Consider the following 57,671-nt stretch of genomic DNA (forward strand, 5'->3'; position numbering starts at 1 on the left):
TGGCCGCTTCCAATAAACTCTCATGCGTTCCTGTATCTAGCCATGCAAACCCACGACCAAGTAATTCGACACTAAGGTCACCTTGCTCTAAATACGCTTGGTTTATCGACGTTATTTCTAATTCACCACGCTCTGATGGTGTGACCATTTTTGCAATATTAATGACGCTATTATCATAAAAATACAAACCAGTAACTGCAAAATTTGATTTTGGCTTTACTGGTTTTTCTTCAATAGAAATTGCTTTATGGTTTTCATCAAATGCAACTACACCAAAGCGCTCAGGATCTTGAACTTCATAGCCAAAAACCGTTGCTCCTGACTTTTGTTTCGCTGCTGCTAATAATTTAGGAGTGAAACCTTGTCCCCAAAAAATATTATCCCCAAGAACCAAACAAACACTGTCATCACCAATAAAATCTTCACCAATAATAAACGCTTGAGCTAACCCTTCAGGTTTAGGCTGCGCTGCATACTCTAATGAAATACCAAATTGGCTGCCATCGCCTAATAAACGCTGGAAACTGGCTTGATCTTCGGGCGTTGTAATAATCAAAACTTCATTAATTCCCGCCAACATCAATACTGATAACGGGTAATAAATCATTGGCTTGTCATACACTGGTAGTAGTTGTTTCGAAACCCCCATTGTAATGGGATAAAGACGAGTTCCTGAACCACCCGCTAAAATAATACCTTTCATTATCTACATTCCTCAGAAGACACACCTAAACGCTCACCCGCATAAGAGCCGTCCAATACGCGTGACCACCATTGTTTATTATCTAAATACCATTCAACCGTCTTACGAATACCAGATTCAAACGTTTCTTCTGGTTTCCAACCTAACTCACGCTCAATCTTTGAGGCATCAATAGCATAGCGGACATCATGCCCTGGGCGGTCTGTAACATAGGTAATTAAATCAAGATATTGATTCACACCTTCAGGCTTATTTGGCACTAATTCTTCAAGTAATGAACAAATGGTTTTTACCACATCAATATTGGCTTTTTCATTATGACCGCCAATATTATAGGTTTCACCTACCTCTCCTTCCGTCACCACTTTATATAAAGCGCGTGCATGGTCTTCTACAAATAACCAATCACGAATTTGCATACCATTACCATAAACAGGTAACGGCTTGCCCTCTAAGGCATTTAAAATCATTAATGGAATAAGTTTTTCAGGAAAATGGTAAGGACCATAATTGTTTGAGCAGTTAGTGACAACGGCAGGCAAACCATAAGTACGCAACCAAGCGCGAACTAAATGATCAGAAGAGGCTTTAGATGCAGAATATGGGCTTGATGGCTCGTATGATGTTGTCTCTGTAAACAAATCATCCGTTCCTTCTAAATCGCCATACACTTCATCTGTTGAGATGTGGTGAAAACGGAATGCGTGTTTTTTATTATCAGATAATGCATTCCAATAAGAGCGAGTCGCCTCAAGTAAGGTATAAGTACCCACAATATTGGTTTCAATAAACGCAGCTGGCCCGTCAATAGAACGATCAACATGAGATTCTGCAGCTAAATGCATGACGGCATCTGGTTTATGCTCTGAAAATACTCGATCTAGCTCTGCTCTGTCACAAATATCGACTCGTTCAAATACATAACGTTCATAAGAATCAACCTCTAATAACGACTCTAAATTGCCAGCGTAAGTTAGTTTATCTAAATTAATGACGCTATCTTGTGTGTTACTGATAATGTGACGAACAACAGCAGAGCCAATAAACCCTGCTCCACCTGTGACGAGAATTTTCATTAATTACTATCCCAATAACGTATTTCAATCATGCATCAGACACGCTACCGCCCATAGGTTATAACGCATACCCAAGGCGTTTAGTGATTTGATTTTTTATATATTATTTTATTTTATCATAATCACTTTAAATTCGCATCCTGCGACACTTTAGCGTAAGAGCCAATCAATGACATTGATCATAACCTCATGTATCGGCAAGCACACTAAAGACTGAAATTTATAATTAGAATATGAGAGGTTGAAGTGAGGGTGAGAGGTAAAGGATAAGAAAGGGTAAAACATAAAGAGACAGAAACAAAAAAGCGGAGATAACCTAGCCAGTTATCTCCGCTTTTATATATTCACATTGTAATGACACTTAACGAGAGTTACTTACCGACTTCAGCTTGCAGTCGTACCGACATTCGCTTACCAAACAGTTTATGTACCCATGTAGTAATGCGCCAAATGTATGAGATGGTCATGAAGTAGATAGCAAATAATGCTAAGAAACTAAAGAACATCGTCGATTCACTTACACCGTTTAAATCAGCCCAAATACCAAAAGAAGCACAAAGCAAAGCAACCGTGCAAATAAGGAATAACGTCATGAATGAAGATAACCCTAAACGCTGGCAAATATGATGTAAATGCTCACGGTCTGGTTTGAATGGAGATTGGCCTTTACGTACACGGCGGATCATGATCGTTGCCATGTCCATAAGAGGAACCGCAATTAGCCATAATGCAGTCACGGGTTTAAACGCAATAATCGAAGGCTCTTGTGAACCGCGGATTAGCATCCATACCACCGTAAAACCAATAAACATGCTGCCTGCATCACCCATGAACACTTTAAAACGACGTCCTAACGGGAAGCCAAGATTAAGCATGATATACGGCACGATGGCGACAACAATTAAAGTACATACATGAGCTAAATACTCATTACCACTATAATGGAATACCGTAGCCAACGCAGCAAACGTTACTGATGCTAAACCACCAAGTAAACCATCAATGCCATCAACCATGTTAAATGCATTAATCGCGCCTATCACGCCTAAAATCGTGATGGCCCCACTTGCTGCCGACGATAACATAATGGTTTCACTGCCCATTAAGTAACCTAAGTTATGTAAACTGTGGTTACCACCAAAAATAATAATCAGTGAAATAATAACTTGAACAATTAAACGGATCTTAAAACTGATATCGTAAAAATCATCAAATGCACCTAATACGACAAGCACCGCGGCACAACTTAAGTACATTATCAAATTGTCATCTACTGGAAAGAACAGCAGAAGACCAATACATAACGTAGTAAAAATAGAGATACCGCCAATTAATGGGATAACTCCTTTATGGTGCTTACGTTCATTGGGTTTATCAACCAATCCTACGCGCTTAGCCACTTTGCGCATGATAAATAAACTGACGAATGAAACGAGAAACACAAATAAATATGCGTTAATCATAGATAGCTTCCTATTGGAATGTAATTATTTTAAAAGTATATATAAATGGATGTTGCGTGATACTACATAATTTCTAAGCAGTATATTTAGTCGCACTTTTTCTGTTTGCCCATGTAAGCATACAAATAAAATACGAGTAGAATGAGGTTAAAATTAACGGTATGGAATATATCTATATGACAAAACCCTAATGCCAATAATATTTAGACATTAGGGTTTCTAAGTTGGTTGGTTGGTTGGTTTATTTCTTCAATATCCCTACAATATCATTATTTTCAACAACAATTAATGACGTGATCCCTTTAGTCTCCATCATTTCGTACGCTGTTTGTATATTTGAATCAGAAGAAATAGATGCGGGATTAATTGATGCTATATCTTTTGCCTTTAAATCAAAGACATCCTTACCTTTTAATTCCATCGCACGACGTAAATCACCATCCGTAATTATTGCAAGTTCAGAGCTATCTAAATTGACTAATGTAAGCCCTAAATGACTAGATGAAATTTTATGAATAATCGACGTAAAATCTGCATCTGACTCAGCGATTGGCAAATTATCAGAAAACATCTCATCACGAACTTTAGATAGTAAGCGACGTCCTAAGCTTCCCCCAGGGTGAAAGCGAGCAAAATTTTCAGGTTTAAAATTACGCTCTTCCATTAAAGCAACAGTTAAGGCATCGCCCATTACGAGAGTAGCCGTTGTTGATGACGTTGGTGCTAATTGTAAAGGGCACGCTTCTTTTGGTACTGCAATATCAAGATGACAATGAGAATTAACCGCCAATGTTGATTTTTCTTTTCCTGTGATACCTATAATAAAGTTGCCATTGTCACGTAAAAAAGGCAATAATTTTAATACTTCATCAGTTTCACCTGAATTTGAAATAGCAATAAATACATCTTCTGGCTTAACCATGCCAAGATCACCATGAAAGGCCTCTCCTGGGTGCATGAAGAAACTTGGAGTACCTGTACTAGCAAAAGATGCTGCTATTTTTTTACCGATAATACCTGATTTCCCCATACCACAAATAATAGTACGCCCTTTGGTATTAATTATGGCGTTAATCGCCATTTCAAATTCAGAACCTAATCTTTTTGCCATATAATCCAAACCATCAATTTCAGTTTGAATTACCTCTTTTGCAATATCAATTGAACTAGCCATTTTAATTATTATTCTCTTTCATTATTTTTTTTATATTATTAAAGTCATCAATAGTATCTATTCCATGAGGAACAATACCGTTAAATACTGTAGCTCCAATAGTCATGCCGTGACTTAAAGCTCGCAACTGCTCTAACTTTTCATAATGCTCTAACTCATCTTCAGAATAAGAACAAAATTGTTTTAATGCCGATACACGGTAAGCATAAATACCGATATGCCTTTTTGCTAAAGATAAATCATTAGGGTTATCTCTATTCATAGGAGCGGGAGACCGAGTAAAATAAATTGCTCGACCATGGTTTCCTAGAATTGCTTTGACAACATTTGAATTTGTAAAATCATCTTGATTTGTTAAAGGCACAACAGCTGTCGTGATTTGATAATGAGGATTAGCTAAAGTAAAAGCTGTTATATTTTGAATTAATGAAAAAGGGATCATTGGCTCATCTCCTTGAACATTCAAAACAACCACCTCATCAGACCAAGATTCAATAGCAGCAACTTCATTAATACGATCAGTGCCTGACTGATGTGATAATGACGTTAATACAACGTTGATATCGTAATCTTTTAACGCCTCAATTATCCTTTGATCATCTGTAGCAACAAAAATATTGTCTCTATCAATTCCCGCTTCTTTACAACGCTCTACTACATGCCAAATAACAGGCTTGCCTAACAACATCAAAAGCGGTTTACCTGGTAATCTTGATGACCCATACCTCGCAGGTATAACAACCTTAACATCCATATTTATTGCTCCATGGTAGCGACATCATCACATCGAATTTTATCAAGTAGTGGTTTATAAATATCTCTCAATGGTAAATCTAATTTATTGATTAGTAATAAATCCACAAACTCTCTTACCATTCCCTCTCCACCTTTCAATGTCGAGACCCAATCTGAATCTTCAATAGCTAGGCTGTGTGCATCCACAGGAGCGATTGCAAGGCCTACTTTTTCAAAAATAGGGATATCTAAAACATCATCACCCAAAAACGCAATTTGACTCGGTAAGATATTATATTTCGAACAGATATCGACTAAGGCTGGTAATTTATTCTTACAGCCAGTAATAATTTCATCAAAACCAAGCTGTTTGCATCGAGTATCAAGCGCCGCGCTTGCTTTGCCTGAGATAACACCAACTAAAATATTATGACTACGCAATAACTCTATGGCTAAACCGTCTTTAACATTAAAGGATTTGAAAAATTCGCCATCTTGATTAATAAAAATAGAGCCATCAGTCATCACTCCATCGACATCTAGCAATACCATTTTTATATTTTTACAGACCAGCTTATCTAACATACTTAACTCAATTTTGATTCAATAAAGGCTCTACGATGCACAACCTCATCAATTTCAAGCAAGGTCTCTAACAACTCTTCCATATGCTTTAATGGAAGCATATTTGGTCCATCACATAACGCTTTATCAGGGTTTGGATGTGTCTCCATAAATAAGCCATCAATACCCACAGCAACCGCTGCACGAGCAATAGCAGGAACATGTAAACGGTTACCACCAGTAGACCCATTTAACATACCCGGCATTTGAACACTGTGCGTTGCATCCATAACCACTTTACAACCCGTTTCCTTCATTATGGTTAAACCAGGCATGTAGTTAACTAGTGCCCCAAAACCAAAACTTGTGCCACGGTCACATAACCAAATATCGTCATTACCAACTGCTCTACATTTCTCAACAACAGGAGCCATGTCTGCAGGGTGCATCCATTGACCTTTCTTGATATTTACAGGTAACCCCATAGAAGCAACACGTTGAATAAAGCCAGTTTGACGCACAAGGAACGCCGGTGTTTGTAACACATCAACCACTGATGCTACTTCGTCTAAAGGAGTATCATCATGTACATCTGTAATGATACGAACACCTAATTGATCTTTGGCTTTTTGAAGAATCTTTAATCCTTCTTCAAGACCGGGGCCAGTAAAAGCAGACGCTGATGAGCGATTTGCTTTGGTAAAAGACGACTTAGCAATATATTCAATGCCAAGTTTATTTGTTATTTCTTGTAATTGTGCAAAAGTATCTAAAACTAAACCTTCAGATTCGATAACACATGGACCTGCAATTAAAAACATAAATAAATACCTACTTATCTAATACTTTCTTATAAAACATTTCATATTTAGATTGAATATCATGTAACACTACCTTAATATTATTAATTTCCTCTTTGGAATATGGAAGATATTTGATGTTATTTAAACTTTCTACATTACTAACAATTCTTTCTTTCGATAAACCAAAGTCTTCAATTAATGCCTCTAACTTATGACTATTAGATGTTAATGCTATAAATGGAACCCCACAATTTATAGCAAAGCAAACAGAATGAAACCTACCACTTATAATAAAGTCAACATTGTTAATGGCATTATAATATTTATTATGAAGTGTTATATCCGAATATTGTCTAAAACCTTTAGACCTAAGTTTAGATTTAATTCTGTTATAAGATTTAAGTATAAATTCACTAAAACCAAATCTAGAGAACTTTTCTAATATACTTGAACTACCAGTATTTTCTTCCCAATTACCTTTTCCATAAACTACTGGTGTGAATATTGAGTGCATAGGGCCTTTTTTTGAAAGACGAAATAACTCAATCGATTTTTCAATATTAACACTGCATGTAAACATCCATCTGTTATGAATAATATCTTTACGATGAGCATAATCACCGATAGAATAAAAAGTAAGATCTGGTAATAACTCTACTTCAAGTCCATATGATTCAATTTGTTTTTTACTAAAAGAGTCTCGTACAGATATATGATCAAATGCCTTTAATTGTTCCTTTGTAGCTATAGTCATATCTTGAAACAAAGCATTAACCAATGCTGTTTTTACACCATAAGGTTTACAGAATAATCCAACATCCAACAGGTGTTCGCCTGAATCATGATGAATAGTGCCTTCGCCATTTACTATCACTAGATCTGCTTCTAACATCTTTGCTTTTGTCGCTTCACTTTTTCTCCAATCTAATCCTACGGGAGAAGAAGCTATCACCTGACCTTTATTCGTTTTGATCAATTTACAAAGGTTATTCATGACTCGTGAGCAGCCGTGATGTAATTCGCCACTCGTATCATTAATAATAAAAACTTTCATAAATTCTAACTCTCAGCATTTGCATTTATTAACTTAGTAATTACTTGACTCTTATTAAGATATGAGTCAACCGATGAATCATGATGTATTATCGTTAACATTTCACATTTAATATCTTCAATAATTAACTCCACAGGCATTAAGTTATCAAGGTAAAAAAATTCAACACCTGAATAAATATATGCCACACTTTCTTTACAATAATTAGAACCTGGGTGAGGTTTAAATATTATCACATCATATTCATCAACTTTATTTTTTAAAGATTCGATGCTTAACAATTCATCAAAGAATTTGCTACCAACATAAAGTAATACATTTTTATTTAGATCAATTTGTTCACTACCAAATATACTTCTATATATTTTTAAGCTATCTTGATTGGGACTAAAACCTAATGATATTAACTTTCCTTTATCCGATATGCTTTCCCTTGTTCTTAAGAACCTATCTAAATCATAAACAAAATAATTACGGATAGATTTAGTACTACCTAAGTTGGGTTTAAAAAACAAAAATCTATATAAAAGAACCTTTAGTGGCGTTCTATTTTTATAGTAATCAAATAATGACTCCTCATAAGAAAACTGTCCTTCTTCATATAAAGATATAATATTATTCTTTATATTCATTAAGAAAACAAAAATTGCATCCTTACCATAATCACTATCAAGAAATATATTTGCATTATTAACATTCAAAACTAAATGTAAGTAAGCTTTAATTCTAGAATGATAATAAATCACGTCATCCCAAACAGGATCAAATTCAGACAATCTGTTAAAGAATATATCCGAATTATAAAAATTACCTAAGACTATTAATTTACAATTTTTTAATTTATTAGAAAGAACCAACTGCCTAGCCGTATGATATTGAATAGGCTTACTCACAAAAAACATATTCACTATGATTACTTTAACTCCATAATTTTAATTAAAGACAAACATGCCGTATTCCATGAATAATTATCTATAAGATAAGACCTGCTCTGAGAAAATTTATCTTTTTTAAAACATTCGGAGCTTCTTATATATTTATTAATGTCATCACATGATTGTTTCAATTTATATGGATTGTACCTGATAGCTAATCCAGCATCCTCCAATTCATTTAATAAATTAGTTTCTTCTGAAAGAAAACATTGTTTTCCGTAAGATAAAGCTTCTAACACTGCAATAGGCATACCTTCATATCTTGAAGTTAAAACAAATATATCACATTGCTCTAATACCTGATTTTTATCTATACCAAATACAGGACCATGAAAATTAACCTTGTCAGAAATTGAGGTTTTAAAAATACGCTCTTCTATTAATTTCCGCTCATTCTTCACATCAGACCCGTAGAAATTAAGTGACCAAGAATCATTTGAATTTAAGTTATAAAATTCAAAAAAATCTATAAGCCTATCAATTCCTTTATGCTCTATATCATATCGACCTAAATAACAAAAATTAGTATGGGATGAATTGTCTTTTTTATATTCAAATTTAACATCAGGCACATCGATGCCATTATGAACAATACTAAAATTATCACCTTTATAAATACTAGAATTTCTTTCCATTTCATTTAAAAAAACAATACTTTTTGAAAATCTAAGTAAGTAATTTATTAACCCATAATAAACTATATTTTTTTTGTTAAATCGGCCCTTAAATGCAACTTTATTTAAAGAAGAATGAGGTATCACAAGATAGTTATATCTAAATATAGTAAAAAAAATTAGACACAATATTATCTTTGGTTGAAAAATTCCATGAACAACAAAAAAGCTATCATGATTATTTTTTAAAAAAAACATCATAGATAAAATGCTTTTGGGCTTAACGACTCCTATTTGAGCTTTTTTAAAAAGTTCTTCATTTAACACTTTTTTTTGGGACGATTCATTATGATTAACTTGAAGAATACTACTAAAGCAACCTATTTCTAAGTATTTGCAATGATGATTAACCACAACATCAGTAATTCCATCCCCTTTATGAAACCAAAGGGGTGATATATTTACTATTTTCATTCTTAATTCCTAAAATTCTTATATGCTATTTTTAACAACTTAGGAGGTAAAGAATGAAACACTAATCTTGATATAATTAGGATTAAATTTTTCACACTAAACTGATTTAATTTTAGCATATATTTACTTCTTAGCTTAATCTCACTAATAGCTTTATTTATTCCTTTACGCCTAGATACCGTTTCATCTGACATTCTATATTTAAGGAGTACCTCTGGGAGGTTTCCACAGATCAATTTATGATCTAAAATTTTAAACCAAAGCCCCATATCTTCTGTGAAAGTAGTATTTTCTGGATATCTAATATTACTACTTTCAAAAATACTTTTCCGAAACATAACAGTTGGATGAATAAACGGACATCGAGTAATAGAGTATTTTAAGATATCAGAATGTGTTAAAGGTACTTTTTTAACAGCCAAGGAACTTTCAGAACCAAATTCTGTACAATAAGTACCTACAAGATCAAAATCATTTTCTTTAATATATTTAACCTGTTTTTCAATACGAGTATCGATTGAAATATCATCACTATCCATCCGAGCAATAAACTCTACATCTTTATTTTTTACTACTACTTCAATTAATTGATTAAGAGCAAAAGCTAAACCATTATTCTGATGATTAGATATTATTTTTATATTTTTATTTTCTAATGATAGTTGATATAGATAATTCTCTACGTCACTAGAAACAACACCATCCAAATATATATAAAATATAATATTACTATATGTTTGAATAATAATACTTTCTACAGCACATTTAAGATTCGTCAAATCATCTGAATAATAAACACTCATGATAACAGCTACTTTACTTTTTGACACTTATGCTTCCTTATAAAATAGAACATCAAATTATGTGTAATTTCTCTAGTACTATTAGACAACAAATAATATAAGATATTTATAAAAAATAGAGTTATTAACGTAGCTATTGCAGCTCCCTCTGCCCCATAAGTAGGTATTAATAAAAAGTTTAAAACAACATTCATAACTACACCGATAACGGAACGTTTTAAAATAAGTTTTTGAAGATTATAAACAACTAAATTATTGCTCATATATATTCCAACAAACATTATCGGAATAGTTAATGATAATATATTAAACACAGGAATTGAATCTTTAAACTTATCGTCAAATAAAATAAAAATATAGTCACTTAAAGAATATAAAACTATTGAAATAAACAACCCAAACAAAAGAACAAAATAAAACCACTTTGAAGAATAATATAAAAAGAGTTTTTCATTATTATTTTTCATCTTAATTAACTTAGGATATATATAAGAGACGACTCCCATAGCAAAGATATTAAATGGTTCAGTAAACTTCACACTCAAACCATAAATAGCCAATTCCTTATTATCAATCAAATTTGCCAACATAAATTGATCTATACGATTATAAATACTTGCAATAATTAATGCTATAAATATAGGCCATGATTGTCTCAATGTTTCTTTGGATCTCTTTAACACTTCATCTTTATCACTGGATAATATATTACCCCTCCTTTCATCAGAGCTAATATACTGTATTAGATAACAACATGGTAACTCTAAGGAATAGAATAAAAGAAATATAAACAAATCCGAATAATAAAAAACAAACAACACTCTTAAAAATAAGAAAAATATAAAAACAGAAAGTTTAATATAAAATATTTTTTTAAAATCACCAGATATCTCATTACACCATTCATATTGGTCTAAAGAATAAAAGAAACAAGGTATAATAAGAATAATAATATATAATGAAGTTACATTTCGATCAATGATATAAAATAAAAAACTAATTAAAAGAAAAAAAGAGAACGCACACAGCTTTAACATTAAAGTCGATATTCTAATTAAATCTCTTCGATCATTATTGATATAATCTTTAATATATATATTTTTTATTCCCAACCCAGAACATTGAACAATCATATATAATATTGTCTGTATGTATATAAACAAACCATACTCATTTATAGAAAGAGATTTTGCAATCATTATATTAGATACAAAAGCAAATATTGCAAATGTAAGTTTATCTAAAATAGAATAGATCATATCAAATAAAGAACCAGTTTAGAGATTGATAGGATTAGCAAGAGAAAACCAATAATTCGAGTTTTTTTGACATTCAAAAAATGATTAATCAAAATAGGTTCAAGAAGTAAAAAGAATTGAAACGTTCGTCCAGATAAAACTGCCACACCAGAAGTAACTAAACAAAATGAAATTGTACATAATGATAACAATACAATTGAATCATCAAATAAACTATTTTTAATTTTCCCACCTAAAATTATTAAGTAGAATACCAGTATAATATATATTAAAGATGAAATAGACTTTGATTCTAAATAAAAACTTGAAGCATAATACGAAAATCTAGTATACGGAATTAAAATATTAACAATTAAACCTGAAAAAACCCCACAAAATATCATAGCTAAAAAAAACAACATTTGTTTCATCAAATTATTATTTATAATTAGCTTTGATATTCTTGACTTTACCAAGTCTAAAAAAAGAATTATAAACAACCCGTAATGAAGTAATGGTGAAGGATATTTTAGTAAACGAAGTTTATTTTCTCGAACCGCTAATAATAATATCAAGCACCCTAAAGAGTATCTAACTGTTGTTCCATAAAAATATTCACTCATCAAGAATAAATTAGGCAAACAAAATATAGCCTCTAACCCCCTCCTATATATAATTGATAGTAATATTAATTGAAATATTATCAACACACTCCAAAAATCAACAAAACTAAAATTTAGATAATCTCTAAATATATGGCTAATATATTCATATCCAATTTCATAACTCCAATTTGCATTACGATAATCACTTTGATAATTATCATAATCCGGATTTATCACGCTATCGTAATTTATCCTTGAATAAAAACAAAGAAACAAAATCAATATCGCGGGATATTTTAAAATTCTTACTATAAAGCTTTTGGTTTTTACGTTCATATTTAGTATGTTATTTTCTCAAACAACTGACGATGAATACTATAATCAGGTTGTTTTATTTATCAAATAAAATATACATCATCAAGTTAAAACCATTTTTATTATTGGTATATAAATCATCACCAAAGAAAATAAATGTTAATTTAAAATGATGTAAAGAATAACAGGCATAGGTATAAATATCATAAAAATAATTTTAAATATAGAGAAGCATATGATGATTAAATATAATTATAATAATTCAAATTATTATATAATCATTTTTTATCGCTCTCATAGCTATAGTTATAATAGCCATAGCCATACGTGTTACTTGCTTTCTTCTCTACCGCATTCAAGATAAAACCTTTCACTTCTATCCCTGCTTGCTCGAATCTGTGTCTTGCTACATCAATCTCTTTGATTGAGGTTTGGTCAAAACGCCCCACCATTAATGTCGTACCCGTTAATGCACCAACAATGCTTGGGTCGGTTACTGCGAGAACTGGCGGGGTATCAATAAGAACTAAATCATAGTTGTTTGATGCCCAATCAATAAAATCACTAAAGCGTTTTGTCATTAATAATTCAGATGGGTTTGGTGGGATCTGTCCACGCGTCATTACATCAAGATTTGGTACTTCTGATTTTTGGATTGATTGCTCTAGTGGCAGTTTGCCTGATAGGTAATCCGATAAGCCGTTATCCCACTTCATACCAAAATAGCGTTGCATATAGCCTTTACGCATGTCGGCATCAACCACTAACACTTTCTGGCCTGTTTTTGCAATAACGGCAGCAAAGTTTACTGCCACAAAGGATTTACCAATGTTTGGCGCAGGGCCCGTTATCATCACGACGTTGTTTTTCGCTTCCATCATGGCAAAGTGCATACTGGTGCGTAAGCCACGTAATGCCTCTATAGACAAATCAGCAGGGTTAGATTCGGCTAATAAGGTTTCTAAATGCCTTACTTTCTTTTTGCTATAACGGATATCAAGCTTTTCTTGCCATTTTGATTTAGGAATACTGGCATAAACCGGAATGCCTAATGCTTCAATCTCATCCGGGTTTTCAACCCCGCGATGGAAGGCCGCTTTCAGCAATACAATAGCGACACTCAGCATGCCACCTAATAACGTCGCTAATACCACAATCAGCGGTTTCTTCGGTTTTACTGCTCGCGAATAGGCTTGTGCGGTATCTAAAATACGGACGTTACCAACGGTACCCGCCTTAATGATGCTGAGTTCTTGGCTTTTATTTAACAGTTGAATGTATATCTGTTGGTTTAACTCTACATCACGCTGCATACGTAACACTTCGCGCTGGGTCTTTGGTAATTTTTGCACCTGTAAGTTTAAACGGTCTTTCTCACCTAATAATACTTGGCGCTTATCCAGTAACGATTTGTACGCAGGGTGGTCTTTAGTAAAGCGTTGGCTAATTTCACTTTCTTTAAAGGTCAATTCATTTAATTGGGTTTCTAATTTAACCAATACATCTAATGCCGAGCGCGCTTCTAAGCTTAAATCAACCGATTTACGTTCTAATCGAAAGTCATTTAACACGTTTTCAGAAAGGGTTAATTTGTCTTTTATTGCGGGGATTTGCGTATTCAAAAACGCTAAGCTGTTCTCTGCTTCTGCGCTGTCTCGTGCGATATTTTGTAAGAAATAGTTTTGGCTTACATCATTAATGATGGCTTCAATCTTTGCTTTATTTTCACCTTCAAGAGAAAACTGTAACACGCCCGATTGCTTGCCTTTTTCACTGATAGATAAAGTTTGTTGCAATGTTAGAATGGCATCAAAACGAGACACTTTAGACACACTAAATAGATCACCCGTTTCACCCGTTAGCTGCATCACAAATAAGTGGTAATCGTTATTATCCGCTAACTCTCCCACTTTACCTGTTAATACTTTGCGTTCTTCGGCATCAAATAGGGTGTAGGTTCCTTTTTCTGCATCATCTAACACCAAGGTAAAATTTGGTTCATCTATATATTTTGGAATATCAAAGCGGCTTACGTTAATTGCTTTTCCTTCTCCCATTAAACGAGATAACCCTTTACCAATGATTGGCATGTATTGAGGTGCTGTAATTGTGGTTAAGTTCAGCTTATCAACCGTGTCACCCAAGATCATACGAGACTTTATGATCTCGATCTCTGTGGTTGATGATGATTCAGAAGCGAACATATCGCCCATATCACCAACAAGCGCTGACATGCCTCCGCCAGTTTTTTGTTCTACTTGAACAAGGGCATCGGCTTTATAAATTGGGGTAGATAAAAGAGCAAACGCAATACCTGCAATAGCGAACACAGTAGTAATAGAGATAATTAACCAACGACCATCAATAAGTTGACCGAACAACTTAGCTAAATCGATTTCGTCGGAAGAGGAGGATGACTCTCGGTTGGCGTTGGTAGCTTGTGACATGAACATTCCAATAGTTGTAACTTTAATTAGAGACTAGTTTTTAGGGACTAGGGGCTAGTAAAAGATTAATAAGAGTAAGGGGCTAGTTTTTAGGGACTAGTAAGAACTCGAAGATAAAAGAGTAAAAATAATCGTTTTTTACTCTTCCCTAAATTCTCGTCCTAGCACCTAGAAACTTAATCTATAACTTCTTTGCCCACTCTTGGGCTGCTTTTTCTATTAGTGCATAAGCGTGATCAAACGCTTCACGGCTTTGGCGGTATGGATCGGGAATGTCTTGTTGCCCTATCCACTGTCCAAACAGCATGGTTTTGCTTCTGGCTTCTGGGGCTAAACTGGTTACCGCTTCTTTATGTCCTGCTTCCATTACAAGAATTAAATCGTAATCTCGGCAAACATCACTGGTTAATTGACGCGCTTGGTGTGAATCAATAATCACGCCATGCTCTGCCGCCACCTCTGTTGCCATGGCATCGGCAGGCTTACCGGTTAATCGACTTTTTTCAACCGCGACACCGGCTGAATCAACGGTTTTGTTTGGAAGTAACTGTTTTAATATGTGTTCGCCAGTAGGAGAGCGGCAGATGTTGCCAACGCAGACGACTAAGATTTTATTGAACATGGGTTTTAGATTCGAGGGACTAGGTTTTAGGGACCAGTAAGAGCTTAAAGCAACTTACACAATTTCCGACCTATCCGTCTTTGTTTGAGATTTTAATGAGTTTCGAGGGTTTAGGGACCAGTAAGAGCTAAATTGCTTTTACTCGTCCCTAGTCCCTGATCTTTCTAGCGCCTGCTATTAAAAACTTCGTTTTTATGGCCAATTCTTAACTCGTAATGCGCCTTCTGTTAGCTCATTAAAGCCTGAGATGGTTGGCATTAATTGCATGATTAGACGGTTCCAACGGGTGATTGGTGCTGCGGTAACATAAACGATATCGTAAGGTTTTAAATCAAACTCAGTACCGATGATAAGTGCAGATGCATCTTTAATATTTAATTGATAAATATCAGCCATGCTGGTTGCTTTATCTTCAGGGCTTGATGAACGAATAACAAACACGCCGGTTGCATCGGCTGATAATTCATTAATACCACCAACACTGCTTAGTGCTTCGGTTAGGCTCATGCCTGAACGATCAATTTTAAGTAATTTTGGATCTTTCACTTCACCCATTACAAACACTTTTTGAGTGTCATTACGAGGAACGTGAATAATATCGCCAGATTCTAATAATCGGTTTTGCTTTAAATCACCACGTTGCATTAGCGCATATAAAGACAAGGTCTCTTCTTTGCCATTACGCGTCAACGTGACATTACGCCAATCTGCATCTTCTGCTAACCCACCCGCGCGGTTAATCGCATCGAGTAACGTTAATGGGATATTAGTAATCGCTTGTTGCCCTGGCTTATCAACTTCACCCGTTACATAGGCTTTTTGAGCACGAAATGCTGCAACGTTGACATCTACTTGCGGGCTTTCAATAAACTTGCTCAGTTTCTTTGCAAGAATAGTTCTGATTTCTCTTACGGTTTTCCCTGCAACTTGCACGGTACCAATGTAAGGGTAAAAAATAGTACCGTCAGCATGAACCCAGTTACCCGATTCACTTGAGCTACGGTATGAACCCGCAGGGATGGTTAATTCAGGGTGGTCCCAAATAGTCACATTTAAAATATCACCAGGGCCTACACGGTATTCGTAACTTGCCACTTTCTTTTCAAGTTCAATGTTTGCTTGTGCTGATGCTTGTGTCGTTTGGTATTGCGCCACTTTTTGAGGCGTTAACTCGTAGATATTAACATCGGTAGAATAGTTTTCTTTCGCGTCTTCGCTTTGCTCTTCTTCTACTTTATTTTTATCGGATGTCGACATGTGTGAGCCGGGAAATACAGTACAGCCACTTAACAGCAACAGGAATACGCCAGCGGTTAACGATTGATGTGTTTTACTAATGGGCATGATTTCAACTTAAAGGTAACAAAATTTAAAGACGCTACCGCCCAGAGGTAGTTAGGCACATTCCCTCTCAGCGCGATGATATGTTTTAATAAAAAAGCTATTAAATCTATTTATGTATTTAAATATTTATAAATAAGAATATATTCAACCCACCGATTTAATGATAAAAAAGTCATTAAATCTTAATTTTACAACGCACTTATTAATACGTTAATGCTTAATCTATACTTAAATAAATATTCAATTTATAAGCGCGGCATTATACATAGCAGCCCCTCCCTTTGCGAACATAAATTTCACCAAAATACAATATACAAAACTATCAATAACGAGACTTTGCGCCTCATTTTTGAGATTAAATGGCAGTAATTTTGTTTTATTTTTATAATCGATGTGATTTTTATATTTACCATATAGAACTTGATATGGTACTTTGCTCGAAGTTTGCTCATAAACTGAGTAAATATTCATCACCTAATATAAAATAGATAAGGTTATTCTTATGAAAAAGACTGCTATCGCTCTTATGCTAGCTATGACTGCTGGTTCTGCATTTGCAGCCGCTGAAGCAACAACAACTGCTGCTGCTACTTCAACTTCAGGTACTGCTGCTGGTACTGCTGGCGCTGCAGGTGCTGCTGCTGGTACTGCTACTGTTACTGCTGTCGCTGTCGGTGTTGCTGCAGTAGTTGCTGTTGTTGCTGTTGCTGATTCAGGTTCTGACTCAACGACTACATCTGTAACAACAAACTAATCCACAGATTCTGTTGTGAATATATTAAAACCATCAACTCCGGTTGATGGTTTTTGTGTATTTATAACTTGCGGATCTACGGTTTTTTATCCTAGGTTTGACGTCAACTAACCTTTTAATTTATTTATTTTTACAACACATACGGCAGGGCCTCAGGATCATGTTTTCCTCGATAAATCCTCTACTTATATTTAAAACAATCTCTATCTTACTTATTACAGCGGTACTCTCTGCTTGTACCCAAAAATTCAATGATGTTAATGCTACCCTTGATGAAGCCATTTTTGGTGCGGACGATGTCGCGCTATCTCAGCAAGAAATCACGGAATTACCTTATGCAAGCAGCTTTGTGCGCATTAATGATGGCGCAACACTCTTTATGGTATTGGCGTTTGCAGAGCCAAACCCTAAGACTGGGGTGATGCAGTTAAAGTGGCTTTCTGCAGATAAAGCCATGGTTATTACTGAAAATGGTCGCATAGTAAAAACCCTTGGTTTAGCACAAAAAAACCTTGTTGCTATCACTCCTATCAACCTTCCATCGTTACCTTCATTTGCTTCGATAAACAAAAAACAAACGATTTGGTCTGCTCATTATGATTGGAGGACGGATAACCGTTATTTATTCAATTACCAAGCAACGATTACTCCAATACTAAGAAATAAATCACAATTAAAAACGACGGTGTGGGAGAAAGAAGTCACAGAGATTATAGAGGTGGTCTCTATCCCTTCTTTGGAAGCTTCATTTACCAATCAATATTGGATTGACAGTAAAGACAACGTGGTTAAATCTCATCAATATCTAGGCCCTAATATGGGCAATATTGAAATGACAATCCTAAAACCTTTCTCTTTATAAATTACATTCAATCAATATGTTAGATAAACATGGAGTGATTATGCGTTTCCTTTCTTCTTTATTTATTATTCTTGCACTGTCGGTTTCGGCCTACGGTGTTGCCGCTACTTATGACCCCACATCTGAAGTTAAAAATACGCTAACCGTAACCTTACCTAAACAAGATTTAGAGCTTAATTACAGCCAGCCAATTCGGTTGTCTCAAGTGGCTGTTGATGCAAATACTCATGCTGATTTTTATAATTTAGGCGTGGTATTAGGCGATAAAAACAAACAGAAAAACAGTGAAGATCGTCGAAATGAAGTGATTAACTCGCTATCTTCACTTTCTCGAGAGACATCACTCTTTTCGTCTAAAAATAAATATGCAAAATCTGCGACGCAACTCTCTTTACAATTAGAGAAAACGTCGTTTGTAACTCGTGTTTTTGCGCCATTTGATGCTGATTTACTGCGAATTAATGATAAAGCAAACCCTCTTTTATCTGGTAACTACCAATTATTTTTAGGGGCTCGCCCTATTGGCGTTTCTTTTTTTGGGGCCATTAATTCTGAAAAAAGTCTTGAATTGCCATTAATTGAACACGCTATTATTGATGACTATCTTGAAAATCTGCCCCTTTCTTCTGTTGCAGATACTTCTATTATTTATGTCATTCAACCTAATGGTGAGGTTCAACACACTGAATTTTCAGTATGGCAAAACAAACCGGTGTATTTAGCGCCCGGGGCAATTGTGTTTGTCCCTTTTGCGGATCTCCCTGCTGATTATTCCTCTTTAAATGATTCTATTGTTCAACTGCTTCGTAATAAGGCATTTTAATTATGATGGCTCCTACGTTTTCTCTCTCCCTTATTGCGGGAGTTATTGCCTCTTCTCTTCCTTATTCTGTTTTTGCTAATGAATTTGAACCCGTTACATTATCTACTTCGCAAACGGATTTTGGTGGCGTGGGCTTAATCCAAATGCCTTCTGGTCGTATGGCTCCTGAAGGTGAGTTCAATATTGGCGCAACACTTAATAACGAATACCACCACTACAATGTGTCTTTACAGGTCATGCCATGGTTAGAAACCACCATTCGTTACACCTTGGTGCAAGATTTACTGTATAGCGGTGATGAAAGCTTTAGTGGCAGCACTAAATACACCGATAAAGGCATTGATTTTAAAATCCGCTTACTAGAAGAAAGCCAATGGCTGCCTGAAACATCAATCGGCGTTCGTGATTTTGGTGGCACAGGGTTATTTGATGGTGAGTTTGTTGCCGCAACCAAACGATTCGGCAATCTTGATGTGACGGTGGGTATGGGCTGGGGCTACTTAGGCCAAAGTGGTAATATCACCAATCCTTTCTGTAAAGCCTCGGATAAATTTTGTTCTCGCCAAAGTGATTACAAAGGCAAAGGCGGAAGCGTAGATTTTGAACGTTGGTTTAAAGGCCCGGCGGCTATTTATGGTGGTTTAGAATATCAAACGCCTTATCAGCCACTGCGTTTAAAAGTGGAATATGACAGTAATGACTACAGTCAAGATTTCCCTGTCACTCGCGGTAATATAGACATGACTCAACACACCCCGTGGAACTTTGGGGTTTTGTATGGGTTAGGTGATTGGGGGGATATTAAGGTGAGTTACGAGCGTGGAGATACGCTTACGCTTGGGGTTAATTTAAGTACTAACTTTAATAGCATGAAGGCGATTTGGCGTGATGAGCCTATCGCATCTTATAGTGAATCAACTCATGATTCGATTGATGAGGTTGATTGGAAGCGTGTTAATCAACAGTTGAATGGCAACGCCGGCTATAAAGAAAGTAAAATTTACGCTAACGATGATTCTGTAACGATTATTGCAGAGCAAAATAAATACCGCGATAGCGATGAAGCCCATAATCGTGCTTCTCGTATTTTGGCGAATAACGTTCCTGCAACCATTTCAACTTATCGTATTGTTGAAACTAATCAATCGATGCCGGTTTCTGAAACCCTGATAGATGCGAAGCAGTATAAGAAAGTGGCAAACAATGAATACTTCGATGCGGATATTGCCGATGCAAGTCAAACCGATGAAGTCACTTATTCACCCGTAGACAATGAACTTAAAAGCAATACTCTTGAACGTTGGGATTACTCAATTTCACCAACCTTATCGCAATCTATTGGCAGTGCTGAAAACTTTTATCTTTATGCTATCGGGATTAATACCGCAGGTTCGGTGTGGTTGACGGATAAAGTGCAAGCTTCTGGCAGTGTGTATTTTAATTTGGTTGATAACTACGATAAATTTAATTACATCACACCGCCCGATGGGACTTCTGTTCCTCGTGTTCGTACTATGTTCCGTGCTTATGTCCATGAAAATCCAGTGCGCATGAACAGTCTTCAATTAACTTGGTTTGAAGAATACGGTTCTGGCTTTTACAGCCAAGTGTATGCGGGTTATTTAGAAAGTATGTTTGGTGGTATTGGCTCTGAAGTGATGTACCGTCCACTGAATTCAAATTGGGCATTCGGCGTTGATGCAACTTATATTAAACAACGTACACCGGGTGATTGGTTTGGTTTTTACGAACAAGACCAGCAAGACGGTGGAGAATATGGTCGAGATTATACGGTTGTTTCAAGTGGTATGACGGGGTTTGCCACCGCTTACTATGCCCCACAATGGACTTTCTTAAAGAATACATTACTTAAAGTGGGCGTTGGTCAATTCTTGGCTGGCGATAAAGGAACTCGTGTCGATTTCTCTAAACAGTTTGATTCTGGCGTGATCGCCGGTGCGTATGCAAGCTTTACGGATTTATCAGCTGAGGAGTTTGGTGAAGGCAGTTACACCAAAGGATTCTATATTTCGATCCCGTTCGACATCATGACGGTGAAACCAAGTAAGAACCGTGCGAACTTTAACTGGCAACCTCTGACTCGCGATGGCGGACAGATGCTAAATAAAGAGCATGAGTTGTATGATCTGACAGATGAGAGATCGCCGTGGTTTACGAGAGAATCAAAAGTTAGATAAGAACTAGAAACTATACGCTTCCCAACCTCCCCTTATATCAATAAAGGGGAGGAGCCCAGAGCATCACCTCTGAACTCTGCAAGGGAGCTTGCGACCGAACTGAACTCTATAACCTGCCCTTATAATGCGCTTCTAATTCTAATATCTGCACTCTACCCTGCGCTGTGGCCATTGGTCTCACGACATTTAGCATTTGTAACATGCCTTGATAAACCACCGCTTCTGTTATTTCTTTATCTGACAATTGTGCGGTTTGGTAACTTATCCAGCATGACGATACTAAGTGTAATGTCTTAGTTAGTGCGAGTAATTCATCATCTTCAAGCGCAATAAGGCCGGACGTTCTAAATCCGTTCATGATACTAATAAGGTTATCGTTTAGAGATTCTTGTGCTTTGGTGTATTTTTCTTTTAATCCCGTATCTCTGCTTAAAATATCGGGTAAATTGGCGTAAAAGAAACGGTAGTTCCACATCAAGACAAAAATAGAATCAAGGTAACTAAGCATGATCTGCGCGCTTGGCATGACTGATGGTTCGTTTTCTGCCATTGGTTGAAATCGTGTTTTTAGTTCTTGTGCGTAATTATCAAAGATGCCATTGATGATCTCTTCTTTATTACGGAAATGGTAATACAGATTACCAGGGCTTATTTCAAGATGCGCGGCGATATGGTTGGTGGTGATGTTACGTTCACCATTTTTATTGAAGAGTTCTAAGGCACCGTGAATGATCCTGTCTTTTGTTTTCATGGAAGCGTGCGCCTTATGTTAATGGTTTGACTTAAGAAATGTCGATACTGAAGTATAGCGGAAATGTTAATTAGGATGAAGAGTTCAGATCGCTGCGCTTGCAGAATTCAGAGGTATTCGCTTTAATTCTTCAGCACTGCTTTCTTATTTTTAGACAACTGAGAGATAATAGCTAAAATCTCTTTAGTTTCATTTATCAATTCTAAGCCTTTCTGTTTTTCTATGTATCCTATTTCTATCCCTATAAATAACTGTGTTATTAATTCAGCGGCAGAACCTTGAGAATAATTCAAAAATCGTATTTGCTCTTTTACACCGCTTCTTTCTTCTCCCTCAGCAATATTCGATGGTACAGATAACCCTGAACGTGTTATTTGATCTCTAAACCCATAATCTTTAATACTTGAAGTGGCCTTGTAAATTTCACAAGATAAACGACAAGCCCTTTTCCAAACTTTCAACTTCTCACAACGCATATATATCCTTACTATTATTGAACAATCTAATAACTACCCCCTCTGAATTCTGCAAGCGCAGCGATCTGAACTCTTATTTCCCTAACTAGCGCAGCGTATAGTTTCTAGTCTCCAGCACCCTCTCAAACTCCTCGCGCACGTTATCTTCACCATGTACAACAACCACTTCTTTTCTTCCCTCCTCAATCCCATCAACAAACTTAATCAAATCTGCCTGATCGGCATGAGCTGAATAGCCTGACATAGTATGGATTTGTGCATTTACTTCGACGGGTTGATTATCTATCCAGACGGTTGATTTTTGATTTTGGAGATCTCGGCCTAAAGTACCGTGGGCTTGGTAACCTGCGAGGATAATGTCGGTGCGTTTATCTGGTAATAAGGCTTCTAAGTAATTCATTACTCGGCCTCCGGCGCACATGCCGCTGGCGGCGACAATGATGCAAGGCTCTGCGGTACTTTTTAGGCGATTAACGACTTGAATATGTTCTTTATGGCTTTCTATGGTGATGCATTGTTCAAAGTTTAGTGGGTGACGTTGATTGTTTAGCTTGGTCTTGGCTTCTTTACTCCACAATTTTTTAAAGCGGCGGTATTGCTTGGTGACTCTGTTAGCGAGTGGAGAATCTAAGATAATGGGGATGTTTGAGTCAATTTTGTGGTGATGGATTAAGTGCTCGATATCAAACAACAGCTCTTGAGTTCGACCTACTGAGAATGCGGGAATGATGATTGCACCGCCATCGTCTAAGGAACGTTCTATGATCTGTTGCAAGCGCTTAGCTCTGGTTTCTACGCTGTCGTGAAGTTTATTGCCGTAAGTGCTTTCTATTACTAGTAAGTCGGCACGTTTAGGTGAAATTGGATCAGGTAATAATGGGGTATTGGATGGACCAAGATCGCCAGAGAATACAACGATTTCATTATTGGGGAGTTTGATTTCGACGTAAGCGGAGCCGAGGATATGGCCAGCGGGTTGGAATCTTAAGAGCAGGTATGAGGGGCTAGTTTTTAGGGACGAGGAAGAGCGTAAAGAGCGAGATTTAGAAGAAAGAGGGATTCGGTGCCATTGGTTGTATGGGATGGGTTTTATTTGTTTTCTTATTAATTCTAATACTCTTGCTCTTTGGCCTTTGTTTAATCCTAGTTGCAGCTTTAATCCATCATCTAACATTAGCGGGACAAGCTCGGCCGTTGCTGGAGTACAGTAAATGGGTTGCTTGAACCCTTTTGCTAATAACCAAGGTAAGCGCCCAATATGGTCGATGTGAGTATGAGTAAGAATTAGCGCTTTTAGGTGTGAAATAGGAAATTCAATATCGAGTTTTTTGTCGTTGCCGTTCTTATCTTTCGCATCTCTTCCTTGAAATAGACCACAATCAATCAGTATGCTTTGGTTGTTGCCGTTGTTATTAATGCAAAGCTCGTGGCAAGAGCCGGTAACGCCAAGTTTTCCACCGTGATGTTTTAGGTTTATTTCAAAATTTGTGGTTTGGGTTGAGTGTTTTTGGGGTGTTGGCATGGGTGATCCTTTTTTGGTTTTAGATCTTAGGGTTCAGATCGGTCGCAGGCTCCCTTGCAGGATTCAGAGGTGATCGTTGTTATTACAGCGTCAAAGACTGTTCTCCCCCTTTACCGCTGTATGTATGAAAGTAATAAAGTCAATACAAGGGGGAGTTAGAGGGGGTTGTATTCCATCTACAATAGAAGAAAAAGAAAACAATCAACTAAAGATCTGAAGAAATTGCGAGCATATTCAAAATTATTTATTAACAACCCCTCCTAACCTCCCCTTATGTCAACATCATCAATTTCAATAACTTATCAATCAAGGGGAGGAACGGTATTGCGATCGTTGAAACTACAACGATCACCTCTGAATCCTGCAAGCGAAGCGTCCTGAAACCTGCTCTACCGCCGTAGCGCCTGCACTTCTTCTCTGCTACAATTCAAGCAATTATCTTAATAAATCGTGGTATCAAAATGATCATTGTAACTGGCGGCGCTGGCATGATTGGCAGCAACATTGTTAAATCTTTAAATGACAAAGGCTTCAACGATATTTTAGTGGTTGATAACCTTAAAGACGGTAAAAAATTCAAGAACCTAGTTGATCTTGATATCACTGATTACATGGATAAAGAAGACTTCATTACGCAAATTATGGCGGGTGATGATTTTGGTTCTATTGACGCTATTTTCCATGAAGGCGCTTGCTCTGCAACGACAGAATGGGACGGAAAATACATGATGATGAACAACTATGAATACTCTAAAGAAGTACTTCATTTTTGTATCGAACGTGAAATTCCATTCTTATACGCATCATCTGCGGCAACGTATGGCGAGACAGATACATTCATAGAAGAGCGTGAGTACGAAGGCGCATTAAACGTTTATGGGTATTCTAAACAGCAGTTTGATAACTATGTTCGTCGTCTATGGGCGGATGCTGAAGCACACGGTGAAACCGTATCTCAAATTACCGGTTTCCGTTACTTCAATGTATATGGTCCTCGTGAACAGCATAAAGGCTCAATGGCTTCTGTTGCTTTTCATTTAAATAACCAAATGAACGCTGGCGATAATCCGAAATTGTTTGAAGGCAGTGACGAATTTAAACGTGATTTCGTTTACGTAGGCGATGTGGCTGCGGTTAATCTTTGGTTCTTAGAAAATGGCGTATCAGGTATTTATAACTGTGGTACTGGCCGTGCTGAACCATTCCGCGCAGTTGCTGATGCCGTAATTAAGCACCATGGTAAAGGGGAAATGGAAACTATCCCGTTCCCTGACCATCTAAAAGGGGCTTACCAAGAGTTTACTCAAGCCGATTTAACTAAGTTACGCGCTGCAGGTTGTGATGTTGAGTTTAAGTCAGTAGCCGATGGTATTGCTGAGTATATGACGATTGTGAATAAGTAGAAACTATACGCTTCGCTAACTAGAGACTAGACCGCTTCGCTCCTATAAGAGCGAAGTACTGATGCTGATAGATTTTGTTATCAATCAGTAATGCACGCTCTTCTAGTTTCTAGTTTCTAGTTTCCAAAATTGTTCTGGTAGATAAATTATATGAAAGTATTTGTTGTCAGTTTAAAACGTTCAGTTGATCGTCGAGAGCGTATTCAAACACATTTAGATGCTCTTGATATCTCTTTTGAATTTTTTGATGCGATTGATGGCTCAGTTGAAGACTTTCAATATTCTGATCATGCTCGACCTCTTACGACAAAAAAACACAAAGGTTACACATTAAAAGCTAATGAAGTCGCTTGTTTTGCCAGTCATTATGGTTTGTGGAAAAAAAGTATTGAATTAAACGAGTCTATTGTGATCATCGAAGATAATGTCGATCCAATATCCAAAGCAAAAGAACTGATTGAGTTAAGCTTTCAATACATAAATAAATACGGTTATATTAAATTATCAGCAACACAGAAGTCTCAATTCACAAATATTGTAAATCTAACACCTGAATTTCAACTTGGTGGTTATGAGAGAAAAACCTGTGGCACAACAGCGTATATTGTTAGCCCTAAAGTCGCTCAACGCTTTGTAGATAATGCTCACGAATTTTTAGAACCTGTTGATGATTATATGGAAAAACCTTGGCGACATCAGGTACAAACCTATAGTGTCTCACCAGATCTATTTACTCGTGCTGATATATCATCCACCATTGGCTCCACACGTAAAAATAAAAATGGTATTTCTCTATTCAATAAAGCTTACATTGAATTATTTCGTACCTATGAATCACTAATGAAAAGTTTGCATTGGAAAAATAAAGAATGAAAATCCTAATTATTGGTCCATCATGGGTAGGTGACATGGTGATGTCTCAATCACTGTATATCACATTAAAACAACTGTACCCCGAGGCAACTATCGATGTTATGGCCCCTGCTTGGTGTAAACCTATTCTAGAGAGAATGCCTGAGGTTAACCAAGCAATAGAAATGCCTCTTGGTCACGGTGATTTTAATCTTCTAGGCCGAAGGGCTCTTGGTAAAGAATTAAAAAATGATAATTACACGCACGCTTATATTTGCCCCAACTCTGCCAAATCAGCATTAATTCCGTGGTTTGCAGGTATCCCAGTTCGAACTGGTTGGAAAGGCGAAATGCGTTATGGTTTATTAAACGATTTGCGTCCAAATAAAAAATCATTTCAATACATGGTTGAACGCTACGTTGCGTTAGCCCATCCTAAATCAAAAATGATTGATTCAAGCTCGTTAGGTGGATTAGATAATCTACCACGCCCTAAGCTTGCGATTGATACTGAGGTCCAGCAAGCCACGTTAACTAAGTTCTCTCTATCGACGGAAAAGCCTGTCCTTGGTTTATGTCCTGGTGCGGAATTTGGCCCGGCAAAACAGTGGCCTGTTGAGCACTATGCAGCTGTAGCGAATGAGATGATTAATCGTGGCCATCAAGTATGGCTATTTGGATCTGCTAAAGATAAAGAAACAACTGAGACAATTAAGTCTTTAGTCGGTTCTGACAATCAAAAATCAGTATTTAACCTAGCTGGAGATACAAGCTTAATTGAAGCGGTTGATTTACTTGCCGCTTGCAAAACCGTTGTTAGTAATGATTCAGGTTTAATGCATGTTGCCGCTGCTGTAGGTTGTCACGTAGTTGGTGTTTACGGCTCTACTTCACCAAAGTACACCCCGCCATTAGCAGAAAAAGTTGATATCGTTGGAACTGATATTGAGTGTCGACCTTGCTTTAAACGAGAATGTCCTCTTGGTCATTTGAAGTGCTTGAAAGAGTTAGACCCTAAATTAGTTTTGACTAAATTAAACTGAATTGAAGAATAATTATATGAATGCATTAGAAACTCTTTTTCAAAGCTCAAAATATCGTTATTTTGTTTTGACATCTATTTATTTATTTTCCTTAACATCAATCCCATTTGATAATGTTAGCAATCTATTCAGATCAATCTTTATTCTTTGCTCACTACCAATACTTATAATCGAAAGAAAAAAAATATTCAAAGACCCAATGTTAAAGCTATTAGGTCTCGCTTTGCTCATTCAAGTTGCTAGTTGGTTAAACTCCCTTGTTTATTTACCGGATATCGCAAATAGTGGACCTAAAATAGATCGCCTTGCCAAATTATTCAGTTTTGTATTTATTGCTTATTGGTTAAAAGGCAGTCTTCGCAATGTTTATCTATTATGGGGGACCTTAGCGGCTGGCTTTATCCTTGGTTGCTTTGTTCATGTTGATTTCTTTACTGAAGTCGCTCGCGCTATGAGTGGAGAACGTGTTGATTTTGCAATTAAAAATGCTCAATTCACTTCAATGTTTTCAGGTATTTCACTGTTAATTAGTGTTTTCATTTTGTCGCAATTACTATTGAAGAAAAAACCATTTGAAGGGACCTCAACTCAAATAAGAATATTGATGTCTGCTACTCTTATTTTGGCCCTTATCTTCTTTGCATTTATTACCATTGTTACTCAGTCACGACAAGTCTGGCTTGCTCTTGCTTTTACTATTTCAATTACACCTATTTTTTACACTTTAATATTTCCAAACTCCAGCCGTAAACGTATAGCAATGAGCTACCTACTTCTTACTATTACTTTTATTGCCCTTAGTCAGTCTGAAAGACTACAACAACGTGTATTAGTTGAAACGAGTACATTACAACACATTGCTTCTGGTAACTTAGATAATATTCCAATGACCAGTATTGGCATTCGAGTAAATTCTTGGATTGCGGCAACTGACTGGATAAAACGTCACCCTTTAATTGGCAGTGATTCTGAAGCCATCGCTCAAGTTATTCAACAATCTGATAAATTCACTGGTGATCTAAAAGATTATGGACATTTACATAACTATCATATTGAAACTCTCGTCGCTTATGGCCTCCTAGGGCTTCTTCTTATTTATACTTTATATTATTGGTTAGTTCGCTCTTTATTTATCACAAAAAAACAGCAACCAGAATTAAATAACATCACTTTATTTTCACTGATGTTTGTTACTTTTTGGGCTTGTATCAATTTCTTCGAGACGTTTAATGGTCGAAGTTTTGGTGTCTATACCCACAATATTATGTTCGCTGGGTTTTATACTTTTTACTTAACCTCATCATTAAAAAAACCTATAAAAAAAGAGGATAATTAACATGAAGATTGCTGTTGTTGTTAACTGCTTAAAAATTGGTGGTATGGAACGTGTTGCTGTCAATTTAGCAGATTCTTTTTATAATGACGGCCATTCTACTGATTTAATTTATTTGAAAAACCGAAAAAAAGAAGTTAATCCAAGAAATAAAGAACTACCCGTCCATCTGTTTAATTTAAAAAAAGCTGTGTTATCGACGGGAATTGGGGTTCTATGGTTCTTTATTTGCAAAATTTTAAATATAGTTTTTAAAAAAACATTCCCTCTTTGGTTTTCCTTTGCTGAGTCTTATTTTTTTAAAAAGAAACTTAATCAGTTAGAGAAAAAAAATGGTCACCCATTTGATTTAATTATCTTTAGGGGGCAAGGTACGTTCGAGCATTTATGGAACTTGCATGACCCTCGGTATGTTTATGTTTGTGAAAGTGTACAAACCAAGTATAAATATGGAAAGTTCTCTAAATATATTTTTTCCAAGTTATTTGATAATAGAAAAGTAGTTTGCGTTTCTGATGGCGCCTACGATAGCTTCTCTGATTTGATCAAAACGTATTCAATCACACCTGAAAAGCACCTAATTATCTCAAATCCTAATGATTTTCAGCAAATTGAGCTAGAGTCGCATACCGATAAGCAACTCCACCATAACTCATACATTTTAGGTTTAGGTCGATTAGTTCCGAATAAAAACTTTTCATTGCTTATTGATGCCTATAACCATGCGATTAAAAATCATGATATTAAACAAGATCTCTTAATCGTAGGGGCAGGCAAAGATTTACATACGATAAAGAAAAAAATCATAGCTCTTAACCTTACTGAACGCATTTATTTAAAGGGACAACAATCCAATCCTTTCCCTTGGTATAAACAGGCAGATCTATTTATTCTAAGCTCAAAATCGGAAGGGTTAGGAATGGTATTAATTGAAGCGTTGGCTTGTCAAACAAAAGTCGTCTCTACAGATTGTAAGGGAGGAGTTAGACAAATTATGAATGGTGATTTAGCGCTTTTTTTAGCACAAGAAACCCCTACATCTCTTAGCGAAAAAATACACTTGGCTTTAAATACTGAGTGGGATGAATCATTTGATATTTCTGTCCAAAAAACACTGCATAATTTTGATGCTAAAACGATTATTAATAAGTATATAAACGAGTTTACGGGATGATACTTCGCTATTGCTATACCATTTTGCTTTTTTTATTGTCTCCTTTTTTACTCTATTCTCTGTATAAACAGAAAGATGGAAAACCTTCGTTTGGCCTGCGTTGGAAAGAACATTTTGGTTTTACCCTTGCCTTAAAATCCAATATTAATCCTATTTGGATTCATGCTGTTTCTGTTGGTGAAGCTATTGCCGCTATACCAATAATTAACGCCTTAAAGAAACAAAACCCCGAACAGCCAATTCTTGTTACAACAACAACCAGCACAGGTGCAGAACAAATAGAAAAGCTAGGTGATTTGGTTGAACACAGATATATGCCGATTGACTTTTGCTTTGCGGTTCGTGGTTTTTTAAAAGCAACAAAGCCTGAAAAAATGCTGATCATGGAAACGGAGTTATGGCCAAATACTCTCTATACAGTGTCAAAATTTGGTATTCCTATTTCAGTATTAAATGCGCGTCTCTCTGAAAAATCGTTTTTAGGCTATAAAAAAATACAACCGATATTTAATCTACTTGGTAAACACTTAACTCATGTTTGTTGCCAATATCAAGATGATGCAGATCGATTCGTTGCACTTGGTATCAACCGTGAAAAAGTACATGTTACTGGATCTGTAAAATTTGATATCTTGATTACCCAGCAAATACAAAAATTGGGAGTAGAACTGCGCAAGAAACTTGGAGCCTCTCGTCCCACTTGGATTGCAGCGAGTACACATAAAGGAGAAGATGAACAAATATTAGCTGCTCATAAATCCTTGCTATCAACAATTCCCAATGCGCTGTTAATTTTAGTTCCTCGTCACCCAGAGCGATTTAATTCCGTATTTGAACTTTGCCTTCAATCCAATGTTAACTGTATCAAACGTACCTTAAATCAAACGATAACAGCAGATACTCAAGTGTATCTAGCGGATACGATGGGAGAAATGTTGACACTCATTGGTGCCTCTGACATCTGTTTTATGGGAGGAAGCTTACTTGGTGATAAGGTCGGTGGGCACAATATATTAGAACCTGCTGCATTAGGTAAACCGTCTTTAATTGGTCCAAGTTATTTTAATTTTCAAGAAATAACACAACAACTTATAAACAATAACGCGGCTATAGTTGCTCATAATACAACGGAACTAACAGATAATCTTATTGTGATTTTTAGAGATGAGCAATACAGAGAACAACTACAAAAAAATACTTTACGTTTTATGGAAAAAAATAAAGGAGCTGTAGAAAAAACACTGCAGCAGATAAATAAAATATAGGCCACGGTATGAAAAAAGTTGATTACAAATATCCATTAAAAGCAACTTGGGAATGTATTGCTAACATTTCAGAGAACGGTTTTTTAACGTGTGATGATCAACACTCACTTATAACCGAAAATCACTCTATTTTACTACGTTGCAACTACACATCTTTAAGTAAAAAGAAACCAGGGATCATATCCGTAAATGGTTGTGAAATATCTAATAAACAATATTTTGAAGCTAATCAGAAAGGCATTAGATATTTAAATATTACTGGGATTAAAAATGTAAACGATATCTCAATTACATGTGAGAACTGTAAAATATCTTCTAACAATCAATTATTTGGTTTCAAAAAACCTGATTTAGCGTCAGGACCAATATTAATTATTGCTCCTCATGCCGATGATGCTGAACTTTCAGCATATGGTTTATATAGTGACTATGCACCTAATACTTGGATCGCGACAGTTAATATTGGCTCGAACTTACAAGGTTTAGAACGCCAATATGTCCAAAATTTAGATACTGAAATTTCAAGAGCAGAAAAGCGAAAGGGTTATATTCGTAGTTGGAATAGTATGACTACTCCTTTACTAGCTAAAGTACCTATGCAGCAATTGTTGTCTTTAGGTTACTTTAATATTTCAAGTTCATCTGTATTGAATACTCCAAAAGACATTGTCTCACATCCTTCTATTTCTGATATATCTCCAAATAATTTTCGTCAATGGAACCATGTTAAACTATCTAATGATACTAATAATATAAATAGTGGTGCCGCTTTAATTCAAGATTTCATTGAATTAATTGAACATATTAAACCAACAACAATTTTAGTCACACACCCAGAAATTGACCCACATGATGAACATATTGCCTCAGCTATTGCATTACATTTAGCTCTACAAAAAAGTACGTTTATCCCTGAGAATATTCTATTTTATGTTAATCATTTGCGAGGAATTAAACTATTCCCTTATGGTCCAGAGCATTCTAGAACAGCACTCCCACCCTGGTTTAAAAACAGCTCATTGTTAGAGAACAGCTCTTGTTATAGCCATTCATTATCTTACGCCAAACAACAAGAAAAAGTCCTCGCTTTTGATACGATGCATGATTTACGAGCTAAAGATAGGCTTGAGAAAAAACTTAAACGTTGGATTAATCAAAAAATTAAAAAAAATGGCTACCAATATTATGGTAACCATAGTTATTTTCAAACACACATCAAAGCTGATGAGGTTTTTTTATCATTAAATGGAGATGCGTTTAAAAATAGTAAGTTTTATTAAGCCTAATCCTTATAAACAACAAAGCTTTCTATTTATTAAATCGACTAATCTGCTCTAACGCTTCTTGAAGATGCTGATAATTCAATTCAGCATCTTTAATTGGTCGATTCATCTTATTTAATAATTGGTATTGTCCCGTTGACCCCACTTCTAAAATGGACTCTTTTTCTATAATTGCATAGCCACTGTAGTTAGACGACATGATCCAATTTCGGTCTACATGCTTACCTAGTAGATCCTCGCCAACAGAATAATCTTTAATATCATTGGTTACGCCTAAGTAGTTTTTCATCAAGGTTGGAACGACATCTTGATGGCTGGTTAGCTCATCAGATTTCCAATCTATTGTTTTATTGTTTACTTTAGGAGCAATAATAATGAAAGGCACATTCACTTGAGCGTCGGTAAAGTTACTATTATGCCCCCAAAAGTTCATGCGATTATCATTCATTTCTTGCCCGTGATCCCCTGTAATAATCACAACTGTATTATCTAAATCACCCGTTTCTTTTAATTTATCAAGAACTTGTTTTGCTACGCTATCAACAAAATGAACACTGGTTTTATAGCGATTAAAGAATAACGTTGGGTCACTATCATTGTTCAATTCTAAATAGTTAATATTATCTAGCATTGGTTCATAACGGTGTGGGTAGTCTTTCGGAAAATCATAACCATGTGGTGCGTCATAAAATAAGAATGAAAACGCAGGTTTTGAGGTATCACGTTTGCTATACCACGCTAACCAATCTTTAGTTAAGTCTTTATCTAATTCCGATGGTGAATTACCTTCAGATTTAATACGTAAATTTGGGATATTTTTAAATACGGTTTGATTAAATTCAGGTTTTTCTAATTGAGCGGCAGTAAATATCCCCATTTCATAATTAAGTTCTTGTAGACGATCAATCAGTACTGGTGATTTTTGATTCGCTAGAAATCCATGCCAATACGTACCTGGAATGCCATAAAACAAGCCAAAAATACCTGTCCGTGTCGCGTTACCCGTGGCTATGTGATTATTAAAAACCATTCCATCTTGTGCGTATTCCCACATATTTGGCGTATTTTCAGCATTAAAGGTATCTGCTCGCCATGAGTCAATTGCCAAGATCATAATATTAAGTGGCTTCTCAACCACTTCTTTTTGTAATGGGGCTAGTGGGTAATTTAAATCACTCTTACGGTTCATTTTCATCGCATCTTGACGAGCAATCGCCTCTTCATCTACCCAACCGTATTTCTTCATCATACTTGTTGATGTTGCTGGATAAAATACCGGCAAGTAGCGCTTTACGGTTGTCACAGGTTGGTAGGCATTCGCCGCTGCCCAAATATGAATACCATGGGTTGCTAATAACGCAAAAAAGGTAATGATGGCAAATTTACGACCCAATTTATGTTGTGTTACTGCTGCTGGTTTTTCTAACCATGAGATCAATAGGTATTGACCAACAATCAATGCAATAACACCACCAATAACCGTTATCCAAGTGATTAATGGGAAACTGACGACTTGTCCAGATAGAACTAACTCAAGCACAACCGCATTAATGTGGAATCGATATTGAGCAAACACTAATGTATCAATAAACAGTACTGCAATACCTAACGACGCTACAAACGCTTGAGTGCCATTACGTACTTTTGCATTCTTAATAAAAATAGCTGGTAATGTTACCAAACCAATAATACTAGCGAGTAAAACCATCTGACTAAATGTGCCAGACAGAAGAAAACTCAATCCTAAAATATCGGTTGGGATTTCTGGCAAGAAAGCAAAATAACGAGTGGCAATAGCCATAGCAATAAGGCTATTAATTAAAATAAACCAACCATGGCTATGAATTTTTTGTTTGAAATTAGAAGTGTTCAGCATAATTAACCAGTATAACCCTAGTGCCTGTACTGTAAATATTGGAAACGTTATATAATATCGAGTTGATTTATATGTGTAAATAAAAGGAAAAGCATAATGAAAATAGCGGTCTTTGTTCCAAGTAGACCACACTTTGGTAACATTCTAACTCAATTACCTTTTTTCTGCGCATTAAAAGCTGAATACCCTGAAGCAAACATTGAAGTATGGTCAAAGTTCGAACAAAGCAAAGTGTTACATGCTGTTGATGCTGTTTCTTCAATTATAAACTATAAAAAATTCAGTTTTTTTCGTTTAGTTAATGAACTTAAAGCCCATAAATATGATGCTGTATATAATTTATATTCAGGCTCAGATAAAGTACATGCAGCTATAAAGTTAAGTAATATTAAGCAATCATTTGGTCATAGTAGTAACAAGTTACATAAGTACTGCTACCTACACTATCTTCATATAAACAAAGGTTTTCAATATATAGCAAATAGTCACCTAACTTTACTGAATACCGTTAGAGGTCAGAATTACGCACCTAACATTATTAAGTCTTTAGTTGATGCTAACACTCGAAAAGAAGGCGAGGGATTAACCTTGCTTCCTGGTGGTGGGGCTGGTGACTATAAACGATGGGATCTAACTCATTATCTGGCTACTGCTGAACAAATTGCTACGCACTATCCTAAACTATCCGTAATAAATTGGGTTCTTGGGCCTGATGAGAAACATTATGAAGAAAGTATTCCAAGTAAAATTGCGAATGTTCCAACAAAAATTCATCATTGCCCTACGGTATCAGAATTGATTGAACTGGCTCTATCCTCAAAATTATCTATCGCGAATGATTGTGGTCCTACCCATATTTTCCAGATGCTAACCGTTCCATTAATTACATTATGGGGATGGAAAAACAAAGAGGCATCACCATACAATACAATGAGTGAATGGTTTTATTCACATGAAAATTCTTGGGCTGTTGCACCAAATGAAGAAGATAAATGTATTAATTCGATCACTGTCGATAAGGTTAGCGCATTAGCTTTAGCTCAATTGAAACGATAGCCATACGATAATGGGCCTATTTAATTTAAATAGTCCCATTCATCTCCGCTCCAATGAATATTTCTTTTATTCACTTCTTTTAAAAATGAACGTTTCAACCTATCCCAGTTGCCTTGCTTCCAATCATCGCCTTTTTGCTGATGACATTTATCAAAATCAATAATCCAGACATTCTCTTTATCATCAATCAAAATATTATGGATATTTAAATCGGTATGATTTACTTGAGCTGCATGCATTTTTCTAATCTCACGACCGATCTTTTGATACATATCTTGTGATAATGGTCTTTCTTGCAAAATAGCAACAAGATCACGCGCATTAGGTATTTTTTCGCTTAATAAATCAGCTTGATAGCAAAACGTTCGCTTTACTGCTTTCGCTGCAATTGGCTTTGGTACATTAACGCCAGCCTCAATTAATGTATTCAATAATTGAAACTCTTGATAACTGCGTGTTTTTTCCCAGCCTGTGAATATGTAATGATCTTCTACTAGTTTCCCAAATAAACCCCCACGGCGATAATGACGCAATGCCGCTTCTATTTTATCAAGAGCAACAAACCATGTAGTGCCTCGCCCTTGTGCTGAACCTATGATTTTATTTTGTTGTTGCCAATATTCAGGATCACAACATTGTTCTGGTGAGTCGCTTAGGATTGAGTCGTCATACCAAATGGTTTGTTTTTTTGTTTGGATTTTTTTCACACAAAGACTCCAATATCAAATAATTAGAGATTATACGCTGCACTAACTAGACCGCTTCGCTTCTAGAAACTATAAGAGCTAAAAGCAAGCTCCTCTGAACTCGGCAAGCGCAGCGATCTGAATCCTGCTCTTATAGTCTCTAGTTAGTACCGCGTATAGTTTCTAGTCTCTTTCTCACTCAGTCATTTTACATTTATGACTGTTAATAGCATAATTCTAACTCATTCTTCTTGGGTTAACATCTCTATGCCTTTATTCACTTCTGCCCCTAATTCTCTGTGTATTCTGCGTTTATCTGCAATTGGTGATGTTTGCCATGCGATAGCCGCCGTTCAGGCAATTCAAAAAGAGTGGCCAAGTACCAAAATCACTTGGATTGTCGGAAAAGTGGAAGCGCAGTTAATCCATGATTTACCCAATATTACAGTCATCCCTTTTGATAAAAAATTGGGATTTAAAGGAATGAAAGCGATTTGGACTCAATTAAAGGATCAACATTTTGATGCTTTAGTCCATATGCAATTAGCGCTACGAGCGAGCGTATTAACCGCTGGAATTAAAGCTAAATACAAAGTGGGATTTAATCGTAAGCGTGCTAAAGAAGGCCAATGGCTTTTCACTAATCGAAAAATTGAAGATACCGCTTCAGCACATGTGTTAGATAGTTTCTATTCTTTTGTTGAGTATCTGGGTGTACCTAAAAGCAAACCAATATGGAACATTCCCTTATCGGATGATGATTTTTCGTTTGTGATCTCAAATATTCCTACAGAAAAGCCGTATGTAGTGATTTCTCCTGCCGCAAGTAAAGATGAGCGTAATTGGATAACCGAGCGCTATGCTCAGCTGGCAGATTGGTTAACTGAACATGGCTACCAAGTGGTATTATGTGGGTCACCAAGTGAGCGTGAAAAACAACTTGGTAAAAATATTGAATCTTTAACACTGCTACCTATTATTAATTTAATCGGTAAAACCTCGTTAAAAAAATTAACTGCGGTATTAAATAAAGCACAGGTTGTAATTGCTCCTGATTCAGGACCCGCTCATATTGCTACCACACAAGGCACTCCTGTTGTTGGACTGTATGGGCACAGCAATCCCAAACGAACAGGTCCTTATAACAGCTTACCTTATGTCGTTAGTGTGTATGAACAACACGTAACGACACAACACAGTAAATCGATTGATGAGTTAAAATGGAGTACTCGCGTTAAAGGCGACCATATCATGCAAGATATTAATCTCGATATGGTAAAAACTCCCTTAAAAACCTTACTTAACTTATCATAATTACATCACATTAAAATAAACAAGGCGCACTTATGATCACCGGCATTGTTATTACTCTAAACGAATCAAAAAATATTGTTGAATGCATTAAATCGCTACAGAAAGTGTGTTCTGAAGTGATTATTGTGGATTCCAACAGCACGGATAATACCGTTCAACTTGCAGAGCAACTTGGTGCGAAAGTAGTCACTCAGAGTTATCTTGGTGATGGTATTCAAAAAAATGTCGGACTCGATTACGCCACTAATAACTGGGTGTTAAGCCTAGATGCTGATGAGCGCTTAACCGACGAAATGGTGAAGGAAATTAAAGCGTTAGATTTAACGTCTACCCCTCATGATGCATTCGCTTTCCGTCGTCGTAATTACATTGGTAGCCGATGGATTAAACAATGTGGTTGGTATCCTGATTTCTGTATTCGCCTTTATGATCGAACTAAAACACGTTTTGCTGATGTGAAACAACACGCGTCAGTGCAAGCTAAAAATCCAGACCGTATAAATGCTGATATTATTCATTATTCTTTTGAGAACTTAGGTCAACTATTTGCAAAACCAGGTCGTAACTTCAGTGGTAGAGCAGCTAAGATCATGTATAAGAAAGGTAAACGCGCAAATAGCTTTTCTCCTTTCACTCATGGCTTAAATGCATTTATTCGTAAGTACATTTTTCAACGGGGGTTTTTAGGTGGTGTTGATGGCATGACGGTAGCATTAAGTTCTGCAATTAATAGCTACTTAAAATATGCTAAATTACTTGAATATCAACGCGATCCTAAAGTTCTTGAAAACGAAGACTTTAATAAGGTTTGGTAAATACTATGCATATTTGTCATGTGAATTTAGCTTCTGGTTTCAGTGGCGGTGAACGCCAAACCTTACAATTAATCACTCGTCAATTAAAAGAAGGTTATCAGCTAACCGTCGTAGCTAATCCTAAAAGTCCTTTTGTTGACGAAATCAAAAAGCTTAACTGTAAGTTAATACTTGCTAGCCACTTTTCAAAACAACATAAGAAATCGGTTACTGCAGATTGTGATGTTATTCATGTACATGAAGGCCGTGCGATTTACTGGGCTCTCATTCAGTCTAAGCGCTTTGGTGTGCCTTACATTGTGACTCGCCGAATTGATAACCCATTAAAAAATAAATGGCTTTCAAACCTTGCTTACTCAAACGCAACAGCTTTAATTGGTTTAAGTAACGAAATCGTTGATAAAATTAAAGAGCGTCATCCAAATCAAGTTACTTACAAAATCCCAAGTTCTCCAGTCAGTTATTCTGTTGAACAAGATAATGTAGATACAATTTGGCGACGTTTTACTAATCAATTTTTAGTTATTCAAGCGGCTAATTTACTGCATCATAAAGGGCATGAAACGACGGTTGAAGCCGCTAAATTACTCCAAGAAATGGATTCTAATATTCATATCGCTCTACTTGGTGATGGTGCTGAACGTGAGAAACTAGAAAGCTTAGTAAAAGAATACGATTTACATAATGTAAGCTTTTTAGGTAAGCAAAATCGTATGGGAGATTGGTTTGCAGCTGCGGATCTATTAATCCACCCTTCTTATAGCGAGGGCTTAGGTTCTGTTATTTTAGAGGCTATGGGGGCAAAACTTCCTGTAATAGGCAGTAATGCTGGAGGGATTCCAGATATCATTGATGATCAAGAATCAGGCCTATTAGTTGAAGCAAAAAATCCACAAGCACTTGCTAACGCTATCTATGAAGTCGCGACTGACAAACCGTTACGTAATAAATTGATTAACGGTGGCCAAGAGAAATTAGCGTTATTTGATATCAAATACACAACGTCGCTTTATCGTGATGTTTATCAAACGATTATTGACGCAAGGAAAGCTTCATGACAACACGAGTAATCTATCCTGGTACTTTTGATCCCATAACTAATGGTCACCTAGACATCATTAAACGTTCAGCGATGATGTTTGATGAAATAATAGTTGCAGTAGCGGCTAGCCCAAGTAAAAAAACCTTATTTACTCTTGAAGAACGAGTGGAGTTAGTTCGCGATTCTATTCAATCTCTATCTAACGTTTCTGTTGAAGGGTTTTCTGGGTTAATGGTCGATTTCGCAAAAGCAAAACAGGCTAATTTATTAGTTCGTGGATTACGAACAACAATGGATTTTGAATATGAGTTCGGTTTAACTAATATGTACCGAAAACTCATGCCTGAATTAGAAAGTGTATTTTTAACGCCTTCTGAAGAGTATGCATTCTTATCATCGACGATAGTGAGAGAAGTGGCTCTACATGGAGGAAGTGTGGAAAGTTTTGTTCCAAAAACTGTCCATAATGCATTACAGAGTAAGATACTCCTTAAATAATATACTCTATCAAAAATCTATTTAAATATATTAAGACCACCTCTTTTTAACTGTATCAAAGAGTGTGGTCTTATTTTTATTGTTTTACTTTGTGCCTTTTACCTGCCCATTAATATACAACGTCTGTAATTGATGGTATTCAGGTCCAATATGTATTTTTTCATTCGATGTAAAAGCCTTATCCACTCCAAGGTCAGATACCCAAGAGTATAATTTTTCAGGGTATGCATTTAAATAAACACCTTTATCTGTATATGTCATTTCTGAGTGATAACCAAATCGTGGTGTTGAATCCATACCTAGTAAATTAGCACCGCCTAAACTGTAATAATTAGCATTAGATAAACTAAAAGCATATAACGTAGGAAAAATATCTTTATGAGAGCCAACACGGTCTTTATTGTATTGGTACCCTACTTTATCTTTAATTTTTTCAGGTATATAAAGATAGAACGGCACTGAATTAGTAACAGCAAGGTCCTCAGGATATTTCATCGTAAATCCTCGCAACTTATGATCCCCAGTAGCTGCTATCAATGTTGAGTTGCTTAATGGAGATGCTTTTATATCTGCCACAAACTGACCTAATGCATTATTTGCATATTGATAAGTTTCATACATTCTAGTGGCCTCTTTCTCGCCCTTTTTCATTCGATTAAGTAACTGACCGCTGACTTTTAAGGGCTTCACATCATAATTAGCCGGTACTTGATAAGGGGTATGATTCGTAATTGTGAGGATATAAATCATCAATGGTTGTTTTGCTTCTTTTAATACTTTCTCAGCTAACTTAAACGTATATTCATCAGATAATCCCCACTCTCCACGAAACTCTTCTGCTTCTGGATATGCTTTTAATATCGCATTTTCATCAAGAATTTCATCAAACCCTTGAGATGGTAAATAATTCGCCACATTCCGCCACATTCCATTAGTTGCCGTAATAAAAATGGTTTTATAACCCGCCTCTTTATAAGGTCGAGCTGCTGCTGCTGCAACTTGTACTTTTTGTGCAGAAGAGTGACTGATAGTCGGGACGTTACTTTGACCTAGCATATTGACTAACGAGTTAATGGTTGCGGTTGTTTCTGCTAAAAATCGAGTAAACACAAAATCAGATTCAAAAGCAGGTCGTAATGCACCTAAAAGATCATTTTCTGGATAATTATCTTCAACCAATACATTCATTCCCATGCCTTCCATTAGAACCATGACTACATGAGGTTTATTCTCTGTTAAATAGGCATTATAGGGTGTTCTAAATTGACCTGTAGTATTGCCTACAACTTTCTTGAATTGCTCTTCAAGCTGGGCTTTACTAACCGAATGAAATTTATTTTGCTTTTTATAATCACTTTTCGCCCATTCAAGTGCAACGAGTCCATTAGGAGTCATGCTATTTAGAACATTATAATCAGATACTTGAGCATGATAACGTTTTAATGGATGAGAGCCTAATGTGCCTCTAGCAAAAAAGAATACGGTTAAAATCATCGCAATTACAGATAAAGTCGTAAGCCCTTTGTGTTGTGGTTTCCATTCCCATTGCTGCATTTTATTTACTGCAATACGGACAATAATGGCAAAGAATAAAGCGACTATCACACTGCTAATAAACGACAAGAAAATAGGATAATCAGCCCATGCATTCGCTAATACCGCTTTGGTGTCATCATCAGCTAAACCAAAGATAAAGACATCAATATGATTACCATAAGTAAGATAATAGTAATAATTACCAATTGAAAAACCTGTGACTAAAAAGAAAATAAGCCCTGCATACCAATGGAAAAATTTTTCCAATACTCGATAGCATTTTGGAAAAGCGGCAAAAATTAAACCAATAAGTAATAACGGTGCAAAACCGATAACCACGACTTTCAAATCAAAACGAAAGCCTATAAACAAAGCACGCCAAAGATCTGTGCTTCGTTGAGCAAGTTGCACACTATCCGCAATATTAAATAAGAAGATCAACCGCCCAACAAAAAGTACAGTAACTGCGATAAAAACAGATAACCAAATAACTCTACTCAGTTGCTTATAATTTTCTTGAAAATTCATTTAACTCTCTATGTATTTTGTATTTTGTATTTTGTATTTTGATAATAATTTACAGGTCAAACGGTTGGCAGTTTTCACACCAAAATGTATTTCTCTGTCCTATTTTTTCTTCTTGAATGAGTGACTGACAAATTAAGCACTCTTTCCCAGCACGTCCGTATACATGCAATTCTTGTGCAAAATATCCTGGTTTCCCATCAACTTGATTAAAATCTTTTAGTGTTGTTCCACCTTTTTTGATCGCGGTTTCTAAAACCGTTTTAATTTCTATCACTAAACGAGTTATTTGTGATGAATCAAGTGCACCAACAGGTGTTTTAGGGTTTATACACGCCATAAATAAGGATTCACTAGCGTAAATATTCCCAACCCCAACAACAATCGCGTTATTCATAATAAATTGTTTTACAACGACTTTTTTGTTTTTTGCTTTTTCTTCTAGATATTCAGCATTAAATACATCAGTAAGTGGCTCGGGACCAAGCTTAGTTAAAACTGCATGTTGAAGTCCAACTTCCGAATACAACCAAGCACCAAATTTACGAGGATCGTTATAGCGAAGTAATTTTCCGTTGTCTAAAACAAGGTCGACATGATCGTGTTTGACTGGCGGGATCGTTTCATCAAGTATCCGTAAGCTACCCGACATGCCAAGATGTATGATCGCGGTACCATTTGGTGTATCAATAAGCAGGTACTTAGCACGACGGCGAATGGATTGAATTCGTTGCCCTACGAGTCGTTGCAATTCTTGAGGTATTGGCCAACGCAGTTTATCTGTTCTCACAGTAATCGCGTTGATGGTTTGCCCTTGAAGGTGTGGTGTTATCCCTAAGCGGCTGGTTTCTACTTCTGGTAGTTCTGGCATTTTTGATCCTTTGATAAATAAGTTCTAGAAACTATACGTTGCACTAACTAGACCGCTTCGCTCCTATAAAAGAAAAAAGTGAACACAACTGAAACCTAAAACATTGCCACGCCACTCACTCCTGCTCTTATCGTTTCTAGTTAGCGAAGCGTATAGTCTTTAGTTTCTAAACAGATACCCTTCTTCCGCGCTCACCGCTATCCATTCACCTTGCCAATTCTGCATCATCCAGAAATTCGGAGCTTGGTAAATCGTCACTCGCTGCGGCTCTTCTTGATTATCTAACCACACCTCTACCGTGCTTGGGGCTGGTAATTTGGTTTTCAATACTTTTACTGACTCTTCATTCAGTACTGTGCCCTCGAGAGTAAACCAACGTTCAATCAATTGGCTATCTACCTCTGACGTATCGGAAGTAAGATCATAATCTGAAAAATGCATTTTCTGAATGGTATTAATACCTTCAAATAACGGCTGTACGCCTGTTACTGTTTCTATTTGTCGTTCTGGTTCGAGTAGGTAGGTTTTAATTAGCTGTGGGGCTTGTAGGACGCCAATGAAGAGTAATACAAAGATGATCAGCATGTTGTTGTATTTGCGGCGTGATGATTTTTTCATTTGAAATCCTTTTTTAAAAGCAGAGTTCAGATCGGTCGCAAGCTCCCTTGCAGAGTTCAGAGGTGAACATTGTGATTTCAGCGTATAATATTTGAAACTAGAGACTATACGCTTCGCTAACTAGAAACTATAAAAGAAAAAGCAAGTGTCTCTGAATTCTGCAAGCGTAGCGATCTGAACTCTAGCTCTACCGCTTTTGATCTTATAGGAGCGAAGCGGTCTAGTCAGCGCAGCGTCCTGAATCCTGTTCTTTCGCGCAAAAAAAAACCCAGCAACAAGGCTGGGTTTTCAATATATCAAAGTTGCAATCAGTAATGGAATTACTTGATTTTAGCTTCTTTGTAAAGAACGTGCTGACGTACAACAGGATCAAATTTTTTGATCTCCATTTTGCCAGGCATGTTACGTTTGTTCTTATCAGTTGTGTAGAAGTGACCAGTGTTAGCAGTTGATACTAACTTGATTTTCTCACGTGCGCCTTTAGCCATTTTCTAGATCCTTTTAAACGTTCTCGCCACGAGCACGCATTTCAGAAAGAACGACATCGATGCCTTTCTTATCAATGATACGCATACCTTTAGCGGTAAGACGAAGTTTAACGAAGCGTTTTTCGCTTTCTACCCAGAAACGATGAGTTTGTAGGTTCGGCAGAAAACGACGCTTGGTGGCATTTTTTGCGTGTGAGCGGTTGTTACCAACTGCAGGACGCTTACCAGTTACTTGGCATACTCGGGACATTGCTGTCTTCTCCAAATCGTTTCAGCTCGATATCACCTTGGTGGCAAAAAACCACTAAAAATTTCAAATGAAATTAATAATTCAAGGCTATCAAAGGTCGCGCATTATACTAACTGAATGCGCATTGCTCAAGACCCAAAGGGGTCATTTTTACTGTTTTTTGTGTTTTTTTTACTCAATCGCTTAAAAAAACACTCAAATCCATCCTCTTTCGGCAAAAGAGACAATTTCTCCATCACCAATCACAAAATGATCGAGGACTCGGATATCCACCAATTCAACTGCATCTGAGATACGTTTTGTTATCCTTCTGTCAGCTTGACTTGGCTCTGCGACACCAGATGGGTGATTATGCGCTAAAATGATGGCGGCTGCATTATAATCTATCGATCTTTTTACAACTTCTCGCGGATAAACGGCTGCTGAGTCGATTGTCCCTTCAAATAAGACCTCACCTTTAAGCACTCGATGTTGATTATCAAGAAAAAGAACATAAAACGCTTCTCTGTGCCGATCTCTTAATATTCGTGTTAAATAACGCTTGGTATGCTCTGGACTCGTTAATGCATCTTCTTTTTCAATTTTTTCAAACAAATAGCGTTCCGTCATTTCGACTACCGCTTGTAACTGTGCAAATTTCGCTGTACCTAATCCTTTATGGCTGCAAAATTCATTTTCATTCGCTCCCAAGAGTTTTCTTAAAGAACCAAACTCTTTTAACAGTTTATCTGCGAGTTCAATGGCATTCATTCCTTTAATGCCTGTTCTAAGAAAGATAGCTAACAACTCTGCATCCGTTAATGATTTTGGTCCTAATGCGAGTAATTTTTCTCTAGGGCGAGATTCTTCTGGTAAATTCATTAAAGACATAATGACTCATATTGTGATTAATATTTATACAGACTATGATCAATAAAAAATACTCGCCCTCTTCTTTCATTTCTCTTCGGCTTAGTTCAAACCTTGATTGCAATTATGTTTTCCGTCATTTACTTACCTTGTCATGCGAATTCCCGATTGAAGTTCATCCCTAAAAAAAAGATTTATGATATGGTTAGCGCATTACGGTGAATCACTTATAAGGTTATTAGTGTCATGGCATCTCTCTCAGGAAAACGAATTCTTCTTGGTATTAGTGGTGGCATTGCAGCATATAAATGCGCAGAGCTTACTCGTCGACTTATTGAACGCGGAGCGGAAGTTCGAGTTGTAATGACAACTGCCGCAAAAGAGTTTATTACCCCGTTAACGATGCAAGCTGTTTCTGGTCACCCTGTTGCTTATAGTCTATTAGATCCGGCAGCAGAAGCCTCAATGGGTCACATTGAATTAGCTAAATGGGCTGATATTGTACTAATAGCGCCTGCTACTGCCGATTTAATTGCTCGTATGGCTGCGGGAATGGGAAACGATTTATTATCGACATTAGTGCTGGCAACTGATTCTCCCATTGCGGTTTCTCCTGCAATGAATCAACAAATGTATTCGAACATCGCCACGCAAGAGAACATTGCGACTCTTTCTCGTCGCGGTATGCATATTTGGGGTCCCGCGGCTGGCCAACAAGCATGTGGTGATGTTGGTATGGGTAGAATGCTTGAACCAATGGACTTAGTGCATTTGTGTGAAGACTTTTTTCAAACAAATGATGAGAAACCACTTCAAGGTCATTCTTTACTCATTACTGCTGGACCAACCCGAGAAGCCCTTGATCCCGTTCGTTATATCTCAAATCATAGTTCAGGAAAGATGGGCTTTGCGATTGCCGACGCCGCTGCAAAACTGGGCGCAAAGGTCACTCTAGTTAGTGGCCCGGTGAATTTAATTACTCCTGACAATGTCGAACGAATTGACATTGAAAGCGCTGAACAAATGCACAGTGCAGTGATGAATAATTCAGCTTCACATTCTATTTTTATTGCGTGTGCGGCCGTAGCTGATTTCAGACCAAGTTTAGTTTCAGAACAAAAACTAAAGAAAACGTCGAATGAAGACGGCATGACGATTCACATGGTTAAGAACCCAGATATTGTCGCTTCTGTTGCCTCAATGACAGAGCATCGTCCATTCACTGTCGGTTTTGCTGCTGAAACTCAAGAGGTTGAAAAGTATTCACGCGCTAAATTAGAGCGAAAAAATCTAGATATGATCTGTGCTAATGATGTCTCAATTAAGGGACAAGGTTTTAATAGCGACAATAATGCGCTTCACCTATATTGGAAAAGTGGAGATAAAGCATTACCGTTAACGGCAAAATCAGAATTAGGCAAAGCAATTATGTTAGAAATAGTTGAGAGACTAGTAAGAGCGTGAATGACTGATATAGTGAATTATTAGGTTTCAGGAAAAGAACTAGAGACTATACGCTGCGCTAACTAGAAACTATAGAAGCAAGAGCAAGTCCCCTGAATCCTGAAAACGGAAACCTGCTTTGCTCTTTAATAGGAGCAAAGCGGTCTAGTTTCTAGTTTCAGAACCATTAAAATAAAAAAGACAAAGGAACAACAATGACGACAACAAAAAAAACAAATCGTCGTGATGAAATATTACAAGCTTTAGCTGAAATGCTAGAGTCAAATGAAGGTGCTTCTCGAATTACCACTGCCAAATTAGCAAAACAAGTCGGTGTATCAGAAGCTGCTCTATATCGTCATTTCCCAAGTAAAGCGAAAATGTTTGAGGGTTTAATCGAATTTATTGAAGAATCTCTATTCTCTCGTATCAATCGAATTATCGAAGAAGAAAAAGATACCTTAAAGCGCATTGAGCTATTATTAAAACTGCTTCTGGCTTTTGCTGAACGAAACCCAGGGTTAACTCGCATTATGACGGGCCATGCGCTGATGTTTGAAAACGAACGCTTACGTAACCGTGTTAATCAGATATTTGAACGTATTGAACTTCAGTTTAAACAAATTCTACGTGAACGCATGCTTCGTGAAGGTAAAGCTTTTCCCGTTGATGAAGCCATTTTATCTGCACAGCTAATTAGTCAAGTAGAAGGCAGTTTCTGTCGTTTTGTTCGATCAGATTTTAAATATCAGCCAACAGCAAATTTCAATGAACATTGGGCGCTACTTAGTGCTCAGATCCAATAAATCCATTTAATTAAATAGGTTTACGATGTCAAAATACCAAGCTCCTCAATTCTCCACCGCACTTCTACATCCTAAATATTGGGGGGTGTGGTTGGGCTTTGGTCTTTTGTTTACAATCGTGACGTTACTGCCTTATAAAGCAACCTATAGATTAGGAAGAGCGCTTGGTTTACTCGGCTTAAAAGTGGGAAAATCACGCGCTCATATTGCTCGTCGTAATTTAGAATTGGCTTTTCCTGATATGTCGTCTTCTGAGCGTGAAGCCATCATTGTTGAAAATTTCAAAAACTCAGGCTTAGCCATTTTTGAAACTGCAATGGCATGGGTATGGCCAAATTGGCGAGTTGAAAAACATTTTAGTTTTGAAAACAAACAACACATGCTTGATCTTGAAAAAGAAGGTCGTGGTGTTCTTGTTATTTGTGTACACGCTCTTAATCTTGAATTAACAGCTCGTGCATTTACCTTTTTCTCTCCTGGTTATGGTGTTTATCGACCACATAACAACCCTGCTTATGATTTTATCCAATATTGGGGCCGTACCAATAACGGCAATCAAATGATTGATCGTAAAGACATTAAAGGCATGCTCCGAGTATTACGTAAAGGCGGACGCCTTTGGTATATGCCGGATCACGACTATAACCGTAACAAATCTGTCTTTGTGCCTTTCTTTGCGGTTCCTGACGCTTGTACTACGACCGGTTCTGATATTTTAATCAGCGCAAGTCATTGCGCGGTTGTTACCGCGTCTGGATTTAGAACCTATAACAATTATCACCTACATATTGATAATGATATTAGTGACCAATTCCCGCAGAAAGACCCTGTTGGTTCTGCAACTGTCATGAACCAAGCGGTTGAGCGTATTATTCTTCGCTGCATCCCTCAATGGATGTGGCTACATAAACGCTTTAAAACCATGGAAGACCCAAATATTAAAAAAGGCATTCGCTACGATTAATCGTACATTGTCATTCGGAGTTTAAATCAGGAATAATGAAAACCAATTTAATCACACGAGAGGGCTTCAATAAGCTGCAAGATGAACTCTCGTTTCTATGGAAAGAAGAACGCCCCGAAGTTACCAAAAAGGTAACTTGGGCGGCAAGCTTAGGTGATCGCAGTGAAAACGCAGATTACCAATACAACAAAAAACGCCTTCGTGAAATCGACCGCCGTGTGCGCTATCTACGTAAACGTTTAGATTTAGTCAAGGTCGTCGATTACTCCCCTCAACAAGATGGTAAAGTTTTTTTCGGTGCGTTCGTTGAGATTGAAAATGAACAAGGCGATACCCTCTCTTTTCGCATTGTTGGCCCAGATGAAATTTTTGGTCGCCATGATTATATTTCGATTGATTCTCCTATGGCGCGAGCGCTCATCAAGAAAGAAGTGGATGAAGAAGCGATTGTAAAAACGCCGGAGGGAGATAAAGAATGGTTTGTGAATTCGATTAGGTATTAAAACTATACGCTTCGCTGACTAGAGACTAGATCGCTCCGCTCCTATAAAAGCAAAAGCGAAAAATATTATTAGCCAAATCAGACATACATGCTCTTATAGTTTTTAGTTAGTGAAACGTATAGTCTCTAGTTAAAACAAACAGCCTCATCACACGCTTTTAATTAATTAAAAAAGAATCAAAATGATAATAAATATAATTGCTAAAGAACTTAACGTTCGCCCTCAACAAGTTACCGCTGCTGTTCAATTGATTGACGAAGGCAGCACCATTCCATTTATTGCGCGTTACCGTAAAGAAGTAACAGAAGGTTTGGATGATACTCAACTTCGTACACTAGACACGCGTTTAACTTACTTACGAGAGTTGGATGATCGTCGTAAATCAATTCTAAAATCAATCAAAGAACAAGAAAAACTGACGCCTGAACTAGAACGTGAGATTTTAGATGCAGACAGCAAAACTCGTCTTGAAGATTTGTACTTACCCTTCAAACGTAAGCGTCGCACTAAAGGTCAAATTGCAATTGAAGCCGGCATTGAGCCACTAGCAGATTTATTGTGGACGCAACCTGAAAATACCCCAGAAGATGCGGCTCAATCGTATATTAATGCCGATAATGGGTTTGCTGATACCAAAGCGGTCCTAGACGGTGCTCGTGCAATCTTGATGGAACGTATGGCAGAAGATGCCAATCTGCTTGAAAAGGTACGTAACTACCTAACACACAACGCTGAACTTGTTTCCAAAATGGTTGATGGACAAGAACAGGCAGGCGAAAAGTTTAAAGACTATTTCGACTACCATGAACCATTAACTAAAATACCGTCTCACCGAGCATTAGCAATGCTACGTGGTCGTAATGAAAGCTTCTTACAATTAGCGATTAATGCTGACCCATCTCAAGAAGAAGGCGTTCGCGGTTCGTATTGTGAAATCATCATCGCTAATCATTACGGTATTACTTTAGGCTCTCAACCTGCTGATTTATGGCGTAAACAAGTGATTAGCTGGGCATGGCGCATTAAGATTCTAATGCACATGGAAACGGAATTAATGGGCGGCTTAAAAGAGCGTTCTGAAAACGAAGCCATTGATGTATTTGCTACCAACCTTAAAGACCTACTAATGGCGGCGCCTGCTGGTCTTAAAACCACTCTCGGTTTAGATCCTGGTTTACGTACCGGTACTAAAGTGGCTGTGGTTGATGCGACAGGTAAAGTATTGGCTACTGATACGATTTATCAAAACCAACCTCACAATAAAACAGCGCAATCTGCACAGATTATCGAAACCTTAATCAAACGTCACAATGTCGATTTGATTGCGATTGGTAATGGTACCGCCTCACGTGAAACCGATGCGTTTGTGGGTGATTTACTGAAAAAATCAGGCTTATCGGCAACCAAAATTATTGTTAGTGAAGCTGGTGCATCGGTGTATTCGGCGTCTGAGCTAGCAGCAAAAGAGTTTCCAGATTTAGATGTGTCTATCCGTGGTGCGGTTTCTATCGCTCGTCGTTTGCAAGATCCTCTGGCTGAACTGGTAAAAATTGACCCGAAAGCGATTGGTGTTGGTCAGTATCAACACGATGTTAGCCAAAGCCAATTAGCGAAAAAGCTAGATGCGGTTATTGAAGACTGTGTAAATGCCGTTGGGGTTGATGTAAATACGGCATCTTCCGCATTATTGACACGAGTTGCCGGTTTATCGACGACAATCGCACAAAATATCGTAGATTACCGTGATGAAAATGGTCGCTTTGAAAACCGTATTACATTGAAAAAAGTCGCTCGTTTAGGGCCAAAAGCCTTTGAACAATGTGCGGGCTTCTTACGTGTCATGAATGGTAAAAACCCTCTGGATGCCTCAGCGGTTCACCCTGAAGCGTATCCTGTGGTTAAAGCGATGGCAGAGAAAAACAATAAAGCGATTGATGCGATTATTGGTAACACCGAGTTTTTACGCTCTGTTGCTGCGAACGATTACATCAGCGCTGATTTTGGTCTACCTACCGTCACTGACATTATTTCAGAGCTTGATAAGCCGGGTCGAGATCCTCGTCCTGAATTTAAAACGGCAACCTTTGCTGATGGCGTAAACACGGTATCAGATCTTGAATTAGGGATGATATTGGAAGGTGTGGTATCTAACGTGGCTAACTTTGGTGCGTTTGTTGATATCGGTGTTCACCAAGATGGGCTAGTTCATATCTCAGCATTAAGTGATACGTTTATTTCTGACCCGCGAGAAGTGGTTAAAGCTGGCGATATCGTGAAAGTGAAAGTCATGGAAGTTGATGCTCAACGTAAGCGTATCGCTCTGTCTATGCGTTTAAATGATACTCCTGGGGAAGATAACCGTCCTCAGCGTCAATCAAATAAGCCACAGCAGCGTAATGAGCGTACTCAAGCGCCAAGACCTTCCTCTTCTGCAAGACAACAGCGTTCGAATAATGATGTTGGTAATGCGGCGATGGGTGGTGCGTTTGCTGCTGCGTTTGCGAAAGCGAAGAAGTAGAAATGTGGAAAGCGAAGCTAGAAACTATACGCTTCGCTGACTAAAAACTATAAGAGCGTGTATAGCTAGCGTGGTGATAACTTAGGTTTCAGGGCGCTACGCTTGAAGGTTTCAGATGTACTCGCTTTTGAACTTCCTGAAACCGGAGATCTGAAACCTCGCTTTTTGCTCTTCCTCGACTCTCGTCCCTGCTCTTAAAGCACCGCCAATATATCCGACGGATTATTCGGCACTACCGCTTTATCATAATGAAAACTGATCACACTTCTGCGGCGAACCATTCTTCCCATTTCTGCCAATTTTTCTAATAACTCTTTAGGTAAATTAAAACGCATGGTGTAACCCGTGCCCTCACCTTGCGCATAGGTATCTAGTGATAACAATCTAGCCAATTTTGCCAAGTCATCATCAATATCATACAAGGTTCCAAAACGAGGCTTCGGATCTTCTTTCTCTTCCACCACGTCATATCCGGGATGGTCTGAGGGTACCCACGAATCACGTTTGTGCTGTTTATCATCGCCTTTAATTGCTTTTTCAGATGTGGTTTCACTCATCTTTGTCGTTGGCACAACAGGTTTTTTAACACGATTTTCACGTGCTACTTGTTCTGTTGGCAAATTAACAGAAGGTGCAATAAGCGGCACACTGATACTGTTAGGTGAAAAGATCATAAAACGTTTCCTTATCGAAAAACTAAGCGAATTAAATGAACAGTTAATCTTATCGAGCTAAAAAACGATGTAATTCCATAATAAATTCATCGCTATGTGAAATAAATGGAGCATGAGATGCTTGATCAAAAACGACTTTAACTGAATGAGGAATAAGTTCATCCATATCATGAGCCACTTTAACCGGCACTAATCCATCTAAACGACCATACATTCGACATACTGGCATGGTTAATTGAGATAGATGCTCCCGTAAATCTATATCGGCCAAAATCGTTAAACCTGTAGCTAAAGCGGCTTGATTTGGAGCGGGTCTTGAAAAAACAGCCTGCTTTACTTGCTTAATGTCTTGTTTCGCATTTGGGCTACCCATGGCCTGCAATGCCATAAATCGCTCAACCGTTAATTTGAAGTCGTCTTTCAATTGCTCTGTAAATAACGACAATACTGCAGGTTTAATACCTCGCCATCCTTTTTCAGCAGAAAAGCACGGAGAACTCGCAACCGTAATCAATTGACTCACTCGCTCAGGGGAAACCAACGCAGCTTGAGTCGCAATTAACCCACCTAAAGACCAGCCTAACCACGCAGCTTTCTCTGGAGCTTGATCTAAGACTTGCTCGACCATCTTATCGAAATCAGCACTGCCAAGATCTGCACTGTATCCATAGCCAGATAAATCAACCGTATGTACTTTATATTTAGAACGTAGTTGCGCAACAATCGGCATCCACACTGCACCGTTCATACCCCAACCATGAATGAGAACCAGATCGGAACCTTCGCCTTCCGTTTGCCAATAAAGAGAAGTTGTCATCTACACTGCCTATTCGTTTCAATTTAAATGGATAGCTAAGTGTTCATCAGGTTACTACGAAGGTCAATGCAAAAGTTTAGTGTCAGCCACTGTGATTATTGCAGTTTGGCGATGCCTCCATCCGATACTATTTGGTGTCAGCCTTGCTTGGATTTAATTGCGAACGTACCTCGTTGCCTGAAATGTGGCTTGCAAACCAAACACGACACTGACGTTTGCGGTGATTGCTTAATTCATCCACCACAATGGGATCGATTGTTTTGTATTAGTGATTATTCTGAGCCACTAAGAGAATACGTTGGCAAACTTAAATACGCTCAACAATTTTGGTTAGCTCAAGATTTGGGGATATTACTAAGTACTTATATTCCAGAGCCTGCCCCACTTATTCTTCCTGTCCCTCTGCATTGGAAACGTTTTTGGTGGCGATCTTATAATCAAAGTGATCATTTAGGATGGACGCTAGAAAGAGAATTCAATCGCAAAAATAAAATGACCCGCTGCGAAACTAAAACCCTAAAACGAATTAGAGAAACTCGCCCTCAACAAGGCTTATCTCGTTCTTTCCGCCAATCTAATCTTGTTGGTGCGTTTAAGGTGATGAAGCCGATTAATGAGAAGCATGTGGCGATTGTGGATGATGTAGTGACAACTGGTGCGACAATTAATTTGTTGTGTATTGAGTTAAGAAAAGCGGGTGTTGAGCGCATTGATGTGTATGCGGTTTGTCGGACGGGACGGAGTTAGGGCTATACGCTGCGCTAACTAGAGACTAGAACGCTTCGCTTCTATAAGAGCTAAAGAACTAGAATTCAGATCGCTTCGCTTGCAGAGTTCAGAGGTACTCGCTTTTAGCTTTTAGCTCCTCCCCCTTACTAAGGGGGAGGCTGGGAGGGGGTCAAGAACTAACAGCGAATTAATTAAGTTAGCTATGAACTCAATTCCAGCTTCATCGCAATGACCCCTCCCTAACCCTCCCCTTATTAAGGGGAGGGAACTGTATTGCGCACACTGCAAGCAAAGTGATCTAAATTCTAGCTCTTCCACTTTTGCTCTTATAGAAGCGAAGCGGTCTAGTTAACGCAGCGTATAGCCTCTAGTTTCCTCATCCCACGGCAATCACAACGATCTCCTCTGAACTCAGCTCTAAAAAACCACAAGCAAACGATTGCTTTTTGCTTTTTTATCCGTAGAATACCGTCCCAATTGATTAAGCACTCATTTAATCAATCAACCCCAACAGAGACAGGTTCTGATTAACAGCAATCACAGATTGACCCCTTCTCACTTCATGCTCCCATTCAGCGAACCATGAAGACAACGTTATACAATTAGGAATATCGGCCATGACCGTTAAAAATAACACTACAAAACCATCTGAACTGATTTATCAATTAGATGAGCGTCCACCGCTACCGCAAACTTTATTTGCTGCACTTCAGCATTTATTGGCGATGTTTGTCGCGATTATTACTCCCTCTCTGATCATTTGTCAGACGCTTGGTGTTCCAGCAGCAGAAACTAATACCATCATTAGTATGTCTCTATTCGCTTCTGGTATTTCTTCTTTTATTCAAATCAAAACCTTTGGTCCTATTGGTTCTGGTCTTCTTTCTGTTCAAGGCACAAGCTTTAATTTCTTAGGTCCAATCATTGGTGCAGGTCTAGCACTTAAAGCGGGGGGCGCTGATGTTCCAACAATGATGGCTGCCATTTTCGGTACTATCTTAGTGGCGTCGACTGCTGAAATCTTCCTTTCTCGTGTACTTGAATACGCTCAAAAAATCATTACTCCATTAGTGTCTGGCATTGTTGTGACATTAATTGGTTTAACGCTTATCCAAGTTGGCCTTGTGTCAATGGGTGGTGGTTACTCTGCAATGGGTGATGGCACATTTGGTAGCTTAGATAAACTGGCGTTGGCTGGTACGGTATTACTTATCATAGTGGTGCTTAACCGCTCTACTAACCCTTACCTGCGTATGGCTTCTATCGTGATTGCGATGGCGGTAGGGACAATAGCGGCATGGGCAATGGGTATGCTCAATACCAATATGACTCATGACGCTGAACTAATTGCTCTGCCAATTCCAATGCAATATGGCTTAAGCTTTGATTGGTCTTTGTTTATTCCTCTGGTTCTGATTTTCTTAATCACCGCACTAGAAGCGATTGGCGATATTACCGCAACCTCTGAAGTATCAGGCCAACCAGTAAAAGGCCCTGTTTACATCAAGCGTATTAAAGGCGGTGTATTAGCCGATGGCCTTAACTCTGCTATTGCAGCCGCATTCAACAGTTTCCCTAACTCTACTTTCAGCCAAAACAACGGCGTAATTTTGCTAACAGGGGTTGCTAGTCGTTATGTGGGTTACTTCATTGCAGGTATGTTAGTTATCCTTGGTCTATTCCCTGGTGTTGCAAGCTTTGTTCAAGTGATTCCTGAGCCTGTACTTGGCGGCGCTACGATTGTGATGTTCGGTACGATTGCGGCGGCGGGTGTGCGTATTATCTCTCGTGTTGATCTAGACCGTCGTGCCATCTTAATCATGGCAATGTCTTTCTCTATGGGCCTTGGTTTGGCACAAAAACCTGAAATCCTTCAGTTCATGCCTGAGATGATTAAAAACATTTTCTCATCCGGCGTAACGGCGGGTGGTGTGACGGCGATTCTTCTGAATATTATTCTTCCAAGCAGTGAAGTGTTTGAAGAAGAGAAAGAAGAAGCGAAGATCTAAGAGCAGAGGCGAGATACGAGTACGCTTCGCTCGAGGGACGAGTAAAAAAAGACCGCAGATGATTATCGTCTGCGGTCTTTTTTATGTTTGGGAGGAAAGAGCTAGAGGCTATACGCTGCGCTAACTAGAAACTATAAGAGCACGTATCTCTTAGGTTTCAGGTGTACTCGCTTTTGATTTTCCTGAAACCTTCGCTTTTGCTCTTCCTCGCCCCTCGAGCGAAGCGTCCTCGAATCCAGTCCCTGCTATCCCCTTTTATTTCCCAAGCGGAAACATGACTTGAACCTTCAATCCACCTTCACGACGATTCGCTAAACTCACGTCACCTTGATGCTGGCCAACAATACGTTTTACGATCGCCAAGCCTAAACCGGTGCCTTCACTTCCTCGCGCCGTATCACCACGGGTAAAAGGTTCAAACACGGACTCTAATTGCGCTTCATCAATACCTGGGCCGTTATCTTCAATGATAACCCACGCGGTTTTGTGATCGGCTGATACTCGCGTAGAAACTGAAATCCAATCACCACCATAACGAATGGCGTTTACGACTAAATTGGTGACAACACGCTTAATCGCTACCCCATTACCATGAATAGATTTAGGTATATCCACCAAGTTGGTTTTGATTTCGCGCTCATAACCACCTTCAGCTAAAATGACCTCATTAACGATGGTATTCAAATCAACATCAATAAAATCTTGTGTCGCTGCCGGCTTCAGATAATCCATAAACTGACCGATAATCTCATTACACTCTTCAGTATCTTTAATCATGCTTTCAGCTAAATAATCATCTTCTGGTGACATCATCTCAGTGGCTAAGCGAATACGAGTTAATGGGGTTCGAATATCGTGACTCACCCCTGCCATTAATAACGCTCTGTCTTGCTCTAATTGCTGAATTCCTTTCGACATTTGATTAAAAGCACGCGTTACCGCTTGAATTTCTGAGGCTCCTCTTTCAGGTAATAGCTCTGGGATCTCTCCTTTACCCACCTTGCGAGCAGCTGTTTGCAGCGCCATTAATGGCCGGTTCTGAATCCGTATAAACGCCCAACCACCAAGAATAACTAATAAAGCAATAAACAGACTGTTTCTAAATAGCGGGGCAAAATCCTCTTCTTGCAGCTCTGAAAGTGGGATCCGCATATAAAACTGAGGCATCGCATCACTCTTCATCCATAATACATAGCTATCAGAGCCGAGTATCAAGCGTACTTCTGTTGGCGAGTTAAGCTCTTGCGACATCTCTTCACTTAAAAAATCTACCGGGCTGGCTTCGTAATACTCTTTCATTTCAGGATCATGTTCATCATGAAGACTGACGCCAAGCTGCTCTAATAATTGACGACGCAATGGTTGTCCTAACTGCACATTTTTACCACTTTTAAGCGTGACATCTTCAGCCAGCATTAAGCGCACTTCATAAGCGAGAATACGGTTGAATTGCTGCAAACTTGGTAATAACGCGTAGTTAAATACCGCAAGGTAAGAGAATATTTGACTGGCTATAAGGAGTGAGGCGAGAAGTAATAGTGTTCTGGCGAAGGTACTTTTCATGGGCGTTCTCTGTTTAATGATGAATTTTAAGAGAGCTAGAGACTATACGCTGCGCTAGCTAGAAACTATAAGAGCAAGTATGGCTGGTGTGACTTTAGGTTTCAGGACGCTTCGCTTGCAGGGTTCAGAGGTGGATGTTGTTATCACAGCGACAAAGAAGGATTCTCCCCCCCTTTATCGCTATAACGATGAGATCGACATAGTTAATATAAGGGGAGGAACTGTATTTTACACGCTGCAATTACAACACTCTAAATTCTAGATCTTCCGCTTTTGACCTTATAGGAGCGAAGCGTTCCAGTTAGCGCAGCGTATAGTTTCTAGTTCTTTACCTGAATCCTCGACTCTCGTCCCTTCTCTATCCCTCTGCACCATCCGGTACAAACACATAACCCAATCCCCATACCGTTTGAATATAACGAGGGCGACTTGGATCCTCTTCAATCATACGACGAAGACGAGAAATTTGAACATCGATAGAACGTTCCATTGCTGAATATTCACGGCCACGAG

Annotated in this window: 54 protein-coding genes (2 of these 54 cut by a window edge); 23 read left to right on the top strand and 31 right to left on the bottom strand. The window is 37.6% G+C overall.

Features of this window, described 5'->3' with window-relative positions:
- The 16 genes from rfbA to A6E06_RS01060 all read right to left on the bottom strand — a co-directional run.
- On the bottom strand, window positions 1-703 hold the 5' portion of the coding sequence (rfbA, locus tag A6E06_RS00985) for a glucose-1-phosphate thymidylyltransferase RfbA (protein WP_065594404.1). It extends 164 nt beyond the left edge of the window; the window shows 703 of its 867 coding nt (coding positions 1-703); it begins with the start codon at window positions 701-703; its stop codon lies off the left edge, out of view.
- Window positions 703-1,779: a dTDP-glucose 4,6-dehydratase gene (gene rffG / locus A6E06_RS00990; protein ID WP_065594405.1), complete on the bottom strand. Its 1,077-nt coding sequence runs from the start codon at window positions 1,777-1,779 to the stop codon at window positions 703-705. The genes rfbA and rffG overlap by 1 nt, the downstream gene beginning before the upstream one ends.
- Before the next feature lie 371 nt (window positions 1,780-2,150).
- Window positions 2,151-3,242 carry a UDP-N-acetylglucosamine--undecaprenyl-phosphate N-acetylglucosaminephosphotransferase gene (wecA, locus tag A6E06_RS00995; RefSeq protein ID WP_065594406.1) on the bottom strand — a complete coding sequence of 364 codons (1,092 nt, stop codon included), beginning with the start codon at window positions 3,240-3,242 and terminating at the stop codon, window positions 2,151-2,153.
- A 241-nt stretch (window positions 3,243-3,483) separates the two neighbouring features.
- Window positions 3,484-4,416: an SIS domain-containing protein gene (locus A6E06_RS01000; RefSeq protein ID WP_065594407.1), complete on the bottom strand. Its 933-nt coding sequence runs from the start codon at window positions 4,414-4,416 to the stop codon at window positions 3,484-3,486.
- Window position 4,417: 1 nt separating this feature from the next.
- Window positions 4,418-5,170: a 3-deoxy-manno-octulosonate cytidylyltransferase gene (gene kdsB, locus A6E06_RS01005; protein WP_065594408.1), complete on the bottom strand. Its 753-nt coding sequence runs from the start codon at window positions 5,168-5,170 to the stop codon at window positions 4,418-4,420.
- Between the two features lie 2 nt (window positions 5,171-5,172).
- The gene (locus tag A6E06_RS01010; RefSeq protein ID WP_065594409.1) at window positions 5,173-5,736 is read right to left on the bottom strand and encodes an HAD family hydrolase; all 564 of its coding nucleotides are present in this window, start codon (window positions 5,734-5,736) and stop codon (window positions 5,173-5,175) included.
- A gap of 2 nt (window positions 5,737-5,738) precedes the next feature.
- Window positions 5,739-6,536, bottom strand: coding sequence for a 3-deoxy-8-phosphooctulonate synthase (kdsA, locus tag A6E06_RS01015; protein ID WP_065594410.1), 798 nt, complete (start codon window positions 6,534-6,536; stop codon window positions 5,739-5,741).
- Between the two features lie 10 nt (window positions 6,537-6,546).
- A complete protein-coding gene (locus tag A6E06_RS01020; RefSeq protein WP_065594411.1) occupies window positions 6,547-7,572 on the bottom strand; it encodes a polysaccharide pyruvyl transferase family protein in 1,026 nt (341 codons plus the stop codon).
- Window positions 7,573-7,577: 5 nt separating this feature from the next.
- The gene (locus A6E06_RS01025) at window positions 7,578-8,465 is read right to left on the bottom strand and encodes a hypothetical protein (RefSeq protein ID WP_141676858.1); all 888 of its coding nucleotides are present in this window, start codon (window positions 8,463-8,465) and stop codon (window positions 7,578-7,580) included.
- Between the two features lie 20 nt (window positions 8,466-8,485).
- Window positions 8,486-9,595, bottom strand: a complete 1,110-nt coding sequence (locus A6E06_RS01030) for a glycosyltransferase family 4 protein (RefSeq protein ID WP_065594413.1) — start codon at window positions 9,593-9,595, stop codon at window positions 8,486-8,488.
- 2 nt (window positions 9,596-9,597) lie between these two features.
- Window positions 9,598-10,425, bottom strand: coding sequence for a glycosyltransferase (locus tag A6E06_RS01035; RefSeq protein WP_083190261.1), 828 nt, complete (start codon window positions 10,423-10,425; stop codon window positions 9,598-9,600).
- Window positions 10,407-11,657, bottom strand: coding sequence for a flippase (locus tag A6E06_RS01040; RefSeq protein WP_065594414.1), 1,251 nt, complete (start codon window positions 11,655-11,657; stop codon window positions 10,407-10,409). Before A6E06_RS01040 ends, A6E06_RS01035 begins: the two co-directional genes overlap by 19 nt.
- Window positions 11,654-12,577 carry an EpsG family protein gene (locus tag A6E06_RS19490; RefSeq protein WP_083190262.1) on the bottom strand — a complete coding sequence of 308 codons (924 nt, stop codon included), beginning with the start codon at window positions 12,575-12,577 and terminating at the stop codon, window positions 11,654-11,656. The genes A6E06_RS01040 and A6E06_RS19490 overlap by 4 nt, the downstream gene beginning before the upstream one ends.
- Window positions 12,578-12,834: 257 nt before the next feature.
- Complete coding sequence (locus A6E06_RS01050) at window positions 12,835-15,003, bottom strand: polysaccharide biosynthesis tyrosine autokinase (protein ID WP_065594416.1); 2,169 nt, start codon at window positions 15,001-15,003, stop codon at window positions 12,835-12,837.
- Between the two features lie 181 nt (window positions 15,004-15,184).
- Window positions 15,185-15,625: a phosphotyrosine protein phosphatase gene (locus A6E06_RS01055; protein WP_065594417.1), complete on the bottom strand. Its 441-nt coding sequence runs from the start codon at window positions 15,623-15,625 to the stop codon at window positions 15,185-15,187.
- 192 nt (window positions 15,626-15,817) lie between these two features.
- A complete protein-coding gene (locus A6E06_RS01060; protein ID WP_065594418.1) occupies window positions 15,818-16,969 on the bottom strand; it encodes a polysaccharide export protein in 1,152 nt (383 codons plus the stop codon).
- A gap of 502 nt (window positions 16,970-17,471) precedes the next feature.
- On the opposite strand from A6E06_RS01060, the gene A6E06_RS01070 reads away from it, so the two are divergent.
- The 4 genes from A6E06_RS01070 (at window position 17,472) to A6E06_RS01085 (ending at window position 21,606) form a co-directional block, all read left to right on the top strand.
- Window positions 17,472-17,723, top strand: coding sequence for a hypothetical protein (locus A6E06_RS01070; RefSeq protein WP_065594420.1), 252 nt, complete (start codon window positions 17,472-17,474; stop codon window positions 17,721-17,723).
- Window positions 17,724-17,883: 160 nt separating this feature from the next.
- Window positions 17,884-18,585 carry a YjbF family lipoprotein gene (locus tag A6E06_RS01075; RefSeq protein WP_255312042.1) on the top strand — a complete coding sequence of 234 codons (702 nt, stop codon included), beginning with the start codon at window positions 17,884-17,886 and terminating at the stop codon, window positions 18,583-18,585.
- A 40-nt stretch (window positions 18,586-18,625) separates the two neighbouring features.
- Window positions 18,626-19,408 (top strand): capsule biosynthesis GfcC family protein, encoded by a 783-nt coding sequence (locus A6E06_RS01080; RefSeq protein WP_065594421.1) that lies wholly within the window; start codon window positions 18,626-18,628, stop codon window positions 19,406-19,408.
- Window positions 19,409-19,410: 2 nt separating this feature from the next.
- The gene (locus tag A6E06_RS01085; RefSeq protein WP_065594422.1) at window positions 19,411-21,606 is read left to right on the top strand and encodes a YjbH domain-containing protein; all 2,196 of its coding nucleotides are present in this window, start codon (window positions 19,411-19,413) and stop codon (window positions 21,604-21,606) included.
- A gap of 106 nt (window positions 21,607-21,712) precedes the next feature.
- Here A6E06_RS01085 and A6E06_RS01090 read toward each other — a convergent pair whose 3' ends face one another.
- From A6E06_RS01090 to A6E06_RS01100, 3 genes are all read right to left on the bottom strand, one after another.
- Window positions 21,713-22,357, bottom strand: coding sequence for a TetR/AcrR family transcriptional regulator (locus A6E06_RS01090; RefSeq protein WP_065594423.1), 645 nt, complete (start codon window positions 22,355-22,357; stop codon window positions 21,713-21,715).
- A 122-nt stretch (window positions 22,358-22,479) separates the two neighbouring features.
- On the bottom strand, window positions 22,480-22,833 hold the full coding sequence (locus A6E06_RS01095; protein WP_065594424.1) for a four helix bundle protein: 354 nt from the start codon (window positions 22,831-22,833) through the stop codon (window positions 22,480-22,482).
- An 85-nt stretch (window positions 22,834-22,918) separates the two neighbouring features.
- Window positions 22,919-24,355 (bottom strand): MBL fold metallo-hydrolase RNA specificity domain-containing protein, encoded by a 1,437-nt coding sequence (locus A6E06_RS01100; RefSeq protein WP_065594425.1) that lies wholly within the window; start codon window positions 24,353-24,355, stop codon window positions 22,919-22,921.
- 461 nt (window positions 24,356-24,816) lie between these two features.
- On the opposite strand from A6E06_RS01100, the gene rfaD reads away from it, so the two are divergent.
- From rfaD to A6E06_RS01135, 7 genes are all read left to right on the top strand, one after another.
- On the top strand, window positions 24,817-25,758 hold the full coding sequence (rfaD, locus tag A6E06_RS01105) for an ADP-glyceromanno-heptose 6-epimerase (protein WP_065594426.1): 942 nt from the start codon (window positions 24,817-24,819) through the stop codon (window positions 25,756-25,758).
- 150 nt (window positions 25,759-25,908) lie between these two features.
- Window positions 25,909-26,631, top strand: a complete 723-nt coding sequence (locus A6E06_RS01110) for a glycosyltransferase family 25 protein (protein WP_065594427.1) — start codon at window positions 25,909-25,911, stop codon at window positions 26,629-26,631.
- The gene (waaF, locus tag A6E06_RS01115; protein WP_065594428.1) at window positions 26,628-27,653 is read left to right on the top strand and encodes a lipopolysaccharide heptosyltransferase II; all 1,026 of its coding nucleotides are present in this window, start codon (window positions 26,628-26,630) and stop codon (window positions 27,651-27,653) included. Before A6E06_RS01110 ends, waaF begins: the two co-directional genes overlap by 4 nt.
- A gap of 199 nt (window positions 27,654-27,852) precedes the next feature.
- On the top strand, window positions 27,853-28,989 hold the full coding sequence (locus A6E06_RS01120; RefSeq protein ID WP_176713267.1) for an O-antigen ligase family protein: 1,137 nt from the start codon (window positions 27,853-27,855) through the stop codon (window positions 28,987-28,989).
- Window position 28,990: 1 nt separating this feature from the next.
- Window positions 28,991-30,160, top strand: coding sequence for a glycosyltransferase (locus A6E06_RS01125; protein ID WP_065594430.1), 1,170 nt, complete (start codon window positions 28,991-28,993; stop codon window positions 30,158-30,160).
- Window positions 30,157-31,425 carry a lipid IV(A) 3-deoxy-D-manno-octulosonic acid transferase gene (gene waaA, locus A6E06_RS01130; protein ID WP_065594431.1) on the top strand — a complete coding sequence of 423 codons (1,269 nt, stop codon included), beginning with the start codon at window positions 30,157-30,159 and terminating at the stop codon, window positions 31,423-31,425. Before A6E06_RS01125 ends, waaA begins: the two co-directional genes overlap by 4 nt.
- Window positions 31,426-31,433: 8 nt before the next feature.
- Window positions 31,434-32,705, top strand: coding sequence for a PIG-L family deacetylase (locus A6E06_RS01135; RefSeq protein ID WP_065594432.1), 1,272 nt, complete (start codon window positions 31,434-31,436; stop codon window positions 32,703-32,705).
- A gap of 28 nt (window positions 32,706-32,733) precedes the next feature.
- Here A6E06_RS01135 and A6E06_RS01140 read toward each other — a convergent pair whose 3' ends face one another.
- The gene (locus tag A6E06_RS01140) at window positions 32,734-34,584 is read right to left on the bottom strand and encodes a DUF3413 domain-containing protein (RefSeq protein ID WP_065594433.1); all 1,851 of its coding nucleotides are present in this window, start codon (window positions 34,582-34,584) and stop codon (window positions 32,734-32,736) included.
- A gap of 96 nt (window positions 34,585-34,680) precedes the next feature.
- On the opposite strand from A6E06_RS01140, the gene A6E06_RS01145 reads away from it, so the two are divergent.
- Complete coding sequence (locus A6E06_RS01145; RefSeq protein ID WP_065594434.1) at window positions 34,681-35,640, top strand: glycosyltransferase family 9 protein; 960 nt, start codon at window positions 34,681-34,683, stop codon at window positions 35,638-35,640.
- 20 nt (window positions 35,641-35,660) lie between these two features.
- Here the strand turns inward: A6E06_RS01145 and A6E06_RS01150 are convergent, their stop codons facing one another.
- On the bottom strand, window positions 35,661-36,347 hold the full coding sequence (locus A6E06_RS01150) for a 3-deoxy-D-manno-octulosonic acid kinase (RefSeq protein WP_065594435.1): 687 nt from the start codon (window positions 36,345-36,347) through the stop codon (window positions 35,661-35,663).
- A 246-nt stretch (window positions 36,348-36,593) separates the two neighbouring features.
- On the opposite strand from A6E06_RS01150, the gene A6E06_RS01155 reads away from it, so the two are divergent.
- The 4 genes from A6E06_RS01155 to coaD are packed head-to-tail and all read left to right on the top strand — an operon-like array spanning window position 36,594 to window position 39,995.
- A complete protein-coding gene (locus tag A6E06_RS01155) occupies window positions 36,594-37,640 on the top strand; it encodes a glycosyltransferase family 9 protein (protein WP_065594436.1) in 1,047 nt (348 codons plus the stop codon).
- Between the two features lie 32 nt (window positions 37,641-37,672).
- Window positions 37,673-38,455: a glycosyltransferase family 2 protein gene (locus tag A6E06_RS01160; protein ID WP_065594437.1), complete on the top strand. Its 783-nt coding sequence runs from the start codon at window positions 37,673-37,675 to the stop codon at window positions 38,453-38,455.
- Between the two features lie 5 nt (window positions 38,456-38,460).
- The gene (locus A6E06_RS01165; protein ID WP_065594438.1) at window positions 38,461-39,513 is read left to right on the top strand and encodes a glycosyltransferase family 4 protein; all 1,053 of its coding nucleotides are present in this window, start codon (window positions 38,461-38,463) and stop codon (window positions 39,511-39,513) included.
- Window positions 39,510-39,995: a pantetheine-phosphate adenylyltransferase gene (gene coaD / locus A6E06_RS01170; RefSeq protein ID WP_065594439.1), complete on the top strand. Its 486-nt coding sequence runs from the start codon at window positions 39,510-39,512 to the stop codon at window positions 39,993-39,995. The genes A6E06_RS01165 and coaD overlap by 4 nt, the downstream gene beginning before the upstream one ends.
- 84 nt (window positions 39,996-40,079) lie before the next feature.
- Here the strand turns inward: coaD and A6E06_RS01175 are convergent, their stop codons facing one another.
- The 6 genes from A6E06_RS01175 to radC all read right to left on the bottom strand — a co-directional run bounded on the left by A6E06_RS01175 (window position 40,080) and on the right by radC (window position 45,153).
- Window positions 40,080-42,059 (bottom strand): LTA synthase family protein, encoded by a 1,980-nt coding sequence (locus A6E06_RS01175; RefSeq protein ID WP_065594440.1) that lies wholly within the window; start codon window positions 42,057-42,059, stop codon window positions 40,080-40,082.
- 49 nt (window positions 42,060-42,108) lie between these two features.
- Complete coding sequence (gene mutM / locus A6E06_RS01180) at window positions 42,109-42,927, bottom strand: bifunctional DNA-formamidopyrimidine glycosylase/DNA-(apurinic or apyrimidinic site) lyase (RefSeq protein WP_065594441.1); 819 nt, start codon at window positions 42,925-42,927, stop codon at window positions 42,109-42,111.
- A 159-nt stretch (window positions 42,928-43,086) separates the two neighbouring features.
- Entirely contained in the window at window positions 43,087-43,545 is a 459-nt protein-coding gene (locus tag A6E06_RS01185) for a hypothetical protein (RefSeq protein ID WP_065594442.1), read from the bottom strand.
- Window positions 43,546-43,865: 320 nt separating this feature from the next.
- Complete coding sequence (gene rpmG / locus A6E06_RS01190; protein WP_012549068.1) at window positions 43,866-44,033, bottom strand: 50S ribosomal protein L33; 168 nt, start codon at window positions 44,031-44,033, stop codon at window positions 43,866-43,868.
- A gap of 13 nt (window positions 44,034-44,046) precedes the next feature.
- On the bottom strand, window positions 44,047-44,283 hold the full coding sequence (rpmB, locus tag A6E06_RS01195) for a 50S ribosomal protein L28 (RefSeq protein WP_012549069.1): 237 nt from the start codon (window positions 44,281-44,283) through the stop codon (window positions 44,047-44,049).
- 195 nt (window positions 44,284-44,478) lie between these two features.
- Complete coding sequence (gene radC, locus A6E06_RS01200; protein ID WP_065594443.1) at window positions 44,479-45,153, bottom strand: DNA repair protein RadC; 675 nt, start codon at window positions 45,151-45,153, stop codon at window positions 44,479-44,481.
- A 225-nt stretch (window positions 45,154-45,378) separates the two neighbouring features.
- On the opposite strand from radC, the gene coaBC reads away from it, so the two are divergent.
- The 5 genes from coaBC to A6E06_RS01225 all read left to right on the top strand — a co-directional run bounded on the left by coaBC (window position 45,379) and on the right by A6E06_RS01225 (window position 51,366).
- A complete protein-coding gene (gene coaBC, locus A6E06_RS01205; protein WP_065594444.1) occupies window positions 45,379-46,596 on the top strand; it encodes a bifunctional phosphopantothenoylcysteine decarboxylase/phosphopantothenate--cysteine ligase CoaBC in 1,218 nt (405 codons plus the stop codon).
- A 194-nt stretch (window positions 46,597-46,790) separates the two neighbouring features.
- Entirely contained in the window at window positions 46,791-47,381 is a 591-nt protein-coding gene (slmA, locus tag A6E06_RS01210; RefSeq protein WP_065594445.1) for a nucleoid occlusion factor SlmA, read from the top strand.
- A 25-nt stretch (window positions 47,382-47,406) separates the two neighbouring features.
- A complete protein-coding gene (locus A6E06_RS01215; RefSeq protein ID WP_065594446.1) occupies window positions 47,407-48,345 on the top strand; it encodes a Kdo(2)-lipid IV(A) acyltransferase in 939 nt (312 codons plus the stop codon).
- A gap of 35 nt (window positions 48,346-48,380) precedes the next feature.
- Window positions 48,381-48,848: a transcription elongation factor GreB gene (gene greB / locus A6E06_RS01220; RefSeq protein WP_065594447.1), complete on the top strand. Its 468-nt coding sequence runs from the start codon at window positions 48,381-48,383 to the stop codon at window positions 48,846-48,848.
- 181 nt (window positions 48,849-49,029) lie between these two features.
- Window positions 49,030-51,366: a Tex family protein gene (locus tag A6E06_RS01225; RefSeq protein WP_065594448.1), complete on the top strand. Its 2,337-nt coding sequence runs from the start codon at window positions 49,030-49,032 to the stop codon at window positions 51,364-51,366.
- Window positions 51,367-51,560: 194 nt separating this feature from the next.
- On the opposite strand, the gene A6E06_RS01230 is transcribed toward A6E06_RS01225, so the two are convergent.
- Together A6E06_RS01230 and bioH are read right to left on the bottom strand one after the other, a co-directional pair.
- Complete coding sequence (locus A6E06_RS01230; protein WP_065594449.1) at window positions 51,561-52,040, bottom strand: ATP-dependent Lon protease; 480 nt, start codon at window positions 52,038-52,040, stop codon at window positions 51,561-51,563.
- A gap of 49 nt (window positions 52,041-52,089) precedes the next feature.
- Window positions 52,090-52,857 (bottom strand): pimeloyl-ACP methyl ester esterase BioH, encoded by a 768-nt coding sequence (gene bioH / locus A6E06_RS01235; RefSeq protein ID WP_065594450.1) that lies wholly within the window; start codon window positions 52,855-52,857, stop codon window positions 52,090-52,092.
- A 66-nt stretch (window positions 52,858-52,923) separates the two neighbouring features.
- On the opposite strand from bioH, the gene A6E06_RS01240 reads away from it, so the two are divergent.
- Together A6E06_RS01240 and A6E06_RS01245 are read left to right on the top strand one after the other, a co-directional pair.
- The gene (locus tag A6E06_RS01240) at window positions 52,924-53,604 is read left to right on the top strand and encodes a ComF family protein (protein ID WP_065594451.1); all 681 of its coding nucleotides are present in this window, start codon (window positions 52,924-52,926) and stop codon (window positions 53,602-53,604) included.
- A 599-nt stretch (window positions 53,605-54,203) separates the two neighbouring features.
- On the top strand, window positions 54,204-55,595 hold the full coding sequence (locus A6E06_RS01245; RefSeq protein WP_065594452.1) for a uracil-xanthine permease family protein: 1,392 nt from the start codon (window positions 54,204-54,206) through the stop codon (window positions 55,593-55,595).
- Between the two features lie 255 nt (window positions 55,596-55,850).
- Here A6E06_RS01245 and envZ read toward each other — a convergent pair whose 3' ends face one another.
- Window positions 55,851-57,176, bottom strand: a complete 1,326-nt coding sequence (gene envZ, locus A6E06_RS01250) for a two-component system sensor histidine kinase EnvZ (RefSeq protein ID WP_255312043.1) — start codon at window positions 57,174-57,176, stop codon at window positions 55,851-55,853.
- Window positions 57,177-57,516: 340 nt separating this feature from the next.
- On the bottom strand, window positions 57,517-57,671 hold the end of the coding sequence (gene ompR / locus A6E06_RS01260) for a two-component system response regulator OmpR (protein WP_065594455.1). It continues 565 nt past the right edge of the window; only the last 155 of its 720 coding nucleotides appear in the window; the start codon falls outside the window, past its right edge — the gene reads right to left on this strand; the stop codon is at window positions 57,517-57,519.

The organism is Aliivibrio sp. 1S175 (assembly GCF_001690985.1).
Lineage (GTDB): Bacteria > Pseudomonadota > Gammaproteobacteria > Enterobacterales > Vibrionaceae > Aliivibrio.

Excerpts from the sequence above, each read along its gene's own strand:
- rffG (WP_065594405.1), bottom strand. The coding sequence starts at position 1,779 with ATGAAAATTCTCGTCACAGGTGGAGCAGGGTTTATTGGCTCTGCTGTT.
- wecA (WP_065594406.1), bottom strand. The coding sequence starts at position 3,242 with ATGATTAACGCATATTTATTTGTGTTTCTCGTTTCATTCGTCAGTTTA.
- A6E06_RS01000 (WP_065594407.1), bottom strand. The coding sequence starts at position 4,416 with ATGGCTAGTTCAATTGATATTGCAAAAGAGGTAATTCAAACTGAAATT.
- kdsB (WP_065594408.1), bottom strand. The coding sequence starts at position 5,170 with ATGGATGTTAAGGTTGTTATACCTGCGAGGTATGGGTCATCAAGATTA.
- A6E06_RS01010 (WP_065594409.1), bottom strand. The coding sequence starts at position 5,736 with ATGTTAGATAAGCTGGTCTGTAAAAATATAAAAATGGTATTGCTAGAT.
- kdsA (WP_065594410.1), bottom strand. The coding sequence starts at position 6,536 with ATGTTTTTAATTGCAGGTCCATGTGTTATCGAATCTGAAGGTTTAGTT.
- A6E06_RS01020 (WP_065594411.1), bottom strand. The coding sequence starts at position 7,572 with ATGAAAGTTTTTATTATTAATGATACGAGTGGCGAATTACATCACGGC.
- A6E06_RS01030 (WP_065594413.1), bottom strand. The coding sequence starts at position 9,595 with ATGAAAATAGTAAATATATCACCCCTTTGGTTTCATAAAGGGGATGGA.
- A6E06_RS01040 (WP_065594414.1), bottom strand. The coding sequence starts at position 11,657 with ATGATCTATTCTATTTTAGATAAACTTACATTTGCAATATTTGCTTTT.
- A6E06_RS19490 (WP_083190262.1), bottom strand. The coding sequence starts at position 12,577 with ATGAACGTAAAAACCAAAAGCTTTATAGTAAGAATTTTAAAATATCCC.
- A6E06_RS01050 (WP_065594416.1), bottom strand. The coding sequence starts at position 15,003 with ATGTCACAAGCTACCAACGCCAACCGAGAGTCATCCTCCTCTTCCGAC.
- A6E06_RS01055 (WP_065594417.1), bottom strand. The coding sequence starts at position 15,625 with ATGTTCAATAAAATCTTAGTCGTCTGCGTTGGCAACATCTGCCGCTCT.
- A6E06_RS01060 (WP_065594418.1), bottom strand. The coding sequence starts at position 16,969 with ATGCCCATTAGTAAAACACATCAATCGTTAACCGCTGGCGTATTCCTG.
- A6E06_RS01070 (WP_065594420.1), top strand. The coding sequence starts at position 17,472 with ATGAAAAAGACTGCTATCGCTCTTATGCTAGCTATGACTGCTGGTTCT.
- A6E06_RS01075 (WP_255312042.1), top strand. The coding sequence starts at position 17,884 with ATGTTTTCCTCGATAAATCCTCTACTTATATTTAAAACAATCTCTATC.
- A6E06_RS01080 (WP_065594421.1), top strand. The coding sequence starts at position 18,626 with ATGCGTTTCCTTTCTTCTTTATTTATTATTCTTGCACTGTCGGTTTCG.
- A6E06_RS01085 (WP_065594422.1), top strand. The coding sequence starts at position 19,411 with ATGATGGCTCCTACGTTTTCTCTCTCCCTTATTGCGGGAGTTATTGCC.
- A6E06_RS01090 (WP_065594423.1), bottom strand. The coding sequence starts at position 22,357 with ATGAAAACAAAAGACAGGATCATTCACGGTGCCTTAGAACTCTTCAAT.
- A6E06_RS01095 (WP_065594424.1), bottom strand. The coding sequence starts at position 22,833 with ATGCGTTGTGAGAAGTTGAAAGTTTGGAAAAGGGCTTGTCGTTTATCT.
- A6E06_RS01100 (WP_065594425.1), bottom strand. The coding sequence starts at position 24,355 with ATGCCAACACCCCAAAAACACTCAACCCAAACCACAAATTTTGAAATA.
- rfaD (WP_065594426.1), top strand. The coding sequence starts at position 24,817 with ATGATCATTGTAACTGGCGGCGCTGGCATGATTGGCAGCAACATTGTT.
- A6E06_RS01110 (WP_065594427.1), top strand. The coding sequence starts at position 25,909 with ATGAAAGTATTTGTTGTCAGTTTAAAACGTTCAGTTGATCGTCGAGAG.
- waaF (WP_065594428.1), top strand. The coding sequence starts at position 26,628 with ATGAAAATCCTAATTATTGGTCCATCATGGGTAGGTGACATGGTGATG.
- A6E06_RS01120 (WP_176713267.1), top strand. The coding sequence starts at position 27,853 with ATGTTAAAGCTATTAGGTCTCGCTTTGCTCATTCAAGTTGCTAGTTGG.
- A6E06_RS01125 (WP_065594430.1), top strand. The coding sequence starts at position 28,991 with ATGAAGATTGCTGTTGTTGTTAACTGCTTAAAAATTGGTGGTATGGAA.
- waaA (WP_065594431.1), top strand. The coding sequence starts at position 30,157 with ATGATACTTCGCTATTGCTATACCATTTTGCTTTTTTTATTGTCTCCT.
- A6E06_RS01135 (WP_065594432.1), top strand. The coding sequence starts at position 31,434 with ATGAAAAAAGTTGATTACAAATATCCATTAAAAGCAACTTGGGAATGT.
- A6E06_RS01140 (WP_065594433.1), bottom strand. The coding sequence starts at position 34,584 with ATGCTGAACACTTCTAATTTCAAACAAAAAATTCATAGCCATGGTTGG.
- A6E06_RS01145 (WP_065594434.1), top strand. The coding sequence starts at position 34,681 with ATGAAAATAGCGGTCTTTGTTCCAAGTAGACCACACTTTGGTAACATT.
- A6E06_RS01155 (WP_065594436.1), top strand. The coding sequence starts at position 36,594 with ATGCCTTTATTCACTTCTGCCCCTAATTCTCTGTGTATTCTGCGTTTA.
- A6E06_RS01160 (WP_065594437.1), top strand. The coding sequence starts at position 37,673 with ATGATCACCGGCATTGTTATTACTCTAAACGAATCAAAAAATATTGTT.
- A6E06_RS01165 (WP_065594438.1), top strand. The coding sequence starts at position 38,461 with ATGCATATTTGTCATGTGAATTTAGCTTCTGGTTTCAGTGGCGGTGAA.
- coaD (WP_065594439.1), top strand. The coding sequence starts at position 39,510 with ATGACAACACGAGTAATCTATCCTGGTACTTTTGATCCCATAACTAAT.
- A6E06_RS01175 (WP_065594440.1), bottom strand. The coding sequence starts at position 42,059 with ATGAATTTTCAAGAAAATTATAAGCAACTGAGTAGAGTTATTTGGTTA.
- mutM (WP_065594441.1), bottom strand. The coding sequence starts at position 42,927 with ATGCCAGAACTACCAGAAGTAGAAACCAGCCGCTTAGGGATAACACCA.
- A6E06_RS01185 (WP_065594442.1), bottom strand. The coding sequence starts at position 43,545 with ATGAAAAAATCATCACGCCGCAAATACAACAACATGCTGATCATCTTT.
- rpmG (WP_012549068.1), bottom strand. The coding sequence starts at position 44,033 with ATGGCTAAAGGCGCACGTGAGAAAATCAAGTTAGTATCAACTGCTAAC.
- rpmB (WP_012549069.1), bottom strand. The coding sequence starts at position 44,283 with ATGTCCCGAGTATGCCAAGTAACTGGTAAGCGTCCTGCAGTTGGTAAC.
- radC (WP_065594443.1), bottom strand. The coding sequence starts at position 45,153 with ATGTCTTTAATGAATTTACCAGAAGAATCTCGCCCTAGAGAAAAATTA.
- coaBC (WP_065594444.1), top strand. The coding sequence starts at position 45,379 with ATGGCATCTCTCTCAGGAAAACGAATTCTTCTTGGTATTAGTGGTGGC.
- slmA (WP_065594445.1), top strand. The coding sequence starts at position 46,791 with ATGACGACAACAAAAAAAACAAATCGTCGTGATGAAATATTACAAGCT.
- A6E06_RS01215 (WP_065594446.1), top strand. The coding sequence starts at position 47,407 with ATGTCAAAATACCAAGCTCCTCAATTCTCCACCGCACTTCTACATCCT.
- greB (WP_065594447.1), top strand. The coding sequence starts at position 48,381 with ATGAAAACCAATTTAATCACACGAGAGGGCTTCAATAAGCTGCAAGAT.
- A6E06_RS01225 (WP_065594448.1), top strand. The coding sequence starts at position 49,030 with ATGATAATAAATATAATTGCTAAAGAACTTAACGTTCGCCCTCAACAA.
- A6E06_RS01230 (WP_065594449.1), bottom strand. The coding sequence starts at position 52,040 with ATGATCTTTTCACCTAACAGTATCAGTGTGCCGCTTATTGCACCTTCT.
- bioH (WP_065594450.1), bottom strand. The coding sequence starts at position 52,857 with ATGACAACTTCTCTTTATTGGCAAACGGAAGGCGAAGGTTCCGATCTG.
- A6E06_RS01240 (WP_065594451.1), top strand. The coding sequence starts at position 52,924 with ATGCAAAAGTTTAGTGTCAGCCACTGTGATTATTGCAGTTTGGCGATG.
- A6E06_RS01245 (WP_065594452.1), top strand. The coding sequence starts at position 54,204 with ATGACCGTTAAAAATAACACTACAAAACCATCTGAACTGATTTATCAA.